Annotated in this window: 59 protein-coding genes, 1 tRNA gene and 2 riboswitches (1 of these 62 running past the window's edge); of the genes, 12 read left to right on the forward strand and 48 right to left on the reverse strand. The window is 34.0% G+C overall.

Annotated features, from left to right (window positions below; all coding sequences use genetic code 11):
- The 18 genes from xseA to AC3ASS_RS01075 form a co-directional block, all read right to left on the reverse strand.
- A protein-coding gene (gene xseA / locus AC3ASS_RS00990) for an exodeoxyribonuclease VII large subunit (RefSeq protein WP_488281688.1) crosses the window boundary here: on the reverse strand, positions 1 to 1,286 show its 5' portion. It extends 67 nt beyond the left edge of the window; the window shows 1,286 of its 1,353 coding nt (coding positions 1-1,286); the start codon lies at positions 1,284 to 1,286; its stop codon lies beyond the left edge, outside the window.
- 25 nt (positions 1,287 to 1,311) lie between these two features.
- The gene (gene folD / locus AC3ASS_RS00995; RefSeq protein ID WP_488281632.1) at positions 1,312 to 2,172 is read right to left on the reverse strand and encodes a bifunctional methylenetetrahydrofolate dehydrogenase/methenyltetrahydrofolate cyclohydrolase FolD; all 861 of its coding nucleotides are present in this window, start codon (positions 2,170 to 2,172) and stop codon (positions 1,312 to 1,314) included.
- 31 nt (positions 2,173 to 2,203) lie between these two features.
- The gene (gene nusB / locus AC3ASS_RS01000; RefSeq protein WP_488281633.1) at positions 2,204 to 2,590 is read right to left on the reverse strand and encodes a transcription antitermination factor NusB; all 387 of its coding nucleotides are present in this window, start codon (positions 2,588 to 2,590) and stop codon (positions 2,204 to 2,206) included.
- 176 nt (positions 2,591 to 2,766) lie between these two features.
- Positions 2,767 to 3,159, reverse strand: a complete 393-nt coding sequence (locus AC3ASS_RS01005; RefSeq protein WP_488281634.1) for an Asp23/Gls24 family envelope stress response protein — start codon at positions 3,157 to 3,159, stop codon at positions 2,767 to 2,769.
- Positions 3,160 to 3,182: 23 nt separating this feature from the next.
- The gene (accC, locus tag AC3ASS_RS01010) at positions 3,183 to 4,532 is read right to left on the reverse strand and encodes an acetyl-CoA carboxylase biotin carboxylase subunit (protein ID WP_488281635.1); all 1,350 of its coding nucleotides are present in this window, start codon (positions 4,530 to 4,532) and stop codon (positions 3,183 to 3,185) included.
- 12 nt (positions 4,533 to 4,544) lie between these two features.
- Positions 4,545 to 5,051: an acetyl-CoA carboxylase biotin carboxyl carrier protein gene (gene accB / locus AC3ASS_RS01015; protein WP_488281636.1), complete on the reverse strand. Its 507-nt coding sequence runs from the start codon at positions 5,049 to 5,051 to the stop codon at positions 4,545 to 4,547.
- A gap of 232 nt (positions 5,052 to 5,283) precedes the next feature.
- Positions 5,284 to 5,805, reverse strand: coding sequence for a SpoIIIAH-like family protein (locus tag AC3ASS_RS01020; protein WP_488281637.1), 522 nt, complete (start codon positions 5,803 to 5,805; stop codon positions 5,284 to 5,286).
- A 3-nt stretch (positions 5,806 to 5,808) separates the two neighbouring features.
- Positions 5,809 to 6,483, reverse strand: coding sequence for a stage III sporulation protein AG (gene spoIIIAG, locus AC3ASS_RS01025; RefSeq protein ID WP_488281638.1), 675 nt, complete (start codon positions 6,481 to 6,483; stop codon positions 5,809 to 5,811).
- Positions 6,483 to 7,097 (reverse strand): stage III sporulation protein AF, encoded by a 615-nt coding sequence (spoIIIAF, locus tag AC3ASS_RS01030; protein ID WP_488281639.1) that lies wholly within the window; start codon positions 7,095 to 7,097, stop codon positions 6,483 to 6,485. Before spoIIIAF ends, spoIIIAG begins: the two co-directional genes overlap by 1 nt.
- A gap of 9 nt (positions 7,098 to 7,106) precedes the next feature.
- Positions 7,107 to 8,300 (reverse strand): stage III sporulation protein AE, encoded by a 1,194-nt coding sequence (gene spoIIIAE, locus AC3ASS_RS01035; protein ID WP_488281640.1) that lies wholly within the window; start codon positions 8,298 to 8,300, stop codon positions 7,107 to 7,109.
- Between the two features lie 25 nt (positions 8,301 to 8,325).
- Entirely contained in the window at positions 8,326 to 8,709 is a 384-nt protein-coding gene (gene spoIIIAD, locus AC3ASS_RS01040; RefSeq protein ID WP_488281689.1) for a stage III sporulation protein AD, read from the reverse strand.
- A gap of 23 nt (positions 8,710 to 8,732) precedes the next feature.
- Positions 8,733 to 8,939 (reverse strand): stage III sporulation protein AC, encoded by a 207-nt coding sequence (gene spoIIIAC / locus AC3ASS_RS01045; protein WP_488281641.1) that lies wholly within the window; start codon positions 8,937 to 8,939, stop codon positions 8,733 to 8,735.
- Between the two features lie 19 nt (positions 8,940 to 8,958).
- Positions 8,959 to 9,474: a stage III sporulation protein SpoIIIAB gene (gene spoIIIAB, locus AC3ASS_RS01050; RefSeq protein ID WP_488281642.1), complete on the reverse strand. Its 516-nt coding sequence runs from the start codon at positions 9,472 to 9,474 to the stop codon at positions 8,959 to 8,961.
- Complete coding sequence (spoIIIAA, locus tag AC3ASS_RS01055) at positions 9,468 to 10,394, reverse strand: stage III sporulation protein AA (RefSeq protein ID WP_488281643.1); 927 nt, start codon at positions 10,392 to 10,394, stop codon at positions 9,468 to 9,470. The genes spoIIIAB and spoIIIAA overlap by 7 nt, the downstream gene beginning before the upstream one ends.
- Before the next feature lie 222 nt (positions 10,395 to 10,616).
- A complete protein-coding gene (gene efp / locus AC3ASS_RS01060) occupies positions 10,617 to 11,174 on the reverse strand; it encodes an elongation factor P (RefSeq protein ID WP_488281644.1) in 558 nt (185 codons plus the stop codon).
- 17 nt (positions 11,175 to 11,191) lie between these two features.
- Positions 11,192 to 12,253, reverse strand: a complete 1,062-nt coding sequence (locus AC3ASS_RS01065) for a M24 family metallopeptidase (protein WP_488281645.1) — start codon at positions 12,251 to 12,253, stop codon at positions 11,192 to 11,194.
- A complete protein-coding gene (aroQ, locus tag AC3ASS_RS01070; protein ID WP_488281646.1) occupies positions 12,237 to 12,698 on the reverse strand; it encodes a type II 3-dehydroquinate dehydratase in 462 nt (153 codons plus the stop codon). The genes AC3ASS_RS01065 and aroQ overlap by 17 nt, the downstream gene beginning before the upstream one ends.
- A gap of 82 nt (positions 12,699 to 12,780) precedes the next feature.
- A complete protein-coding gene (locus AC3ASS_RS01075) occupies positions 12,781 to 13,302 on the reverse strand; it encodes a YqhR family membrane protein (protein ID WP_488281647.1) in 522 nt (173 codons plus the stop codon).
- A gap of 137 nt (positions 13,303 to 13,439) precedes the next feature.
- Between AC3ASS_RS01075 and AC3ASS_RS01080 the strand changes: the two genes are divergently transcribed.
- Entirely contained in the window at positions 13,440 to 14,375 is a 936-nt protein-coding gene (locus tag AC3ASS_RS01080; protein WP_488281648.1) for a DUF1385 domain-containing protein, read from the forward strand.
- A gap of 52 nt (positions 14,376 to 14,427) precedes the next feature.
- Complete coding sequence (locus AC3ASS_RS01085) at positions 14,428 to 14,778, forward strand: SA1362 family protein (protein WP_488281649.1); 351 nt, start codon at positions 14,428 to 14,430, stop codon at positions 14,776 to 14,778.
- Positions 14,779 to 14,824: 46 nt separating this feature from the next.
- Here AC3ASS_RS01085 and AC3ASS_RS01090 read toward each other — a convergent pair whose 3' ends face one another.
- The 4 genes from AC3ASS_RS01090 to AC3ASS_RS01105 form a co-directional block, all read right to left on the reverse strand.
- Complete coding sequence (locus AC3ASS_RS01090; protein ID WP_488281650.1) at positions 14,825 to 15,709, reverse strand: patatin-like phospholipase family protein; 885 nt, start codon at positions 15,707 to 15,709, stop codon at positions 14,825 to 14,827.
- Positions 15,710 to 15,784: 75 nt separating this feature from the next.
- Positions 15,785 to 16,810 (reverse strand): spore photoproduct lyase, encoded by a 1,026-nt coding sequence (gene splB / locus AC3ASS_RS01095; RefSeq protein ID WP_488281651.1) that lies wholly within the window; start codon positions 16,808 to 16,810, stop codon positions 15,785 to 15,787.
- Positions 16,811 to 17,434: 624 nt separating this feature from the next.
- Entirely contained in the window at positions 17,435 to 19,993 is a 2,559-nt protein-coding gene (locus AC3ASS_RS01100) for a vitamin B12-dependent ribonucleotide reductase (RefSeq protein ID WP_488281690.1), read from the reverse strand.
- Positions 19,994 to 20,259: 266 nt separating this feature from the next.
- Positions 20,260 to 21,096: a lipoate--protein ligase family protein gene (locus tag AC3ASS_RS01105; protein WP_488281652.1), complete on the reverse strand. Its 837-nt coding sequence runs from the start codon at positions 21,094 to 21,096 to the stop codon at positions 20,260 to 20,262.
- Between the two features lie 173 nt (positions 21,097 to 21,269).
- Here AC3ASS_RS01105 and AC3ASS_RS01110 point away from each other — a divergent pair, with 173 nt between their 5' ends.
- Together AC3ASS_RS01110 and AC3ASS_RS01115 are read left to right on the forward strand one after the other, a co-directional pair.
- Positions 21,270 to 21,650: a rhodanese-like domain-containing protein gene (locus AC3ASS_RS01110; protein WP_488281653.1), complete on the forward strand. Its 381-nt coding sequence runs from the start codon at positions 21,270 to 21,272 to the stop codon at positions 21,648 to 21,650.
- A gap of 70 nt (positions 21,651 to 21,720) precedes the next feature.
- Entirely contained in the window at positions 21,721 to 22,026 is a 306-nt protein-coding gene (locus AC3ASS_RS01115; protein WP_488281654.1) for a 4a-hydroxytetrahydrobiopterin dehydratase, read from the forward strand.
- Between the two features lie 111 nt (positions 22,027 to 22,137).
- On the opposite strand, the gene gcvPB is transcribed toward AC3ASS_RS01115, so the two are convergent.
- The 3 genes from gcvPB to gcvT are packed head-to-tail and all read right to left on the reverse strand — an operon-like array spanning position 22,138 to position 26,061.
- Positions 22,138 to 23,601: an aminomethyl-transferring glycine dehydrogenase subunit GcvPB gene (gcvPB, locus tag AC3ASS_RS01120; protein WP_488281655.1), complete on the reverse strand. Its 1,464-nt coding sequence runs from the start codon at positions 23,599 to 23,601 to the stop codon at positions 22,138 to 22,140.
- Positions 23,591 to 24,940 (reverse strand): aminomethyl-transferring glycine dehydrogenase subunit GcvPA, encoded by a 1,350-nt coding sequence (gene gcvPA, locus AC3ASS_RS01125; RefSeq protein WP_488281656.1) that lies wholly within the window; start codon positions 24,938 to 24,940, stop codon positions 23,591 to 23,593. The genes gcvPB and gcvPA overlap by 11 nt, the downstream gene beginning before the upstream one ends.
- Positions 24,941 to 24,960: 20 nt before the next feature.
- Positions 24,961 to 26,061, reverse strand: coding sequence for a glycine cleavage system aminomethyltransferase GcvT (gene gcvT, locus AC3ASS_RS01130; protein ID WP_488281657.1), 1,101 nt, complete (start codon positions 26,059 to 26,061; stop codon positions 24,961 to 24,963).
- Between the two features lie 125 nt (positions 26,062 to 26,186).
- Positions 26,187 to 26,259, reverse strand: a riboswitch (glycine riboswitch).
- A gap of 2 nt (positions 26,260 to 26,261) precedes the next feature.
- Positions 26,262 to 26,355: riboswitch (glycine riboswitch) on the reverse strand.
- Between the two features lie 125 nt (positions 26,356 to 26,480).
- Between gcvT and AC3ASS_RS01135 the strand changes: the two genes are divergently transcribed.
- Together AC3ASS_RS01135 and AC3ASS_RS01140 are read left to right on the forward strand one after the other, a co-directional pair.
- Positions 26,481 to 28,169, forward strand: coding sequence for a DEAD/DEAH box helicase (locus AC3ASS_RS01135; protein ID WP_488281658.1), 1,689 nt, complete (start codon positions 26,481 to 26,483; stop codon positions 28,167 to 28,169).
- The gene (locus tag AC3ASS_RS01140; protein WP_488281659.1) at positions 28,147 to 28,938 is read left to right on the forward strand and encodes a YqhG family protein; all 792 of its coding nucleotides are present in this window, start codon (positions 28,147 to 28,149) and stop codon (positions 28,936 to 28,938) included. Before AC3ASS_RS01135 ends, AC3ASS_RS01140 begins: the two co-directional genes overlap by 23 nt.
- A gap of 65 nt (positions 28,939 to 29,003) precedes the next feature.
- Here AC3ASS_RS01140 and AC3ASS_RS01145 read toward each other — a convergent pair whose 3' ends face one another.
- From AC3ASS_RS01145 to comGA, 9 genes are read right to left on the reverse strand one after another with little or no spacing between them, the layout of a single operon-like run.
- A complete protein-coding gene (locus AC3ASS_RS01145) occupies positions 29,004 to 29,174 on the reverse strand; it encodes a YqzE family protein (RefSeq protein WP_488281660.1) in 171 nt (56 codons plus the stop codon).
- 34 nt (positions 29,175 to 29,208) lie between these two features.
- Complete coding sequence (locus tag AC3ASS_RS01150; RefSeq protein ID WP_488281661.1) at positions 29,209 to 29,709, reverse strand: shikimate kinase; 501 nt, start codon at positions 29,707 to 29,709, stop codon at positions 29,209 to 29,211.
- A 2-nt stretch (positions 29,710 to 29,711) separates the two neighbouring features.
- Positions 29,712 to 30,110 carry a competence type IV pilus minor pilin ComGG gene (comGG, locus tag AC3ASS_RS01155; protein ID WP_488281662.1) on the reverse strand — a complete coding sequence of 133 codons (399 nt, stop codon included), beginning with the start codon at positions 30,108 to 30,110 and terminating at the stop codon, positions 29,712 to 29,714.
- Entirely contained in the window at positions 30,088 to 30,540 is a 453-nt protein-coding gene (gene comGF / locus AC3ASS_RS01160) for a competence type IV pilus minor pilin ComGF (protein WP_488281663.1), read from the reverse strand. The genes comGG and comGF overlap by 23 nt, the downstream gene beginning before the upstream one ends.
- A complete protein-coding gene (locus AC3ASS_RS01165) occupies positions 30,506 to 30,823 on the reverse strand; it encodes a hypothetical protein (protein ID WP_488281664.1) in 318 nt (105 codons plus the stop codon). Before AC3ASS_RS01165 ends, comGF begins: the two co-directional genes overlap by 35 nt.
- Complete coding sequence (gene comGD, locus AC3ASS_RS01170; protein ID WP_488281665.1) at positions 30,804 to 31,238, reverse strand: competence type IV pilus minor pilin ComGD; 435 nt, start codon at positions 31,236 to 31,238, stop codon at positions 30,804 to 30,806. The genes AC3ASS_RS01165 and comGD overlap by 20 nt, the downstream gene beginning before the upstream one ends.
- The gene (gene comGC, locus AC3ASS_RS01175; RefSeq protein ID WP_488281666.1) at positions 31,235 to 31,543 is read right to left on the reverse strand and encodes a competence type IV pilus major pilin ComGC; all 309 of its coding nucleotides are present in this window, start codon (positions 31,541 to 31,543) and stop codon (positions 31,235 to 31,237) included. Before comGC ends, comGD begins: the two co-directional genes overlap by 4 nt.
- Before the next feature lie 15 nt (positions 31,544 to 31,558).
- On the reverse strand, positions 31,559 to 32,587 hold the full coding sequence (gene comGB / locus AC3ASS_RS01180; RefSeq protein ID WP_488281667.1) for a competence type IV pilus assembly protein ComGB: 1,029 nt from the start codon (positions 32,585 to 32,587) through the stop codon (positions 31,559 to 31,561).
- The gene (gene comGA, locus AC3ASS_RS01185; protein WP_488281668.1) at positions 32,565 to 33,647 is read right to left on the reverse strand and encodes a competence type IV pilus ATPase ComGA; all 1,083 of its coding nucleotides are present in this window, start codon (positions 33,645 to 33,647) and stop codon (positions 32,565 to 32,567) included. Before comGA ends, comGB begins: the two co-directional genes overlap by 23 nt.
- 148 nt (positions 33,648 to 33,795) lie before the next feature.
- Between comGA and AC3ASS_RS01190 the strand changes: the two genes are divergently transcribed.
- Positions 33,796 to 33,867, forward strand: a tRNA-Gln gene (locus AC3ASS_RS01190).
- Between the two features lie 242 nt (positions 33,868 to 34,109).
- Positions 34,110 to 34,355, forward strand: a complete 246-nt coding sequence (locus AC3ASS_RS01195; RefSeq protein ID WP_488281669.1) for a DUF2626 domain-containing protein — start codon at positions 34,110 to 34,112, stop codon at positions 34,353 to 34,355.
- 264 nt (positions 34,356 to 34,619) lie between these two features.
- Here AC3ASS_RS01195 and AC3ASS_RS01200 read toward each other — a convergent pair whose 3' ends face one another.
- From AC3ASS_RS01200 to AC3ASS_RS01220, 5 genes are all read right to left on the reverse strand, one after another.
- A complete protein-coding gene (locus AC3ASS_RS01200; RefSeq protein ID WP_488281670.1) occupies positions 34,620 to 35,255 on the reverse strand; it encodes a response regulator in 636 nt (211 codons plus the stop codon).
- A gap of 32 nt (positions 35,256 to 35,287) precedes the next feature.
- The gene (locus AC3ASS_RS01205) at positions 35,288 to 36,406 is read right to left on the reverse strand and encodes a GAF domain-containing sensor histidine kinase (protein WP_488281671.1); all 1,119 of its coding nucleotides are present in this window, start codon (positions 36,404 to 36,406) and stop codon (positions 35,288 to 35,290) included.
- Between the two features lie 62 nt (positions 36,407 to 36,468).
- Positions 36,469 to 36,828, reverse strand: a complete 360-nt coding sequence (locus AC3ASS_RS01210) for a VOC family protein (RefSeq protein ID WP_488281672.1) — start codon at positions 36,826 to 36,828, stop codon at positions 36,469 to 36,471.
- Positions 36,829 to 36,855: 27 nt separating this feature from the next.
- Positions 36,856 to 37,881, reverse strand: coding sequence for an S-adenosylmethionine:tRNA ribosyltransferase-isomerase (locus AC3ASS_RS01215; RefSeq protein ID WP_488281673.1), 1,026 nt, complete (start codon positions 37,879 to 37,881; stop codon positions 36,856 to 36,858).
- Complete coding sequence (locus tag AC3ASS_RS01220; protein WP_488281674.1) at positions 37,878 to 38,609, reverse strand: SDR family NAD(P)-dependent oxidoreductase; 732 nt, start codon at positions 38,607 to 38,609, stop codon at positions 37,878 to 37,880. The genes AC3ASS_RS01215 and AC3ASS_RS01220 overlap by 4 nt, the downstream gene beginning before the upstream one ends.
- A 235-nt stretch (positions 38,610 to 38,844) precedes the next feature.
- Between AC3ASS_RS01220 and AC3ASS_RS01225 the strand changes: the two genes are divergently transcribed.
- Entirely contained in the window at positions 38,845 to 39,786 is a 942-nt protein-coding gene (locus tag AC3ASS_RS01225; RefSeq protein ID WP_488281675.1) for an ABC transporter ATP-binding protein, read from the forward strand.
- Positions 39,783 to 40,745, forward strand: coding sequence for an ABC transporter permease (locus AC3ASS_RS01230; RefSeq protein ID WP_488281676.1), 963 nt, complete (start codon positions 39,783 to 39,785; stop codon positions 40,743 to 40,745). Before AC3ASS_RS01225 ends, AC3ASS_RS01230 begins: the two co-directional genes overlap by 4 nt.
- A 55-nt stretch (positions 40,746 to 40,800) precedes the next feature.
- Here the strand turns inward: AC3ASS_RS01230 and AC3ASS_RS01235 are convergent, their stop codons facing one another.
- Positions 40,801 to 41,850: a class I SAM-dependent methyltransferase gene (locus tag AC3ASS_RS01235; protein WP_488281691.1), complete on the reverse strand. Its 1,050-nt coding sequence runs from the start codon at positions 41,848 to 41,850 to the stop codon at positions 40,801 to 40,803.
- Between the two features lie 17 nt (positions 41,851 to 41,867).
- Complete coding sequence (locus tag AC3ASS_RS01240) at positions 41,868 to 42,503, reverse strand: MBL fold metallo-hydrolase (RefSeq protein ID WP_488281677.1); 636 nt, start codon at positions 42,501 to 42,503, stop codon at positions 41,868 to 41,870.
- 170 nt (positions 42,504 to 42,673) lie between these two features.
- Between AC3ASS_RS01240 and AC3ASS_RS01245 the strand changes: the two genes are divergently transcribed.
- Positions 42,674 to 42,847 (forward strand): DUF2759 domain-containing protein, encoded by a 174-nt coding sequence (locus AC3ASS_RS01245; RefSeq protein ID WP_488281678.1) that lies wholly within the window; start codon positions 42,674 to 42,676, stop codon positions 42,845 to 42,847.
- A gap of 31 nt (positions 42,848 to 42,878) precedes the next feature.
- Here the strand turns inward: AC3ASS_RS01245 and AC3ASS_RS01250 are convergent, their stop codons facing one another.
- The 6 genes from AC3ASS_RS01250 to AC3ASS_RS01275 all read right to left on the reverse strand — a co-directional run bounded on the left by AC3ASS_RS01250 (position 42,879) and on the right by AC3ASS_RS01275 (position 50,560).
- A complete protein-coding gene (locus tag AC3ASS_RS01250; RefSeq protein WP_488281679.1) occupies positions 42,879 to 44,036 on the reverse strand; it encodes a YqgU-like beta propeller domain-containing protein in 1,158 nt (385 codons plus the stop codon).
- Between the two features lie 236 nt (positions 44,037 to 44,272).
- Entirely contained in the window at positions 44,273 to 45,460 is a 1,188-nt protein-coding gene (locus tag AC3ASS_RS01255; RefSeq protein WP_488281680.1) for a M14 family metallopeptidase, read from the reverse strand.
- Between the two features lie 87 nt (positions 45,461 to 45,547).
- Positions 45,548 to 47,431, reverse strand: a complete 1,884-nt coding sequence (locus AC3ASS_RS01260; protein ID WP_488281681.1) for an LTA synthase family protein — start codon at positions 47,429 to 47,431, stop codon at positions 45,548 to 45,550.
- 219 nt (positions 47,432 to 47,650) lie between these two features.
- Positions 47,651 to 48,610, reverse strand: a complete 960-nt coding sequence (locus tag AC3ASS_RS01265) for an ROK family glucokinase (RefSeq protein WP_488281682.1) — start codon at positions 48,608 to 48,610, stop codon at positions 47,651 to 47,653.
- Complete coding sequence (locus AC3ASS_RS01270) at positions 48,611 to 48,823, reverse strand: YqgQ family protein (protein ID WP_488281683.1); 213 nt, start codon at positions 48,821 to 48,823, stop codon at positions 48,611 to 48,613.
- Between the two features lie 276 nt (positions 48,824 to 49,099).
- On the reverse strand, positions 49,100 to 50,560 hold the full coding sequence (locus tag AC3ASS_RS01275) for a spore germination protein (protein WP_488281684.1): 1,461 nt from the start codon (positions 50,558 to 50,560) through the stop codon (positions 49,100 to 49,102).
- 135 nt (positions 50,561 to 50,695) lie between these two features.
- Between AC3ASS_RS01275 and AC3ASS_RS01280 the strand changes: the two genes are divergently transcribed.
- A complete protein-coding gene (locus AC3ASS_RS01280) occupies positions 50,696 to 51,574 on the forward strand; it encodes a hypothetical protein (protein ID WP_488281685.1) in 879 nt (292 codons plus the stop codon).
- On the opposite strand, the gene AC3ASS_RS01285 is transcribed toward AC3ASS_RS01280, so the two are convergent.
- Positions 51,537 to 53,075, reverse strand: a complete 1,539-nt coding sequence (locus AC3ASS_RS01285; protein WP_488281686.1) for a rhomboid family intramembrane serine protease — start codon at positions 53,073 to 53,075, stop codon at positions 51,537 to 51,539. The genes AC3ASS_RS01280 and AC3ASS_RS01285 overlap by 38 nt on opposite strands.
- Positions 53,076 to 53,302: the final 227 nt, after the last annotated feature.

Raw genomic sequence — 53,302 nt, forward strand, 5'->3', positions numbered from 1 at the left:
TGAACTTGATCTCCTTTTGATACATCTTTTACACTTTTAACCAGTTGATCTTTCTCTTTATAAACGAGGCTATAACCTTTTTCCATAATTTTTAGGGGGCTTACATTTTCCAGTATTGATATATGATGGAGAAAGTCTTTTTGCTTATTTTTTAAGATTTCACTCATATTCCGTATTAATCTTTTTTTCATTTGGTCATATTCTTTTTTTGATTGAGCCAAAAGATCTTTTGGGTGGCGAAGGTATAGTCTTTCTTGCCATCTATGAAAACGTTCAGATTTTTCTTGTACCAATAGTCCAATGGCTCTTTTTCCGCGTTCTAACGTGCGATCTAGTTGTTCAACTTTCTCTTCATAAAGCTTTTTTGGGTATCGAAATGCATAGGATTGAACCAGCTTTTCATATCTTTTCTGTTCGGTATAAACCTTTTGTTTTATCACTCGCATTAATCGTATTTTACGATTTAACACTCTCTCCATCAGTTCTTCAACATGTGGGACCGCTAATTCTGCAGCTGCTGTAGGTGTGGCCGCACGTTTGTCAGCGGCAAAATCGGCAATTGTCGTATCCGTTTCGTGTCCAACCGCAGATATAATTGGAATATCGGAAGCATAAATCGCTCTAGCTACTATTTCTTCATTAAAGGCCCAAAGTTCTTCAATCGAACCACCACCACGACCAACAATTAATACGTCTGCTTCTTTTCTTTCGTTCGCTATTTCGATTGCCTTGACAATACTTGGAGCTGCCTGTCTTCCTTGAACTAAAGCAGGGTAAATGATGACGTTTGCCAATGGATATCTTCTTTTAATGGTTGTTAAGATATCTCTTATTGCCGCTCCTGTTGGTGAAGTTATGACTCCGATAACAGAAGGAAAGCTAGGAATTTCCTTTTTACGGTCTGGATGGAAAATCCCTTCTTTTTCAAGTTTTTTCTTTAATTGTTCATAAGCTAGGAATAGTTCTCCTATTCCATCTGGTTGCATTTCTTTGACATAAATTTGATACTGTCCACTAGGCTCATAAACAGAAATTTCCCCACGCAGCAATACTTTCATTCCATTTTCAGGTTTAAAAAAAACTTTTTTATTATAAGTGGAAAACATAACCGCAAGAATTTTAGATTGATCGTCTTTTAACGTAAAATACATATGCCCACTCGAATGTTGTTTAAAATTTGAAATTTCACCTTTAACATAAATATCTTGCAAGTGGGGGTCGCGATCAAATTTCCGTTTTATGTATTTTGTTAATGCATGGACGGTTAAATACATTTGTTCATTCATCATTGCTTCCTCTCCAGAACTTCGATTAGGAAATCGTAGAGTTCAAATTTTTGGCAGCTTTTACCGTATTATATAAAAGCATCGTTATGGTCATTGGTCCGACTCCCCCTGGGACAGGTGTAATGTAACTCACTTTTTCTTTCACTTTTTCAAAATCGACATCCCCACATAATGTCCCATCATCTCTTCGGTTCATTCCAACATCGATGACAACGCACCCTTCTTTTATATAGTCGGAAGTTATTAAATTTTCTTTCCCGACAGCTGAAACAAGAATATCCGCTTGTGAAGTGAAAAAACGTAAATGATTAGTTTTAGAATGACAATAGGTGACTGTTGCATCTTCATTTAAAAACAATTGCCCCGCTGGCTTTCCTACTATATTACTTCTCCCAATGATGACGACATGTTTTCCTTTTATTGTAATATTCATAGCTTTTAATAACTCGATAATACCAAAAGGAGTACAAGGGAGAAAGGCGTCTTGTCTTGTCATCATTCGCCCGATGTTTACCGGATGAAAACCGTCCACATCTTTTAATGGAGAAATTGTTTCTATCACTTTCTTTTCATTAATATGGTCCGGTAAGGGGAGCTGTACTAATATTCCGTGAATAGATGGATCATTATTAAGTTCAATTACTTTATTAATTATTTCTTTTTCTGTCACATGTTCTGGATATTTCCATAATACTGAACGAATTCCAATTTTTTTACATGCTTTTTGTTTGTTATGGACATATATAGCTGATGCCGGATCATCCCCTACGAGTATAACAGCAAGCCCAGGATGAATATTAAGTGTTTTTAGCCGATTTACATCCGCTTCAATTTCTTTTCTTTTTCTTTCGGCAATTTCTTTTCCGTAAATGATTTTTCCAACCAAAAGCTCCACCTCCGATTTTCACGATCTATTTTTACAGGGAGCTTTTAACTTTTGATAAAACTCCGTTAACAAATTTTCCTGAATTCTCATCCCCATATTGTTTAGCGATTTCCACTGCCTCGTTAATGGAAACACTAGGAGAAATATCTTCTATATACTTCATTTCAAATACTGCTAGTCTTAATATATTTCGATCCACGTTTCCTAGCCTTTCTAATGTCCAATTTTCTAAATTCGATCTAATTATTTCATCAATTTCATTCAGATGTTTGACTGTTCCAAAGACTAATTGCTTTAAATATTCATCTTCTTTCGCACCATTTAATACGTATTGATAAGATTCATTTGCATCACTTTTTGCCAAATCTATTTGAAACAAAGCTTGTAATGCTTTTTCTCTAGCTGTTCTTCTTTTCATCTTATTAACTCCTTTTAACAAATTCCTTTACTATCAAGATAATAGCATAAACTATTTTAATTTGCGCAGGAAATATAAGATCTTCTATATTTTTTACAGAGAAGCAATACTCTAAACAATCTTGTCTTTTTCTTTCACGAAAAAACCGTATAGTTTGACCTATACGGTTTAGCCTTTTATTCTTTTTTCTGCTCATTTTTTGGAATTTCAAAATGAACGCCAACGACATGAACATTGACTTCATCAACTTCTAGCCCTGTCATATTTAATAACGTTTGACGAATATTTTCTTGAATTTGTTGAGCAACTTGAGGGATAGAAACGCCAAAATTTAATGTACAAAAAACATCTACTATAATTCCTTCGTCGGATAATTCAACTTTAATACCTTTACCATGATTTTTCTTTCCAAGTTTTTCTACCACGCCGGAAGCAAAATTTCCTCTCATGTTGGCGACACCTTCAACTTCAGAAGCCGCAATTCCGGCAATTACTTCAATCACTTCTGGAGCTATTTCCACTTTCCCTAAGGCATCCTCATTCATTTCAAGAGTGTTTTTTTCAACCATTCATCCAACACCTCCTATTATGTTTATTCCATGACATTGTACAATTCAAGAAATTTTGTATTAAATTGTCCACTTTTAAATGTTTCATGATCAAGCAACTTTAAATGGAATGGAATAGTTGTAGAAACTCCTTCAACAACAAACTCACTTAGTGCTCGTTTCATTCGTGCAATGGCTTCTTCTCTTGTCGCACCATAGGAAATAACTTTCGCAATCATGGAATCGTAATAAGGCGGGATTTTATAGCCCGGATATGCAGCAGAGTCAATTCTTATTCCTAGTCCACCTGGAGGAAGATACATTTTAATTTCTCCTGGAGAAGGCATAAAATTTTTCTCAGGGTTTTCGGCATTAATTCGGCATTCAATTGCCCAACCGGTAAATGTAACATCTTCCTGTTTAATTGAAAGTTTTTCACCTGATGCAATTTTAATTTGTTCCTTTATTAAATCCACACCGGTTACTAGTTCTGTTACTGGATGCTCTACTTGTATACGAGTATTCATTTCCATGAAATAAAATTTTTTATTCCTATAGTCATATATAAATTCTACCGTACCAGCACCTGTATAATCAACTGCTTTTGCTGCTTTTATCGCTGCTTCACCCATTTGATTACGGATCTCTTCGTCTAGTGCTGGAGAAGGTGTTTCTTCTAACAATTTTTGTAGTCTTCTTTGGATGGTACAGTCTCTCTCACCTAAATGTATAACATTACCGTATTGATCCGCTAATATTTGAATTTCTACATGTCGGAAATCTTCAATATATTTTTCTAAGTAAACGCCAGGATTTCCAAAAGCCGTTTCAGCTTCTTGTCTCGTAATATTGATTCCTTTTTTCAATTCTTCTTCGTTCCAAGCTACTCGAATCCCTTTTCCACCACCACCGGCGGTTGCTTTAATGATCATTGGGTATCCAATTTCATTTGCAATTTGAATGGCTTCGTCTAAGTCTTCAATGACTCCGTCAGAACCAGGGACAATTGGAACATTCGCTTTTTTCATCGTTTCTCTTGCGACATCTTTCGTTCCCATTTTGGAAATAGCTTCAGGGCTAGGACCAACGAACGTAATATTACACTCTCTACATAATTCAGCGAAATCAGCATTTTCTGCTAAAAATCCATATCCCGGATGAATCGCATCACATCCTGTGGAAGTTGCTACACTTAATATATTCGTTTTATTTAAATAACTATCTTTTGAAAGATTAGGGCCGATGCAATAAGCTTCATCCGCTATTTGTACATGCAATGCATCTTTATCTGCTTCTGAATAAACAGCTACGGTTTCAATTCCTAGCTCTTTACATGCGCGGATGACGCGTACGGCTATTTCTCCTCTGTTAGCGACGAGCAATTTTTTTATCATTATAATCGCTCCTTATTCTGGTTTAACTAAAAATAAAGGTTGTCCATATTCGACTAGTTGTCCATCTTTGACAAGGACTTCTACAATTTCCCCTTTAACTTCTGCTTCAATTTCGTTAAATAATTTCATCGCTTCTACAATACAAACAACCGTAGATTCCGTTACTTTAGATCCAACTTTCACATATGGTTCAGCACCTGGAGATGGAGCTTGATAGAATGTACCAACCATTGGTGAAACAATCTTATGTAAGGAAGAATCATCAACGTCTTTTTGTTTTGGTGTTTCCGCTACTTCATTGGAAACTTGAATTGTTTTTTCTTCAGCTACTTTTACTACTTGAGGTTGTACTTCTTTTTCAATATATTGAACTTTTTGAACCGGTGCAGATACTTGCACTTCCGCTTGGTTATTTTTCTTCATTACTAATTTCGTTCCAGCATGTTCATATTGAAATTCATCAATGCTAGATTGGTCAACAAGTTTAATAATTTCACGTATTTCTTGTACTTTTAACATCTATAAAGACACCCCTTGCGTCAATAATTGTGACTTACTATTAATATCATACGATAATACCTTATCTAAATTCAATAAATTTCATGAAAATGGTCAGACCAGTCTATTAAAATGGTGATGGATGAACGATTATGAGAATATATTTTTTACATTCTTACGTATAACTTCAGTAATAAAAAGGCTCCCGTAAATGAACCATCTGTAAAGACCGTTCATTTAGGAAGCCCTTTAATTATTTACCAGTATCAAATTCAACAGCAACAAATGTTTCTCCAATCTCCTTATTTACAAGACGAATGATATCATTCGCTGCTTTTGGAGATGCCTCTTCTGCTTTAATCGTTATCATCACTTGTTCTCCGTCTGCCCTTACCAATGCATCTTTATATCCCATTGTTGAAACAATCAAAGATTCAATTAATTTTTCTTTCGCAGCAATTTCGTTGATTTTTTCCATCTCATCTTTTGCTGCGCTTCGTTCTGATGCAGGTAAATCCGTTTTAGCTACGATTTCTTGCAATTCTTCTAATTTCGCACTTCTTTGATCTTCCATTTCTTGTCTCAATGCTTCAAACACTTCATCACCAGAAACTTGTGTAATTACAGTTGATTCACCACTTTTATCCGATGATTTTTCACTATTAACACCTGCAATATTTGATTCCTTTTCCGGTGCTGTAATATAGTAGACTGATAGAACGACGACTAAACTTAACATGGTTAGTAACCAGACGGTTTGTTTTTTCAATAACATTTTTTATTCCTCCTTTGATTTTTTTGCTAATACGGATACACGGTGACTTGGAACATCTAAATACCGTGTGACAGCTTCTCTAATCCATTTTTTAACTTCTATATTTTCAGCTCCTTTAGCAACCACCAATACACCTCTTACGGAAGGTTTTTTTGTTTCAGATACTAAAGGAACTTCTTTATCACCATTGCGAATAATCACCATTTGTTCTTCTGTTGACTGATCGTGCACGATTCGTTGTCCACCTTCACGGTCCGTTTCTTCCGTTGTTTGGTTTTGTATGATTTTATTTTTTTCGAAAATCTTCTTTTCCGTTGCATCGACGTTGACAACAACGGAAACGTCCCCAACTCCCATAATCGATTCTAAAACTTCTTTCAACTGTTCTTCATAATATTTTTCATATTCAGCAATTGAATTGAACTCACTTACATCTTTTTGTTTAAATACGGCAACGTCTTCTGAATTTAATTCAGTGTTTGTATTTGTGTTTTCAGATAATGAATGGCTCGTGGAAGATGGATCCTTCGAAAAAAAGTTGCTAATTAACAATATAGCTACACCTATGATGAAAAGTAACAATATATAATGGCTTTTTTTTATTTTTTCATTTGAATTTTGATCACTATTAAAAAACCAATCTTTTATTTTTTGAAAAATATGTTGATTTTTTCCCATCAGCCATTCCCCCCTTCAACATGTATTTGCAGCTGCGATTCTTCTAGGCCCCAACTGTTTGCAAGGAATGCTATTACGTTTTCTAAATCTTCTACTTGATTGCTTGCTGGCTGATTCGTATTAATGGTTATAGGTTTAACTGCTTGAATAGATTCGTTGTTGTTCTTGGTAAGATAAACGGTTACAGATTTAAGACTAATTTCGGTATTTGTAGGGAATGGTTCATTTGACATTTCCATTTCCGGTTGAATTTCTTTTATTTCATAGCCATACTTATCCATTAATTCCTCCTTTACATCCATTTCTAATTGGACAGCCATTTGTTTTAAAATATATGCAGAATGTGAGGCTTGTATTTCTTTTTTCTTCATTTCTATTAAATTTTCTAATTTTTTTTCTTCATTTTCTGTAACAATAGGCAATTGTTTTAACCATGCATCTACATCTTCAGAAAACAATTTCATAATTGGAGTAAGAATGATGGTGATGAGTAAAAGGCCGATTACCATTTTTGCATATTTTTGTAATGAGGAATTTGGCAACAACATATCGACAATGACAGCTAAAAAAATAAACAGGATAATATTTGATATCCAACTAGAAAGATAATCCACGTAAATCACCTATCTTACCATTACGGTTATATTTCCTGCAGCGATAATGACGGTAATACTTAAAAAGAACATAATCGAAACGATCCCGAGAGCAACAAAAATATAGATGACGCTTTTTGAAATGACATCTAAGCAAGTGATGACAGGTCCACCACCTAATGGTTGAAGTAAAGCAGCTGCAAATTTAAAGATGAAAGCGATGATTAGTATTTTCAATGCGGGAAAAATGGCCATGATTAATAGAATCGCTACTCCAGCAATTCCGATTGTATTTTTTAACAATAACGAAGCGGTAATAACGGTATCTGCGGCATCTGTAAACATTCTCCCAACGACCGGGATAAAATTACCAGTAATAAATTTTGCCGTTCGAATCGCCACTCCATCCGCTACGGCAGTAGCTGCACCTTGAACGGAAATGACTCCGAGAAAAACTGTCATAAAGATCCCTAAAAGTCCTATTGACCAATTTCTTAATAGTGAAGCAAGTTGGGTCACTTTATAATGTTCGGTTAGCGTGCTGACAATACTTAATAATGCGGATAAAAACAATAAAGGTAAAATGATATTGTGAATAAATAGACCGCTAGAGTTCATCAAAAATAAGACGACTGGATGGAAAAAACTAGCGGAAACAAGACCGCCACTGGATGCAATAAGCGCTAACAACAACGGAATTAATGCCATCGTAAAATGAATCATTCCATTAATGGCTTCTTTTGTATAATTGATTGCTATATGGAAGCTATTTAAGGCGATAATCATTAAGACTAAATAGACAATCGCGTAGGCAATTTTGCTTATCGCACTTTTCTCAAATGAATTTTGTAGCGATTGAAGAAACATGCTAAAGACTGTTAAAACAATTAATGATCCAAGAAGTTTTCCATTGGCAATAAGCTCATGGAAGACATATTTTAATGCTCCTAGAAACCATTCTTTAATGGAAAATTTCTTTTCTCCTTTTACAAAATCAACAAAATCACCCTTTTGACTTTCTGGGAGGAAACCTCCATATTCATGTACAATTTCATCCCAAAACTTTTTCAATTCGGATAAATCTAAATGATCAATTTGTTCTTCTAAACTTAATGTTTCTGGTAGTTTCTCTTCCTCACTGTTTGCTTTGGCGATTAGGCTTGTCCATCCAAAAAAAGAAAGATATATGATGACTATTGCCATTAATATAAAACGGTATTTCATCCTCTCACCTCTAAAAGATTGACACTTAAATTGGGATCATATTTAAGATCATCTCTATTAATGCTGTTAATATCGGGACAGCCATCGCTAATATGACAATTTTTCCTCCCAATTCAATTTTTGAAGCAATCGTTCCTTGACCAGCATCTTTCGTAATTTGTGATGCAAATTCTGCAATATATGCGATTCCGATTATTTTTAAAATGGTTTCTACATAGACAAGATTGATTTGTGCATTTACAGCAATTCTTCGTAACATTTCAATAATGGCATAAATTTGATCGACTAAAAAAAGAAAGATTGTACATCCTGTAAAAACAATAAGGAGAAAGGAAAAATTAGGTTTTTGTTCTTTAATGATCAATGCTAAAAATGCCGAGGTGAGTCCAATACCGACTATTTGAAGAATTTCAATCGGAAAGCCCCCCTATCCTATCCATTAAATAAAAACACCGATTTAATTTTTTGAAATAGATCGCTAACAATTGATGCCACCATAAACAAAATATATATAAAACCAAATAGTGTCACCCATTGGGCATATTCCTTTTTATCTAGCTGTTCTAGTACTGTATGTAAAAAGGCAACGACAATTCCGACTCCAGCAATTTTAAAAATGACATCCACCTCAATGCCCATGAAGAATCCCCCTAACTTGTTACAGTAGAATAATGGCGATTAAGAGCCCTGTTAGAAAACCTAAACTTTTTGTCATCCTTTCATATTTAAGTTGTTTATCTCTTGCTTCTTGCTCTTCCCTTTCTAAATGAGTTAATGCAAGAATAATTTGCTTTTGTTGACTGATGCGATCATGTTTCCCTAATGTTTCCCCGAATTGTTTCAAAATCTCATATTCTTCGTTTTTTAAAGATGTCATATTCCAAATTTCCTTTAAACTACTTTCCCATGACTCCTTTACAGTCGCATCTCTTTGTACAAGTTTTAAGGCAAATAACTCAAAAAGATTAGAAATAGGTGGGGCAATCTGATTGGATATTCTTCGAGATGCTTCATGTAAAGGCGTGTGTCCATACATGATTTCAGCATCCAATGATTGAAGTGCGGATTTTAACATTCTTAACTGCTTTGTACGGTTACTTAAGTGTTTAGCAAGTTCAAACCCAACCCATGTAGTTGCCAAAATAATAAAAATTGCACCTATGATTTTCACCATAAAATCTCACTCTCTTTTCTTAAATCCCTTCCATTTTTATCCCGAATTCTTCGTATATATCCTGGGGAATGAGCTCTAGATAATTCGATATATCGTTCAAAAATCTTTTGTTCTATGATGGTTTGAAGTGTTGGTCTCTTCTGGATATCCTCAAAGGATTCTCCATGTGTGGTCATCATTAAACATATTCCTGCATGAACTGCCTCCATAATAGCCTCGCCATCTTCTTTACTTCCGATTTCATCTACAATTAAAACATTTGGACTCATCGAACGAATTAACATCATCATTCCTTCTGATTTAGGGCAAGCATCTAACACATCGACTCTTGGTCCAAACGTTAATTGTGGAATTCCTTGAACACAACCTGCAATTTCTGATCGCTCGTCGACAATTCCTACTTTTTGCGGTTGAATCTTTTTCTTTTCCCAACCTGTCGAAATGATTCGAGCTATATCCCTTAATAATGTTGTTTTACCAGTCTGAGGAGGGCCGATAATCATCGTATGTTTCCAACCGTTTTCATACAAATAGGGTATAAGAGGTTCTGCGATTCCAATTTGTTCACGAGCAATCCGTATATTAAAGGATGCAATATCCCGAATAGCCTTCACATAACCACCTTCTAAAATGACTTTGCCGGCAAGACCAATACGATGTCCACCCTCAATGGTTATGTATCCCCTTTTTAATTCTTCCTCTAATGTATAAAAGGATGAATAGCTCAAGTTTTGGATGAATCTTTCTGCGTCTTCTGATGTAAATCGATAGGGAAGATAGATAACGTCTACACTTGTAACAACTTCTATCGGCCTAGTAATTCGTAATCGTATTTCTTCGATTTTTTGAAATAGAGAGGAAGGCAATTGTAACAATTTTTCTACAATGACTTTTGGTAAATAGGAAAGAATTTCGTTCATGTATAAAGCCCCCACTCATTACATCTTCTGTTACTTAAATGTATTCGGCGTTGGACAAAGTATGACTTTGAATTTGTTAACAATTAAGAGAGGAAGTACTGAGGTAATAAGATAGGAAAAGGATGTAAATATAGAAAATGGGTAAACCATATATTATTCCTGAAAAAAGCATACAAAAAAGCAGATAAATGATATGGATCATTTATCTGCCTTGCTTCAAAATTATGCACGAGATACATAAGTACCGTCAGTTGTGTTAATAACGAGGCGATCTCCCACATTAACAAAGAATGGTACTTGAACAACTAAACCTGTTTCTAATTTTGCTGGTTTTGAACCACCAGAAGCTGTATCCCCTTTAATTCCAGGTTCTGTTTCCACTACTTCAAGTTCAACTGTATTAGGAAGTTCAATACCAATAGTTTCGCCTTGATACATCATAATATAAACTTCCATATTTTCTTTTAAGAAGTTTAATTCATATTCCACTTGTTTACTAGATAATTCTACTTGTTCGTATGTTTCGGTGTCCATAAATACATGGGAATCACCGCTAGCATATAAATACTGCATTTTACGGTTATCAATTTGTGCTTTTGCTACTTTTTCCCCAGCGCGGAAAGTTTTTTCTTGAATGTTTCCTGTGCGTAAGTTACGAAGTTTTGAGCGTACAAACGCAGCTCCTTTTCCAGGCTTTACGTGTTGGAATTCTAATACACGCCAAATGCCTCCATCAACTTCGATTGTTAAACCTGTACGAAAATCGTTTACTGAAATCATTCTTTTGTCCTCCTAATTTACAAAATCAATAACTCTTTTGTAGAGTGAGTTAACGTTTCGTTGTGATCATCTGTTAGAACGATATCATCCTCAATTCGGACTCCGCCAACCCCCGGTAAATAGATTCCAGGTTCTACAGTGACGACCATTCCTTTTTCCAATACTAAATTAGATCTCATAGACAAAGAAGGACCTTCGTGAACTTCTAGTCCTATCCCGTGTCCAGTTGAATGTCCAAAATTTTGTCCATATCCTTTCGAAGTTATGTAATCTCTAGCAATGGCATCAGCTTGTTTACCTGTTAAGCCTGGACGTATTTCATTCATCGCTTTCATTTGGGCATCATAGACGATTTGATAAATTTCTTTTAATTGGTTTGACGGTTCTCCTACTGCTATCGTTCTTGTAATATCTGAAATGTATCCTTTATAAAAGGCACCATAATCAAGTGTTACCATGTCTCCTTTTTCAATGATCTTATCTGAGGCAACACCATGTGGGAGCGCTGATCTAGCACCTGATGCAACGATAATATCAAAAGATGACGAATCCGCGCCACATTTTCTCATAAAAAATTCAAGTTCATTCGATACTTCCTTTTCCGTTAATCCAGGACGAATGAATTCTATAATGTGTTTAAATGCTGCATCAGCTATGTCTGCTGCTTCCTTTAATATCTTAATCTCATCTTCTGTCTTAATCAAGCGAATTTTTTCTACTACATTTGATACGGGAATAAATTCAGCTTTCATCCCTTTTTGATACGATAAGTATTGAGCATAGGTAAGGTCATTTTCTTCAAATCCAAGTCTTTTTACTCCATTTTCTTCCACGAGTCTTTTCACTTCATCTTGAATTAGACCTTTATGTTGGACAATTTCAAATCCTATTGCTTGTTTTTCAGCTTGCTCTGTATAACGGAAATCCGTAATAAAGTATGCCTTTTCTTCCGTTATCAAAACAACTCCTGCTGTCCCCGTAAAATTCGAAATATATCTTCTATTGTAGGGATTGGTAATTAAAATTGAATCAATATTTAATTCTTTAAACTGCTGGCGGACTTTATTGATTTTTCCCATTTTCTTCTCTCCCCTTTAAATGTAAAATTGCCTCTAAAGCCAACCTATACCCATAAAAACCTAAACCAGAAATATGTCCGCTTGCTACAGGAGCAATCACTGACCGATGCCGAAACTCTTCTCGTGAATAGATGTTGGATATATGGACTTCAATGACAGGTATGCCTATTGCCTCGATACAGTCGCGAATCGCATAACTATAATGCGTATATGCACCCGCATTTAAAATAACCCCAATAAATCCATCTCTATTTGCTTCTTGTAGCCAATCAATAATTTTCCCTTCATGATTGGTTTGTCGACAATCTACCATTATTCCTAGTAATTTTGCTTTATCCGTAAGAAATCGTTCTAAATCATGTAGAGATTGTTGACCGTATACAGCAGGATTACGACTCCCAAGCAAATTTAAATTCGGACCATTAATGACCAAAACTTTATCCATTCTCCAACCTCATACAAAAGTATTTAACGTAAACATTTTAACATAAGGATTGAAAATTACACTATAGCAGATGGTATATTTTCTATGAAGAAGCAGAATTTTCATTCTTCTCTCTTTTGTCTTCCCTTATTTTTTGTTCATTTGCTTCAAAAGAAATGGAATAACCAACGAATACCCCAAATAAAATATACAGGCAAATAGTTGTAATGATTGTATCTCTTTTTAATTCAAACACATTTTTTAAGCTTGGAAATAGTGGATTGAAAATAAAAAATACAATCGCAAATAATGCAATTCCAAAACCTATACCGACCCAAATTGATTTAAATCTTCGCAACAATGCATAATACATGAGAGCTCCTATCATTCCAAATAATCCAATAAAGCCTATCGAAATAACCGTTCCAATCCATTTATGTTTCCAATCTCCAAGTGCCCAAGGCTCTAAAATAACATTTGGCTTAATTTCAGTAAAATGAAAAATGTATGCAATTAAACCAATAAAACTCCATAATACTCCTCCAACAAAACCAGTGATTAGCGACATGGTTAATAAAGACATCGGTTCTTCTTGTTTATTTTGTTCTAGCTTTTCATTTTCCATAGGTACACCTCCTTTTTTTATTATGTCCTTTCCACTTTTGTTTATAGGGAAATAAGCATAGAGGTTTTTTAATTTTTTATGTAGAATAGAAATTATAAGGATTTCAATATATATAGAAATAGGTTGGTGCGATCATCATGTCAGATAAACAAAAACCGGTATACGGTGGCCAAGCGGTCATCGAAGGGGTAATGTTTGGTGGAAAACATTACTATGTAACTGCCATTAGAAGAAACGATCAGTCCATTGATTATTTTCGTCTCCCGAGAGTTCAAAAATCATGGGTGCAATCATTAAAAAAGATTCCATTTATTCGTGGAAATGTTGCGATTATCGAAGCTAGTGCGAATGGTTCCAAACATTTAAATTTTTCTGCTGAACGCTTTGAAGTCGATCCTGGGGAAGAACATAAACAACAAAAAGAAACTTCTAAATGGACGATGATCTTTAGCATAGCGGTCATTGGAGTACTATCTTTTATTTTCTCAAAATTTATTTTCACATTAATTCCTGTGTTTTTAGCTGAATTCATGCGGCCGATTATTTCAAGTGATATCGGACAAATATTGATCGAAAGTTTTTTTAAATTACTACTGCTTCTCGTATATATTTACTTTATTTCAATGACACCTTTAATTAAACGAGTCTTTCAGTATCATGGTGCTGAACATAAAGTCATCAATGCTTTTGAAAATGGGGTAGATTTGACGGTAGAGAATGTTCAAAAGCAATCAAGACTCCATTATCGTTGTGGAAGTAGTTTTATCCTATTCACCGTGTTAGTGGGTGTATTTGTCTATATGTTTGTGCCAACGGATCCTCTTTGGGTACGTATTTTAAATCGATTGGCACTCATACCAGTGGTGATTGGAATTTCGTTTGAAGTATTACAGTTAACTAATAAAGTACGGGATATACCAGTATTAAAATTATTGGGTTATCCAGGTTTATGGCTACAGCTTTTAACCACGAAAGAACCAAAGGACGACCAAGTGGAAGTAGCCATCCATTCCTTTCAAGAATTATTACGATTAGAAGAGGAAACAGAAAAAAATCTTCAAAAAGAGGATTAAAAAGTTTAAAAATGGTCAAAAATGCTCATGATGCTCATAGGAGGTGGCGTACATGAGAGGGAAATCAGCCTATTTATTTTTATCAATCATCATATTACTATCAATAGTTGGGTTAGCTTCCACTTTAATCATGAATCCAAGTCATATATTCCGATACATCATTGTTTCAGCAATCATTATTGGGATTATATATTTACTTGCCCAAAAATTTTTTGCCACAAATAGGGGCAGCGAGCATCGAGCATTTTTAAAAGCAGCGAGAAGTTCAAAGAAGCGATTAAAGAAAAAGGAATCGTATATGAAAACTTCTGGCCGGAGTGCAAAAAAGATTCGCAGAGAGGCAACTCATTTAACAGTGATTGAAGGAAAAAAAGGAAAAAGAAAAAGTCGGGCATTTCACTAATCAAACAATGAGAGTGTAATAGGAGTTATTCCCATTACACTTTTTTTTAATATGTCCACCTTTTTAAAAATTCTTCTGCTCTCTTTCTACCAAGTTGGAGTAATTCATTTTTCTTCTCTTCACTTAATGAAAATTCTGTCGCACTAATGCCTTCTGTAGGTATGAAGATAATATTCTTTTCATGTTTTCGTGAAATATATCTGGCATCATGTGCATCTTTCATTGTTGTAAATAATGCTTCGAATAATTGAATGGAATTATTAATTTTGTTTTTCTTTCCTCCATTAATATAATGACTGAGTTTAATTCCTAAAACTGGACGAACTTTTTTCACGTTTTCTTTATCAAATAACCATAACGGAAAATTACTTAATACACCTCCATCTACTAAGTAATACGTCCCTCTCTTTGTTACTAATTTTACTGGCTCGAAAAAGTAAGGCAAACTTGAACTCATGCGGACTGCTTTCGCAATTGGAAAATGATTAGGATTTAAACCGTAATGATGGAGATCATCCGGTAAAACAACCATTCTTCCGTTCGTTAAATCTGATGTGATGACTCGCAATGTTTGCGGAGGAAGATCTGAAAATGTATGAATGCCTTTTGCATATAACACTTGGTTTAGCCATTCTTCCAGCATCTGTCCTTTGTATAAACCCATACGGAAATATAAATTGAACCATTTCGCAAAAGGTATCGGTATGACGTATTTTCTTTCATCTAAAAACTTTTTTAAATCAAGCTCATCCATTAATTTTTTAATCTCTTGGCTTTTATACCCTGCCGCAATTAATGAGGCTATTATGGAACCTGCACTTGTCCCTGCCACACGCTTAAATTTAAATCCTTTCATTTCAATCATTTCATAAGCCCCTATTAGGGCGATCCCTTTTATACCCCCACCGGAAAATACTCCATCGATGTACATACATCCGCCTCCGTTGATTTCCTTTCTACATTCATAATCTTGGAGACGGCGAAATAGTACAGTAGACAAATCTATTTACGTAAAATATTGAATTTCTGCTTGAGGAAAAAATTGTTGGATATATGCTCTCATTGTATTCTCCAGTTCTGTTGCCTCATCTGTTGGGTATATATATTTACCTATTCCATATTTTCCCCACTTATACTTTCTTTTCGTTTCATCCATTTCCAATTTCGTTTTTGGGTATCTTTTTTCAATAATCTTTTTCGCCGGTTTTGTAAAACGGTGTTGAATTAGTTCAAATGTTAAGTGTTGTATATCAATATTTTCTAATGAAGATTTAAGTCGATCGAACAATTCATAATAGCCTTCTTTCCATCCATCATACATATAAATAGGTGCAATAACAAAACCTAACGGATAATTCGCTTGCGCTACTTTTCGTGCAGCTTCTAATCGTTCTTCAAATGAGGAAGTACCTGGTTCAAAATTTTTAATGACATATCTAGCATTTACACTGAAACGAAAACGAGTTTTCCCATTATGCTTGGCATCTAATAAATGATCGACATGGTGATATTTTGTTACAAAGCGAAGTAGACCATATTCTGTTTTTCCGATAAACTCAATTGCTCTTTTCAACGAATGCGTTAAATGATCAATTCCAACAATATCAGAGGTACAAGCAGCTTCAAATCGCGTAATTTCCGGACTCCGTTCATCAATATATGCTTTTGCTTGTTCCAATATTTCGTCGATATTCACATATACACGAATATATGGTTTACTTCCGAGCGTTGTTTGTAAATAACAGTAATGACAGTGCCCCATACAACCGGTTGCTAGTGGAATCGCATATTCAGCCGATGGTTTAGATGTATCAAATTTCAAAGTTTTCCTTACTCCTACTACTAGTGTAGACTTTGCCATTCGATACTTTTGAAGTTCATTTTCTCCAGGAATCCCCCGCACTTGGTTGTGGGAAGTCGTCTCACGAATTTCTATATTTAATCTTTTAAATTTCTCGTACAATTCTTTCCCTAACGGATAATCTAATGCTCTTGGTTCAAAATATACAAGTTGAGGCATAAATGGTTTCATCTTTCGTCACCTTCCTTGTAATAGTATGTCCTCTATCCTTGAATTACGTTCTTCACTTTTCTGTTAAGACTGGAAGAGACTAGGTCAAAAAATTCTCTTATTGGCTTTAAAATAACGTTTGATCTTACATCTAACAAAACCTCATTTTACGTAACAATAAAAACCCGTTTGAAAATATTTCGATTCAAACGGGTTCTTCATTCGCGAACTATCTTACATTTTTTATAATGTTTTTCATTTCCTCTGACCTGTCTTCAACTATCGCTCCCAAATCTTTCACAATATAAATCACCAGATAATGTAACAATCACAAGTTTATACTAATACACAAAATAAAGTGTTGTTGAACAATACGATAATTACACTTCTTCCTACGGGTTAGGATAGTTGAAATAATGTACATTAAATTATTAAAAAACAACCTCTGCGTTTTTCTTTCTGGTTGAATTTATGTTTTCATGATGTTATAGAATGGTTCGATCAAGTGCAATACATGTCTTTTAGTAATCCGTAATTATCTAGATCTTGCAAACTAGCTAGTATTCTTTTGAATATTAAAATTACCCCTTTAGATAATTTTATCCAAAGGGGTATATGGATGTAATTTTGTGTATTAATTCAAAATTACAAGCCACATTTTAATTGAGCTCCGCAATTGTCACAAGTGTTACAACCACCGATTTCCATCACTTTCCCTTTACGACATACTGGGCAAGTGTTTCCTATTTCTGAGCCGATTGTAACATCTGTAGTTCGCAAATCTTGAATTGTATCAATTAAGACAACTTTTCTTTCCTCTTTTTTCTCTTCTACAGTCATATCTTCCATTGTATTTTCTTCTGCTTTTAATGTTAATACTTGTGTATCACGACTTCCATCGACATATACAGTACCGCCTTTAGCTCCACCTTTATATAGTCTTTCGTAAACTTTTTCCACCTGTTCTACGGTATAACCTTTCGGCGCATTTACCGTTTTACTGATTGAGCTGTCAATCCATCGTTGAATGACACACTGAACATCCGCATGTGCTTCTGGTGTTAAATCCATTGCTGTAACAAACCAATGTGGCAATTCATTTTCATTGGCATCCGGATTTTCTTTTAAATATTCTTGTACAATGTCTGCTTTTACTTCAATAAATTTTCCAAGTCGGCCAGAACGATAATACGTAAAGGAGAAATATGGCTCTAACCCTGTAGAAACACCCACCATTGTTCCTGTTGATCCTGTAGGAGCTACTGTTAATAAATGCGAATTGCGAATACCGTATTTTAAAATCGATTGACGGATATCTTCTGGCATTCGTCTCATATAACCAGTATTTATAAACGCTTCTCTCAGGCGGTTTGTTTTTTCGTCGGATTCACCAACTAAAAACGGGAAGCTTCCTTTTTCTTTTGCCAACTCAATAGACGTACGATAAGCAGTAGTAGCAATAACCTCAAACAATTGGTCAATTAGTTTGTTTCCTTCTTCTGAACCATATTCTGTTTCACAATATATGAGCAGGTCATGTAATCCCATAACTCCTAAACCTACACGGCGTTCTCCTAGGGCTTGTCTTTTATTTTCTTTTAAGAAATAAGGTGTTGCATCAATAACGTTATCTTGCATGCGAACTCCAATTTCAACCGTTCTTTTTAATTTTTCAAAATCAACGGTTTTTGTTTTGCGATCGACCATTTTTGCTAAATTGATAGCCGCTAAGTTACATACGGAATACGGGGCTAACGGTTGTTCGCCACACGGATTTGTCGCAACGACTTTTTGACCGTAAGCTTTCGCATTGGTCATGTCATTAGCATTGTCAATAAAGAAAATTCCTGGCTCTGCAGAATAGGTTGCACAAATATTAATTAAATTCCAAAGTTCTTTTGCTTTAATTTTACGATATGTTTTCACACGGTACCCTAATTTCTCCCACTCACGAACATCCCCAACTTCATGCCAATGTTCGTTGTAATAATCCATTTCTTCTTCCGTATACGATTCAATGTCTGGAAACTTCAATTCGAATTCTCCATCTTTTTCAACCGCATCCATGAATTCTTTTGTTAAACATACCGATATATTCGCACCCGTTAAAAATTCAGGATTATGAACCGAATATGTTCCACCGGTTCTTAGTTTATCTTCTGCTTCTTTAATAATTTCTTCGCTAAAACCGCCGTATCCTGGAATATTTTTGTAGTTAATAATTCCTTGGTACATCGCTTTTTCTGTTTCTGTTAGAGGAGTAAATTTTAATTTTTCTTCCGCGGCTTTTTTAATTTGCTCATCATTTGTATTCTCAATTAAAAATCTTAAGATGCGAGGATTTTGCATTTTTGAAATGATGAACTCGATAATATCTGGATGCCACACCGCTAGCATGATCATTTGTGCTCCTCTTCTAGATCCACCTTGTTCAACTAAGTGTGTAAGTTTTGCGATATCATCCAGCCAAGAAACCGAACCAGAAGACTTTCCATTAACTCCTTTGGCTAAAGCATTTCGTGGACGTAATGTCGAACCATTGGTACCAACACCACCGCCGCGGCTCATAATTTCCATCACTTGTTTTCGGTGTTCAGAAATCCCCTCTCTTGAATCTTTAACAAATGGCATTACGTAACAATTGAAATACGTAACTTCCGTACCAGCTCCTGCTCCATATAAAACACGCCCTGCCGGTACAAAATTGAGTTCAGAAAGTTCTTGGTAAAATTTTCCAAACCATTCTTTCCGTTTTTCTTCCGTTTTCTCAACATCTGATAAACCTTTAGCATTTCGTTTAGCAATTTGTTCGTAATAGACTTCCAACGGTTTCTCAATGACATCGAGTGAGCGTACAATAATTCCCGATTCGATTTCTTCCTTATGATCGAGAACTCCTCGATACTCTTCCTCAATGAAAACTTTTGCTTTATTATTTTGTCTATCTATATCAAGTATGTACCCTAAACCTCTTGCTGGAAATTTAGGATCTTCCTTTATTGTTAAGACAACTAAATCACCTTTTGTTAACGTAATTTTTTCTGTATCTTTAAAGGAATAACGATCAATCATCACAAGTCTTGAGACACCTTTGAAGGATAATTTCATATCCGGGGTAATCGGATGGACTTGTGGAAATAAACGAATCGCTTCATTCAATTGTTCGATATTCAGTTTTGGTTTCTCCATCTCCTTAATAATCATTGACATACAAACATCTCCCTTTTCTATTACTATTAGAAGAAATATCCATGGTGTCTATTAAATTAGTTTAAACTTATCATATGTCCTAACGAAAATCAATATATAGTGTCATTAATTTTTATCAATATCAATATATTGTGTTTTTAGGCATATTCGTCGAAGTTTGTCAAGCGTATTTCCGCCTATTTTCTGAAAAAATTTTTTGACTTACAAAAAAAACGCTGTTTTCATAGTCAAATGATTGACTTTGAAAACAACGATATCTTTTATCTTGAAAAATTCCATTCCTCATTTTCATAGCGGTTTTTCGCTATGGAATGTACGAACGATAATTGTTCTTTCGTCAATTCTAACGGTTTTAACTCAATTTCTAAGCCTGTTTCAAAACCTTTTTTAAATGCCTGTTTTGCCTGATCAAACGTAACGTTTTCATTTTTTAATTCGTTGATTGCTACAGCTTTATTTTTGAATGACTGTTTCATTCTTTCTTTTACTCTCTCATTTGGATATTTGAATAAAGAGAATAGTTTATCCTCATCAATATCCAATAGGATAGAACCGTGTTGAAGGATCACACCTTTTTGACGCGTTTGTGCACTTCCAGCAACTTTTCTTCCTTCTACAACTAGTTCATACCAGCTTGGAGCATCAAAACATACAGAAGAACGTGGATTTTTTAGAACCTCCCTTTCTTCCTCTGTTTTCGGTACAGCGAAATAAGCATCCAATCCTAAGTTTCGAAATCCTTCTAAAATGCCCGTAGAAATCACTCGATATGCTTCCGTTACGGATGCTGGCATTTTCGGATGCTCCTCTGTAACAATCACACTGTATGTAAGTTCATGTTCATGAAGGACACCTCGACCTCCTGTTGGTCTTCTAACAAATCCTAATCCCAATCGTTTAACTGCTTCCATATCAATTTCTCGATCCACTTTTTGAAAATAACCTATGGAAAGACTTGGAGGAGACCAACCGTAAAAGCGGATTGTCGGGCCAATTTGACCTTCACTATGCCATAATAAGAGAGCTTCATCTAACGCCATATTAAAAGAAGGTGAACAAAAACCGCTATCAATAAAATTCCAAATTTCTTTTTTCATGTTTAACACCTTTTTTCTATCATTTGCATTTACTCATTCTAGCAAAATTAGCAAAAAAAATAAAGGATAACACCTTCCATATAAAAATAGAAAACTATACAATTTCCTTTGCTCTTTTTTCCTATCAACTATATAATAAATATTGTCTTAGCAAGCGGAAAGGAGTACTCAATATGGGAAAATATATTGCATTACTGATTATAATTGCCCTTATTATTTATTATGCTTACACATGGTACATACGAAAGAAAAATGTAAAAGTATTGACCCAAGAAGAATTTATTAAAGGCTATCGTAAAGCTCAATTAATTGACGTAAGAGAACCGAATGAATTTGAAGGCGGACACATTTTAGGTGCAAGAAATATTCCGCTATCTCAATTTAAAATAAGGATGAAAGAAATTCGTCCTGATAAGCCTGTTTATTTATATTGTCAAGGTGGAGCGAGAAGTTCTAGAGCGGCATTAATGCTTTACCGTAAAGGATATAAAGAGTTGTACCAGTTAAAAGGCGGATTTAAAAAATGGACAGGTAAAATTAAATCTAAGAATTAAACATCTTTAAGAGATTCTTCATAAACGAGAATCTCTTTTTTTCATAGTTATTGATAAGGGGGATGGGACAATGAAATTAAATGAGCTAGAAATTCAAAAACGTCTTGCTATCCTAGAAGGATGGAAATTGACAGATCAACGTTGGATTGTGAAAAAATATCGGTTTCATGATTATTTAAAAGGTGTGGAATTTGTTCAAAAAGTTGCTCAGCTTTCCGAAAACGTCAATCATCATCCGTTTATTTCTATTGATTATAAGTTGATTACCATTAAGTTATCTTCTTGGAGAGCCCAAGGTTTAACAGAGTTGGATTTTGAACTAGCTAACAAATATGATGAATTATATAATCAACAGAAAAATGATCAAAACCGTTAAATGAAAAAATAATGCTCATAAAGCAAATTAAAATGAACCTATTAACCCATCTACATCATTCTACAGCCAAAGAAAAACCGACTTGATTGTTCAAGTCGGTTTTTCGTTTGTTTATTCTCCTTTTTGATAGCGTAAAACTGGTTTACGTGCTGCCATTGTTTCATCTAATCGTTTAACAACGGTTGTATGTGGAGCTTCTTGCACAATTTCAGGTGTTTCTTCCGCTTCTTTCGCAATTTGGATCATTGCATCTATAAAGCTATCTAAAGTTTCTTTTGACTCTGTTTCCGTTGGCTCTATCATGATACATTCCTCAACATTTAACGGGAAGTAAATAGTAGGTGGATGGAATCCGAAATCTAGTAATCGTTTTGCAATATCTAATGTACGTACACCAAGTTTTTTCTGACGTTTTCCACTTAAAACAAATTCATGCTTACAATGACGATCATATGGAAGATCATAATATGGTGCTAAACGACGCATCATATAATTGGCATTTAATACAGCATTTTCTGTCACTGCTTTTAAGCCGTCTGGACCCATCGAACGAATATACGTATAGGCACGAACGTTTATTCCAAAGTTTCCGTAGAATGGTTTGACACGACCGATAGATTGTGGACGATCATAGTCAAACACATATTTGTCACCTTTTTTCGTTAATACTGGCTTCGGAAGGAACGGAATTAAATCGGCTTTTACTCCAACTGGGCCTGAACCTGGACCTCCTCCACCGTGTGGACCTGTAAATGTTTTATGCAAATTTAAATGCACAACGTCAAATCCCATATCTCCAGGTCGAGCTTTAGATAATACCGCATTTAAATTGGCTCCATCATAATACAATTTCCCACCAGCATTATGAACAATTTCCGCCATTTCTAAAATATTTTCTTCAAAAAGTCCTAATGTATTAGGATTCGTTAACATTAAAGCTGCTGTATCAGGACCAACCACTCTTTTTAAATCTTCTAAATCCACTAATCCGTTTTCATTTGATTTAACCGTAATGGTTTCAAAACCTGCAACTGTAGCAGAAGCAGGGTTTGTTCCGTGTGCGGAATCTGGCACAATGACTTTTGTACGATTCGTATCCCCATTCGCTTCATGATAAGCACGAATCATCATCAATCCTGTCCACTCACCATGAGCTCCTGCTGCTGGTTGAAGGGTCACTTCATCCATTCCTGTAATTTCTTTTAAATGCTCTTGAAGATCATACATTAATTCCATCGCACCTTGTACAGTGCTTTCATCTTGTAATGGATGTATGTGAGCAAATCCATTGAATCTTGCAACATTTTCATTAATTTTCGGATTGTATTTCATCGTACAGGAACCAAGCGGATAAAATCCTGAATCGACTCCATGATTGCGTTTGGATAATGCAGTATAGTGACGCATAATATCCAACTCTGAAACTTCTGGAAGGTCTGCATCTTCTGTTCTTATATAATCAGAAGGAATTAATTCTTCAACCTTTACTTCCGGCACATCCATTTCTGGTAAACTATAGCCTACTCTTCCCTCTTTACTTAATTCAAAAATTAATGGTAAGTCTTTATTTTGCATTTTGATCCCCCAATTCCTTAACGAATGTGTCAATTTCTTCCTTCGTTCTTAACTCTGTTACGGCAATAAGCATATGCCCTTTTAATGATGGATCAAATTTTTCTAGGTCATATCCGCCAATGATTCCTTTTTTTAATAGATACTCATTAATTTCTTTAATCGGTTTGTTTAGACAAACGACAAACTCATTGAAAGATGGGCCTTCAAAGACTACCTCTACACCATTCTTTTTCAATTGTTCTTTTGCATAATTCGCTTTTTGAATATTGGCGATTGCCATTTCTTTTATCCCTTTTTTCCCTAAAGCTGTCATAGCGACACTTGCTGCAAGAGCATTTAATGCTTGGTTGGAACAAATATTGGATGTTGCCTTATCTCGGCGAATATGTTGCTCACGCGCTTGTAACGTTAACACAAATCCTCTACGTCCATCTTCATCAACGGTTTGTCCAACAAGTCTTCCTGGTATTTTTCTCATCAATTTATTGGTTACTGCAAAAAATCCACAATGCGGACCACCAAAAGATGTTGGGATACCAAATGGTTGAGCATCTCCTACGACAATATCTGCTCCTAGTTTTCCAGGTGGTGTTAAAACTCCTAAGGCTAACGGGTTGCTTGAAACGACAAACATTCCTTTTTTCTCATGAGCGATTTGTTCAATTTCCTTTAAAGGTTCAATTCTTCCTAAGAAGTTTGGATATTGAACAATGACTGCAGCAATTTCTTCTGTCATTAATTCTTTTAGTGCATCCAAGTCTGTTACGCCGTCTTTCATTGGAACTTCAATTACATCAATATATTGACCTTTTGCATATGTTTTCACGACATCTTTAGATTCTGGATGAACACTTTGGGAAAGTAAAACTTTTTTTCGACGTGTGTGTCCAGCACTTAACATAGCCGCTTCCGCTAGTGATGTTCCCCCATCGTACATCGATGAGTTTGCCACTTCCATTCCTGTTAATTCACAAATCATTGTTTGGAATTCAAAAATGGCTTGCAATTCCCCTTGGGATATTTCCGGTTGATATGGAGTATAGGCCGTATAAAATTCAGAGCGTGAAATGACATGATCAACGATTGTTGGAATATAATGATCATACACTCCGGCACCTAAAAAGCTTGTGTAAGTTTTTAAGTCGGCATTTTTTGCTGCTAACGTTTGCAACTCTTTTAGAAGAGCAGATTCTGATTTAGCTTTTTTGATCTTATATTCACCTTTGAATCGAACTTTTTCAGGGATATCTGAAAACAATTCTTCCACACTGTTAACACCAATGGTCTCCAGCATTTCTTTTTGGTCTTGCTCTGTCATCGGTAAATAGCGATGTTTCATTCAAATCCCTTCCTTTTCTCTTATTTTCCTCGTTTATAAAAAGGTGTTGAAACGACGATTGCTTTTAGTCGTTTACCGCGAATATCCACTTCTACTTCAGTACCAACGGATGTATAATTAGCATCCAATAACACGAGCCCTACATTTTTCTTTAATGTTGGTGATTGTGTTCCAGAAGTTACAAAACCGATTTTTTCATCACCTTTATAAACTTCATACCCATGTCTTGGGATTCCACGGTCAATCATTTCAATTCCAACTATTTTTCTTTTTGGTCCTTGTTCTTTTTGTTCTTTTAATGCAGCTTTCCCGATAAAATCTACTTCTTTATTTACTTTTACTGCAAATCCAATCCCAGCTTCAATTGGAGAGATGTCTTTTGATAATTCTTGTCCATATAATGCTAGATTCGCTTCAAAACGTAAAGTATCTCTTGCACCTAAACCACATGGTAACAATCCATCTTCTTTTCCAGCTTCTAAAATAATGTTCCATAGTTTTGGTGTATCTTCAGCTTTGCAATAAATTTCAAATCCGTCTTCCCCAGTATAACCAGTACGAGATACTAACGCATATATCCCGTTTATATTTACGTCATTTTCAAAGGAGAAAAACTTAATTTCTGATAAGTCTTTGTCTGTTATTTTTTGTAGTATGGCTTGTGCATTTGGTCCTTGAATAGCTAATTGACCATATTGGCTAGAAACGTTTTCTACCTTTACATCTCCTTCAACATGATCAAATAACCATTGAAAATCTTTTTCTATGTTTGCAGCATTAACCACTAATAAATAATCTTCATTGCTGAATTTATACACTAATAAATCATCGACCGTACCACCATCTTCATAGCACATCGCCGTATATTGGGCTTTCTTTTCCTTTAAAACAGAAATATCATTAGTCATCATTTTTTGAAGAAATTGTTCAGCATCTTTTCCTTTTACTGTAATTTCACCCATATGAGATACATCAAAAAGCCCAGCGTTTGTTCTTACAACTTCATGCTCTTCTTTAATACTTGAAAATTGAACAGGTAATTCCCATCCTCCAAAATCAATACATTTCGGTTTTCCATATTTTTCATACTCCGTAAAAACAGGTGTTCTTTTTAATGACACTGTTACGACCCCTTTCCTTTTTCACTATGTTAAAAAATCATAGTTTGACAGTTACTAAGTGTTAAACAATGCTTACAAAAATAGTAAACATGAAAATAGGACAGTCATCCCTTATAAATAGAGATTCTCTGTCCTTTTACCTGAAAGTTTAACCTTTACGGCTTTCCCCTTTGGTGGCTTTAAAGCACTCTCCAGAGATGCGTCCAACAAGAGTCTTTTTGCCTGAGAGATTCACAATAATCTTGCTTGCTCCTTCGGCGCCGTCTTTGCGACAGTCTCTCCCCTTGCCTTCATTCGCGACTATATAATTTTCAATTGGGCATAATAAAGTAAAGCCCTTACAAAGCTATCATCATCGTACCTTAAATTTTGTCATTCTTCAATATTTTTCGTTGTTTTTCCAAAAGGAGTTGTTATATATGGATCTTCTTATCGAATTTGACCAAAAATGGGGACAAGAATTTATTAAGAGATTTGAAGATGACGGACCTTGGTCAAATTGGGAATTATATAAATTAGCTATTGAAGCAGAAAAACATTTAATTATCCCTGAGTTTACAGGGCTTCAAGCACCAAAATTTTTGCCAAAGTTAGCTCCTCTTCCCCACCAACTAGAAGCTGCTAGACAAGTGGTAGAAAAAATGAATGGAAAAGCAATATTGGCTGATGAAGTTGGCCTAGGAAAAACCATTGAAGCGGGATTAATTTTAAAAGAATATATGATACGAGGTTTAGTAAAAAAAGTATTAATTTTAGTTCCTGCATCTTTAGTATCTCAATGGGCAGAAGAACTTAATACGAAGTTTCATATTCCTGCGTTAGCACCGAAAAGAGGATATGGATGGGATACGAATGATATTATCGTTTCATCGCTAGATACTGCTAAACGCTCGCCTCACCGAGAAGTAATCTTAGAACAAAATTATGACTTAGTCATAATTGATGAAGCACATAAATTAAAAAACCATAAAACGAAAAACTATGAATTTGTTCAATTATTAAAAAAGAAGTTTTGTTTACTCCTAACAGCAACTCCGATTCAGAATAATATTGAAGAAATTTTCAACTTAGTATCTTTATTAAAGCCAGGACATTTAGGTAGCATTACTGATTTCATGGATAAGTATAAAAAAGATTCCCGCTCCATTAATGAAGATCGGCATTTAAAAGAATTAGTTGATAAAGTAATGATACGAAATCGGCGCGTTGATACGGGCTTAGAATGGACGAAACGCCACGTAGAAACAATAACCATTGAATTTAATAAAGAAGAAAGAGAATTGTATGACGCTATTATGAAATTGAAAGACGAATCTTCCTTTGTTGCCAATAGTGCGTTTTCCATTTTGACGTTGCAAAGGGAAGCTTGCAGTAGTAGAGAAGCCGTTTATTTAACGTTAAAAAATTTACTCGAACGAAATGAACAACCTTCCGCTTCTTTTAAACAAGCGATTGATCACATCATGGAGAAAGTAAATGCCGTTCAAGTGAATTCAAAAGCAGAAAAAGCGTTAGAACTCATTAGAGAAATAAATGATAAAGTCATTATTTTTACTGAGTATCGAGCAACCCAATTATATTTGCAATGGTACTTAAAGCAATACGGCATTACATCGGTTCCGTTTCGAGGAGGTTTTCGCCGCGGAAAAAAAGATTGGATGAGAGAATTATTCCAAAAACATGCACAAGTCCTTATTGCTACGGAAGCAGGTGGAGAGGGAATTAACTTACAATTTTGCCATCATATAATTAATTTTGATTTGCCTTGGAATCCAATGAAACTTGAGCAACGAATTGGAAGAATCCACCGATTTGGACAAGAAAATGATGTAAAAATATACAACTTTGCTACGAAAGATACGATTGAAGAACATATTTTAACATTATTGTACGAGAAAATTGAATTGTTTAAGCGAGTCATTGGAGAATTGGATGACATATTAACGAGATTAGATTTCGGCAACGTGGAGGAATATATAGAAGATATATTTACAAGTTCCAGTTCGGAAGGAGAAATGAGAATAAAATTAGAAAACTTCCATTCAATGATCGATCTCGCACAGACGATAAAAGAGGGGGAGTCTCATGCAGCAGCAGGAAATTCATAGTTACCTGTTAAAATATTTTCAAGCGAATGATTGTGAGATTATTGAAAATAATAGTGGACAACTGACGGTTCAATTAACCATAGATTTGGATAAACGATTAATGAATCGACCCTTTTATTGGACCTATATAGAAAAAACCGGGGGAACCCCCAATCCGATGAAACTTACGCTACTTACAGATTTTAAACCGAATGAAAAAGTAAAAGGGGAACACATTCATTTTGGCTCCCCGAGATTACATCAAATTTTTCAATCAACAAAAGAACTCGGTGCCTTTATCCGTTTATATGAGGAACGACAAAGTTCAATGCCACAACAAGTTGCTTTAGTACCATGGCTATGCTTAAATGTAAAGATTAGTTACATTTGTGACCGTAAAAAAGATCAATTTCGCTCGATCGGCTTAAATTTAATCCATGGAGTTATGGTTGAAGATTTTCATGATAAAATGTTGCAATTACCGTTAACGCCAAAAATACCTGATTTTTCTTTTACGTTAACACCGATTATTATGCCGAAAAGCGGAATAAAAAGAATTGAGAATTATATAAGAAAGGAAATTGAAGAAGAAGAACATCAATGGGCGGAAGAAGCGATTCAGCGTTGGGAAAAAGACCAACAATTATTGGATTATTTTTATGAAGAATTAGATGAAAAACCTGAAACATACTATATTGAAAAAGAGGCATTACGAGAACAGTACGAACCAAAAATTAACGTTTCGATCATCAATGGCGGATTGTTTTATTTATCAAAAGCATCAATATAATCTTCGCAATTACAAAAACAACCCCTATGTTCCACATTCTGAACATAGGGGTTTCTTTCTCCACTTTATTTTCTTTTTTTCATAAACATATAAGGAAGCATACCAAACCAACGATATAAGAATGGTTCCCTCATTTCTTTCTTTTCCATTTTTATTCTTTTTCGTTCTTCTTTTGGTCGGTCAAAATGTTGAACAACCGTTTGCGTTAAATATTTTATGTAATCGTTCGTATTCATGTTGGATGCACCCCTTTTTGACCATTATGCCCATTTACGAAAAATTTAGTACATTTAATATTTTGTCTACGGTTTCTTTTTCTGTTAAATGGGTTGTTTGTATGGTATGTGTGGCTAATTGATAAAAAGGTAGCCTTTTTTCATAAAGGGCATGTAGTTCATCCTTCGAACGATTGTTTACAAGCGGCCTTGTTTTGTCATAACGGATCCGCTCATATAATGAATGAAAGTCACATTGTAAAAAGATTACGATACCTTGTTGAAGTAAATAATCCCGAATTTCATCAATCGCCATCATCCCGCCACCCGTTGAAACGACAACATTTTGAGAAGGAAGTGATTCCACTACTTCCTTCTCAAGTTTTCTAAAAAATTGTTCTCCGTACTTCTGAAAGATTTCAGGGATTGAAAGACGAATTTTCTTTTCAATAACTTGATCCGTATCAAAAAAAGAAATATTTAAATAGTCGCTTAATAGTTTTCCAATCGTTGTTTTTCCTGCTCCCATAAAACCTACTAAATAAATGGGTTTCATTATTATTCCTTCCATTCTATAAATTCTTTTTTCCCTGTATCAAATGAAAATGAAATTGTCTGTTTACTATTTCGTTCAGTCTTACAAATTAATTTTCCTTTTTTAATATTATCATTTAACGTTAACTCGTATTCACATGAGCCTTCATCATAAAACCATTGGATACTATTCGGAACGGGATTATTATCAAAAATACGTTTCATATCTCTAATACTATTCATAATGAATGTATCCATCAAATAATTTTCTTCAGACAAATGGTAGAAACTTTTCTCAGACGTAAACATTTGTATGGAAAATATTATAATTGTAAAACAAACGATATACATACAAATTGTAAACGGTAAAATAAACCCATACTCATTTCGGAATAATGGTTTAAGAAGACGATGGAATAACATATATTTTAGCTGAAAATTTTTGGTTATTAACTGTTCGAACTGATATTTCAATATGATTCGCTTGTTTTTTAAATTCAACACTTTGGACAAAATGAAGTAAGATTTCATGCCCTTTTCCATCTACCCTTCTTCTAATCAGTTGACCATATTGTTCATAATCCACTCGTTCATTAGAAAAATTGATAAACGTAAGTCGTTGATTTACCGCTGTAATTTGACGAGCTCCTCTTAATTCCAGCTTGCTTTGATGAAGAAATATTTCCCATTCTTTTTCTTCAACTTCATTAGAAAATTGAGTATTGACATAAATGAACGGAATAAACATCGCGATCAATGTAACAACATAGAGCCAGACGGAAAAAGAAAATAGCATTTCAGCTAGCGTATATCCACTTTCACTCTTTAATAGTTTGACAAACCTTTTTATCATGGTTATCTCCAACTTTATTCACACAAATCTTAACCATTTGATTAATTTTTTCCGAATGAAGAAAATAGTCATCTTTATGGATTTTAGGAACTTCACTTGTTAATAAATAATGTTGTATCGTTTCTGTTAATAATTTTCTTTTTTCTAATTGTTCCTTTTGTGAAATCCTCTGCTCTTCTAGATTCATTATGATTGGAATAAAAGTTGTTATAGCCGAACATATGATAAAAAAGGATAATAATACTTCTACCGCAATATTTCCATTACTGTTTTCTAACTTCAAAACGCCCCCTCCCTAAATGAAATATGATTCGATATTTTTGCCCGTGTATTTTTAAATAAAGCGAACCCGATGGGTAAGTACTCCCAGAAATATTAAACTTAAATTCAATAATTCCATCGTAAAGGAACTCAACATAGTCGGGATATTTCCGTTCAACTATATATCCGACGAGGGGATCCCGAAAAAAATATTTTTCCACATCAGGATAAAATCGTGCATAAACCTCTCTTTCTTTTGTCAATGAATAGAGTTGAGCAAAATATAAATCAGACTTTAATTGTTGGAGAAAATGTTCCGTTTCAAAATGTTTTACAAGTTTAGAATAGTATAGAGGGGTTATTGTAACGATGAGCAAAAAAATAGAAAAAACAATACACGTTTCAATAAATGTGAACCCTTGTTGACAATGTTTCATAAGACTTTACCATTATTATCTATGGTAATTTTCTCTCCATTTGGACAAGAGCTGTTTTCCTCTTTTAAATAACCGTTACTTATTAATTCATCTACACTTTCTGGTAAACGCTGATGTTCAATCGAAAAAGCTTGAACTTGTGCCTCTACCATTTTTTTCAATGCCTCGCAACCTTTATTATTAATGGTGGAATTATGTTTTGAAATATTAGGTATGGTAATGATTAATAGAATCGTAATGACCAATAGTACGATCATCATTTCAATCAGTGTAAATCCCTTCTCTTCATTCATAAATCTTTTCATTTTTCTTCCCTCCAGTCATAATTGATGAATCATTTGAAAAGTTGGTTGCATGACTACAAAATAAATAAGGAAAATAAACAGCCCTATGAGAACAAATAACATTGGCTGTAATCGTTTCAACCATCGTTCCATTTTTTCAGAGAATTCTTCAAAACAATATTGACTATATTGATATAGTTCAATATGAAGTCTCCCATTCATCTGCCCATGTGCAAGAATAAACGATAAATCTTTTCTCCATATTGGAATAGAAAGACATGATGTGGCTAAAGACTCCCCTCGTAATAAAGACTCCCGAACCTTGTTAATCGTCTCTTTTAAATAAAGCTTTTTTGGATCGCTAGATAAAAAATTTAAGCTATCAGATATGGAAGCACCACTTTTTATCAATTCACTTAAATGATAGGAAAAATAGTAACTGTTCCAGAGTTTTTGAATTTTCCCTATAAATGGAAGTGAGCATCTGAAAATCTGACGTTGCAAAGGTGTTTTTCGTTTATAGAATATGATGAATAAAATGGTAAGAATGGTATTAAAAGCTACGATTATTAAAACCATATCGAGTAGATGCTCATGCAACCAAATAAAGAGTTTGAAAATTGAAGATGAGGTCATATGAAAGGAATGATAAAGTTGGATAAATTGAGGAATCATATATTGCTGAAAATAAAAAATCATTACGATTATAAATATAAATAAAAGAATAGGATAAGAAAGTAGTTGATACATTTTTGACTGTTCTTGGACTCTGTTTAATAAAATTTTGCTAATGCTTTGAAAGGAAGAAATGATTCTTCCGTTTTTTTCTGCAAAGAATGTAAAACTTATGCATGTAGAATGAAAATCTAATTGTTGAAAAATCGTATAAAGTGGACTCCCTCGATTTAATAAACTCAAACAAAAATCAATATCTTTTTGATGACGTTCCTTTGCATGAATTTTTAAAAATTCGAGTGCTTCACTAATCGTATATCCTTCATTTAATAATTCACTTATTCGCTTAAAAAATAAAGCTTGATCTTTAATCGTCCAACGTTTTTTCATCGTCAACCACCCAGCGCTCGTATTCCTTATGTTTTATATATCCTAAAGCAATCCCCTTTCTAATAAAATCTTTTAAAGATTTAAAAGATGGATAAAAAGTTTGGTTTTCCTTTATACATGATAATATAGCTTTTAGATCTTTTCCCTTTAAAATTTCGTAAACAGCTGTTCTATTTCCTGAATACCATAAGCACCTTTCTTCACAATCACTTAAACATACGGCACAGGACAGCTCCACAAGTCTTTGGGCAGTGACAGCAATTAATGTTTGGGAAATATCATTTAAACTTACGCCAAATTCTAATAAACGATAAATCGCTCCAATGGAATCCCGCGTATGCATCGTCGTCAATACTAAATGTCCAGTGAGTGCGGCTCGAACTGCTATTTTTGCAGTTTCACTATCACGAATCTCTCCAACCATAATAATATCTGGGTCATGTCTTAAAATCGCCTTCAATCCTATAGAATAGCTTATCCCTGCTTTTTCATTTACTTGAACTTGTAATATATCTTCATTTCTCTTTTCAATTGGGTCTTCTAATGTAACTACATTACGCTGAAAAAAAGTAGATGAATGTTTCAATAATGTGTATAATGTAGAAGTTTTTCCACTTCCTGTTGGACCTGTGAATATGATAAGTCCATGAGCATGTTTTAATAGCGCAAGCAATTTTTTCGCCGTGTTAGGGAATAATGCAAGCTTATCAATAGGAATCAAGTCATCTTGTGGTAAAATTCGTATAACGAGGCTCTCTGAAAAATTTGAGGGTAATGTTGAGAGGCGAAGTCCAATGGATTTTCCATTCACTTCCATAAAATAGGAACCGTTTTGTGGTCTCCGTTTTTCACCAATATCCATCGATGCTTTAAACTTATAATGTGCAATTAATCGTTCTCCTTCTTCAATAGACAGCTTAAATTTTTGTTTTAATTGATAAGAAATTCGAAATGAAATAATGGTTGCTTTTTGTTTCAAAACAATATGGATATCGGTTGCCTTTTCTTTAACAGCTTTTTCGACTAGTTTTCTAGCCAAACTTTCCACAGTTATTGACAATCATTCACCACTCTCCTTTCTTGATTTTCATATTTCGACGTATTTCGAAAAAATCCTTCTTATTGATCATAATTTTTTTGTTCGTTTTTATAAAAACTACGTATAAAAAATTACAAACGTGTCATCTTATAAAATGTAATCCAATCATTGGGCTATAGCCAAGCGGTAAGGCAACGGACTTTGACTCCGTGATGCGCTGGTTCGAATCCAGCTAGCCCAGTTCAATAATTAATTATGAACTTTTTTTTACATTCTTTTTTTTTGTTCCAAAATCCTTCATCCTGTACTATAATGGTTAATGATTCCTGATTCCTTTTTTATTGAAAAGGAATAACATTGAAATGGATAGATACAATAAAACATACAGAATAACCTGTATGAAGCGGTATTTACATACTATTGTAAATTCCTTTATAATGTTTAAAGAAGCTAACTGTATTGGAACAAAGGAGGGATACATACATGGATCGGATGTACAGAGTATTAGGTTTTTGGACCGGTATATTTACTGTCATGTTTTATTTAGGTGGCATGTATACAACAGCACTTATATTTTTAGGTCAAACCGGATTTTTTGTATTATTAAGCTATTTACGTTTATCAGAAAGAATGTATCTTTACATATTTGGAGCGTATTTAACCATTTTCTTTGCAGGTTTCACATATTGGACAACATTCATGATGCCATTAGGCGGAACAGGCCATTAATATTTAAGCTCTTAAAGATGTTTATCTTTAAGAGCATTTTTGTTTAGGAATTAAAAAATATTTTATTGATATCTCGCTTCAGGATTGCCGGCCGTTCATTTTACTTTCTTGTGTGCTTATGTCTTTTAGGATGCCTAGCTCCAGCTCGGAGTGACTTGCAAACGACCCACTCCTTCCTCTATGTTAAGTTAACATTGGCTCGAAGCTCGCCGTGTTTCCTTGATTCCTCTCGTACCTCTTCCATTCTTGCATGCTTACACTTTTCTATTCTATTAATTGATGTTTTACTGCGTACAATGCTGCTTGTGTTCGATCTTGCAAGCCTAACTTTGATAACAAATTTGACACATGTGTTTTTACTGTTTTTTCTGTAATAAACAACGTTGCAGCTATTTCTTTATTACTCTTTCCTTTGGCAATTTCTTTTAATACTTCCATTTCTCTTTTTGTTAAATCAAATATGGAATTTGTTTTCTGTTTATTATTGGACAAATTTTCCACTAAATAGGAAGTTGCTTTCGGATGAAGTTCATGTTCACCTTTAACAATATTACGGATACTTCTTACTAATTGATCTGGCTCAATATCTTTTAATTGGTATCCTGTTGCTCCTGCTTCTAAAGCGGGAATGACATGATCCTGATCTGAAAAACTTGTCAACATTAAGATCTTCATTTCTGGAAATAAACGTTTTATCCGTTTTGTTGCTTCTATTCCATTCATTTGAGGCATAACTAAATCCATTAAAATAATATCCGGGTTTAGCTTCGAAGCCAATTCGATCGCTTCTATACCGTTTGAGGCTTCTCCGACAATTTCGATATCGTCTTGCGTTTGCAGGAAAAATACGAGCCCCCTGCGAACTACATGATGATCATCGACAATCAGTAAGCGAATCATATCTTTCCCCCTTTCATTGTTCAAATGGTTAATTATATCGGCAGTTTTACTGTCACTTTCGTCCCTTTTCCAATGGTTGAATTTAATGTGAAAGAACCATTTAATGATTCTGCACGCATTTTCATATTTTTCAATCCTAAAGATGGAATATTAGCATTTGGTTGATAAATAAATCCGCATCCATCATCTTCAATTGCTAATTCAACTTCATTGTCTTTCACGCTCAATCGAACGTTTACACAAGTTGAATTCGCATGTTTTTTACAATTAGCTAATGCTTCTTGGCCAATTCTCCATAACGCTTCTTCTATTTTTACTGGAAGTGAAGTGATTCCAGTTAATGCAACATTGACTTTTAACCCTAGCATTTCAGCATATCCACGTAACGCACTAATGATTCCGTTTTCTAAACCTTGTGGTCGCAATTGCCAGATTAAAGCTCTCATCTCTCCTAATGCTTCTTGGGCTAAGTCTTGTATATAATGAAACGTATCTTTTAGTCTCTCATCATTTGTCATTTCAACCCCTGCGCGGGCAGTTAAACTTAAAGAGAAGAGTAATTGATTGACAGAATCGTGAAGATCTCTTGCTAAACGGTTCCTTTCGGCAATTAGCGCGGTTTCTTTCTCTAATTTTGTTAATTTGATTCTTTTTAATGCTGTACCTATTTGATAGGCAATCGATTCGAGCAATCCTAACTCATTATCATTAAAATACGTTTTATTGGGAGATCCGACATTTAACAATCCAAATCTTTCATTACCTGCACGCAGGGGAACAGTGGCATGGTGAGTCAGTCCAGAATGATCCCCTAATTGATTGGTAATGACATTTTCAATCCTTTGACACTCAATAATATTTGTAGCTTTTGTTAGTTTTCCAGAATAAAATCGGTTCACACACCAACATTTTCCTTTTTTCATTCTCAAACATTCATTTTCTCTTAATGCGGGTGGAAGCTGTTCGCTGGCAACAAGTTCATGATTGCCATTTTGATCTATTAGAAAAATCCAACCTACTTTTAGCCCGGTTACTTCAAGAAGTTTTTTTAACACTTCAGAAAGTACACTTTGTGTATCCGTTCCTTCATTAAGTAATTCTGCAATTTCTTTCAAGATTACAATTTCTTTTTGTCCGGACTGCTTACTCAAACGTCTCACTCCCATATTCTATTTATCTTCCATTATAAATGGATATAAATAAAGAAAAAACATCATGATTTTTTTATTTGGAAAAATTCTATAATTTCCCCATGTTTTCCTTGATAAAAGACAGTAGTCCATCCGTTTTTCAATTCATATGGTCCTTCCAAAAGAAACATTTCAAATTTTTCTAGTTTAGATGCTATCGAATGTATATCATCTACTTGAAAACATAGATGTCTATCGTTAACTTTTTCTTCAGCACTTGCATCTTCTATTAATTCAATCGTTAAAGTATCGATTTGTATAAAAGCAATTTTTTCCTCCCATTCTTCTAGATATAAGAGGATCTTCGCTTGAAAAACATTTTGATAAAATTGAATGGCAGATGGTAAGTGGGGAACGGTTATTGAAAAATGATGAAATTTCATCTAAATGACCTCCATCCTTGACAACCATTAAATGATTAAATTCATATCCCCGAACTCATGCCAATAATATTCATGTTTTATCGCTTCTTCATATGCTTTCATTAAAAATGATTCTGGCACAAAAGAAGATAATAAATGTAAATGACTAGCTTCAGGTTCATGGAAACCAGTAATGATTCCATCCGCACTGATAATTTTAAAATCTCGATCTATATATAAATTTGTCCATCCTGAATATTTCCCAGTATGAATGGCTGTTTCCACTGCACGAATGACCGTTGTCCCGACGGCAATCACTTTGTTTCCTTTATTCTTCGTTTCTTGAATTTGCTTGATGACATTTGGAGGAACCACAAATTCTTCAAATTGTAGAGAAGGTGAATGATCCCATTTATCATCCAAATAGTAGCTTAATCCAGTATGAAGAATAATTGAAGCTACTTGAACACCTTTTCTTTTTAGCTTTTCTAACAATTCCCATGTAAAGGCTCTACCAGCTGAAGGCATTTCCATTGATCCTGGAATACTCCCGAATACCGTCTGATAGTCTTCTAACGGGTATGGTTGATGAATATATTCATAACGAATGGGTTCCCCTAACTTATATATCTCATGGAGGAGTTGTACTCCCCCTAATGTAAATTCCATTCGTTTAAATGGCGAGTGCTCACTGACTTTTGTCACTTTTCCAATAACGTTGTTGGAAAAATGAAAGATATCTCCGAATTGAATTCCTTCTTGAGGAATAATTACATCCCATTCTCTTTCATTTAACTGCCTGGCAAGCCGAATTTCACAATTCATTTTTAAAAATTTCTGTCCTCTATACCAATCCGCTTTTAATAATGCTGGTATCGTTCTACTATTATTAACAATAAGCAAATCACCTTTGTTCAAATATTGATCAAGATTATAAAAACAATCATGATCAATGGCTCCTGTTTGCTTATTTAAAACCATTAATTTCACTCCATCTCTCCTTAACCCTCGTTTTTCAGGGGGACAGGTGGCATTTAACTCTTTTGGAAGTTGAAACGTATAGGTTGTTCTCACTGATTTTCCCCTCTTTTCAAAAATTTTTGTGCTTCAATTCTTTGACCATGAATATGAGCTCCTTCTTTTGATACTAAATAAAGAAAGACATCAACAATTTCTTCTGGTTTTGCTAATGGATAATCACAGTCGATAACAGCAAGTTGATGCATTTCCGTATCCATTTCACCAGGGTCTACCATATTCATACGAATATTTGTATTCGCTAGTTCTTCAGCCCAAATTTCTGTCAATCCTTCTAAAGCAAATTTTGAAACTCCATAAGCTCCCCATCCCTCATATCCAATATGTCCTGCTTCAGAAGTTATATTTATAATAGTTCCTTCATTCCGTAATAACATTCCAGGTAATACCCTTTTTGTCACTAAAAACGGACCAAATGCATTAACCCGTAGGACATTTAAAAATTCGTCTGCCGGATAATCCGCTAAAATCGGCATAGGACTTGGCCCAAGAACAGATGCATTATTAATAAGAACATCAATTTTTCCAAACTCTTTTTCAGTTATGGAAACAAAACGTTCAATATCAAACGGATTTGAAGCATCTGCTTGTACGGCCAAAACTTGAACACCCATATTTCGTAACTCTTTTTCTACTTTCCTTAATTTTTCTTGGCCTCTTGCACATATAGCAAGCTTTGCTCCTTTTTCTCCAAAAGCCATTGCCAGTGCCCTTCCTAATCCTTTCGAAGCACCGGTAATCATAACCACTTGATCCTTCAACATGCTCATCTCCTCTTTATTAAATGTTTCAACTTTATCTTAAGAGGAAATGAAAAGGATTCCTTCAGTAAAAAGCTAGAAATAAGAATACAACTTTAGTCGTGGAAAAAACCAAGTAAATTTTTTAATCTCCATGCAACTTTTTTACGATTTATTCGTATTATAGTTGGAGTCATCCTAAAAATTATGTATGATGGAAATATCTTCTATAAAAAACGAAAAAGAAAGAAGGGGAAATATGTCTAATATTGCGTTGGAAGTCCAATCTTTAACAAAACAAATTGGTAAAAAGAAGATCGTGGACAACGTTAGCTTTCAAATCATGAAAGGAGAAATTTTTGGACTGTTAGGACCAAACGGAGCAGGAAAAACGACAATCATCAAAATGATCGTCAGTCTTATCAATCGGACGAATGGTAAAGTCATTGTCAACGGTCACGACTTAGATGAATCATTTTCGAAAACATTAAATGAAATTGGTGCGATTGTCGAAAACCCTGAATTCTACAAATACTTATCAGGTTATAAAAACTTAAAACATTATGCAAGAATGGCCATTAAAGACATTTCAGACGAAAAAATCATGGAAATTACTAAACTCGTTGGGTTAGAAGATGCCATACATAATAAAGTCAAAACCTATTCTTTAGGGATGCGTCAAAGACTGGGAGTGGCCCAAGCATTACTGCATGATCCATCTGTATTAATTTTGGATGAACCGACAAACGGATTAGATCCTCAAGGAATACGTGAATTTAGGGAACATTTAAAAGTTCTTGCGAAAAAAGGCATTTCAGTCCTTGTGTCCTCTCATTTACTTTCTGAGATGCAACTGATGTGTGATCGTTATGCAATTATTGAAAAAGGGAAACTAATCCATATCGCATCTATTGAAGAATCCGATGAGAATGAGTCAAATGCTGTAAAAGAGGTAACATTTGTCGTTAATGATAGTCAAAAAGCTGTTGAGTTGATAGAACATGCTGCATTAAACGGAAACTTTGTCGTGAAAAATGGACAAGAGTTCCATGCAATGATTGAATACAATTCGATTCCAAAAATAAATAAAGTGCTTGTTCAAGGAGATATTGATGTTTTTAGTATCCAAGTGAGCAAGAAAACATTAGAAGATCGATTCTTAGAAATTACAAATGCCGAAAAGAGTGGTGAAGAAAAATGATCCGTTTAATACAAAATGAATGGATGAAAATATTCGGGAAACATAGTTCGTGGGTTTATGCTGTAATCATTATTGCTATATTATTCATTGGTGGTATTTTGTATCAAAAATTTGAGCCAGAACCAAGTGAAAATTGGAAAGAAGAAGTCGAACAAGAAATCGAAGGAATCCAATTTGAATTATCCAATGGAGATATTGATGATAGCTATCGTGAGCATTTGGAAAGCCAATTAAAAGTAAAACAAGAAATATTAAAAAATAATATTAATCCGAATAAACTCACCAATTGGGATTATATGAAAGATATTGTCATTGGCATTACGTCTTTAGTTACTCTTTTTAGTGTTATTATTGCTAGTGGAAATATAGCTGCGGAATATTCAGACGGTACAATTAAACAATTACTTATTCGCCCACATAAGCGTTGGAAAATTTTATTATCAAAATATATTACCATTAATCTATATTCTCTATTCCTTCTCTTTGTTTTAATCGTTTCTGGATATATCATTGGATCAATTCTTTTTGAAAATGGTAGCTTTTCAGAAAAAACGGTTATTGAAACGTACATTCAAGGTGGTCAAGATCCAATTATAACTACCGTTGGTGCCCAATTCGTTAAAGGAATTCTATTATACCTACCAAGTTTACTTATCATTAATACGATTTCCTTTATGTTATCAACATTATTTAAAAATCAATCGTTAGCGGTTGGTGTAGGAATCTTTGTATTGTTCTTAAATTCCGTGCTAGGTGCTATATTGTTCTCATTATTAGATCGCTATGAATGGTTTAAATATATTATTTTCCCTCATTTAGATTTACAAATCTATTTATATGGTAATAATTTTTATGATCTATTAACATTACCATTTTCATTAACAATATTAGCTGTTTATTACATCATTTTCATGGTTTTAACATTTACGTACTTCCAAAAAAGAGATATTACATTTTAACAAAATAAAAAAATCATCATTTCCATTATGGAGAATGATGATTTTTTTATACGCATCAACATGTTTTACTTTTTTGAATAAGTACGTGAAAGGAATTACTTATACTACCCGGTGTAATAAGGGAGCGGATTGCTCGGTTTCGTTTGCTAGTGAATGAAAAAGGGTCCGTTTCATGATGATTTATTAACTCATTTAAAATACCTATTTTAAGCAAGAATTCATCTTGTCGAGCAAATTCGACCGTTGTAAAGCCATATTCCTTCCCGATTTGTATAAAAGCATCAAAATGGATATGATGTGTAATATCCATTTGGCCAGGATATTTTAATACATCTCTAATCATTTCATGACGATAGTATCCTCTTAAACTTCCATCTTTTCTGATCGGATGTGTCAGTTCATGAAAACGATATCCGTAATCGATGGTCATTAAAATAGTGTTTTTACACTTTTTTAATAACTTTTCATAAAACTCAATTGCTTTTAAAGGTATTTCTAATCTTTGACCATTTTGCAAGGAAATTTGATAATTATTTAAATAGTTCTCAACACGTTCATTCATTAATGGTAGTAACATTTCTTGTAATTGACCATTTTTTTCTGTCACAACAACTTCAAATATTTCTCCCTCTTGTTTCTGAATAACATGAACAGGGAATGCATCAAAAAATTCATTTGAAAAAATAAATCCATTGAAACATTCTAGTTCATCTATAGTAGTTAAATATTGAACAGGATAATCTTTTAAACGTCCTTTTTGAATATTACGATGAAAATCACTTTTTTCAATCGAATAATAATTTACCTTCTGATTAGAAAGATTAGATAAAAAGGAAAAAGCAAAATGACCTGTCCCACTTCCAAGTTCATAAAAATTAGGCTCAATGGAAAAATCATTGATCGACTTTAAAAAATATTTTGCAATCATTTCTGCAAAGACAGAAGAAAATAAAGGAGTTGTATAAAAATCCCCTCTTTTCCCTACCTTTTCATGATTTTTCATATAGTACCCTTCAGACGGTTCATAAAGTGCCAACGCAATAAATTCATCATATGTAATATAGTTATTTTCTGATAATTTAATCCTTTCTAAAATCTTCTCCATCACTTTCTCCATCACCTTTAAAAAGTGAATCCGTTTAAAAACGGGTTTGTATCCATTTCATTTTGTATAGTTGTTGTCGGACCATGACCTGGAAGTACCTCTGTTTGTTCAGGTAATTGAAGTAATTTATGATGAATACTGTGCATTAATTGTTGAAGGTTTCCACCCGGTAAATCCGTTCTTCCTATGCTATTTTGAAATAAAGCGTCACCAGAAACAACTGCATTTAATTCATGAAAATAATAAGATACACTTCCTGGCGAATGACCAGGAGTAAATAAAATTTGAAAACTAAATGGACCAATTTTCATGCTTTCCTCTTGAGTAATCCATACATCAGCATCTTCACATTGAATAGAATTTCCCATAAAAAATTGTGAACCATTTAATGAAGGGTTTTTCAGCCAATCTTTTTCATGTTCATGGAGGTATAAAGGAATTTGATACTGATTTCTCATATATTCGACAGCACCGATATGATCAAAATGTGCATGTGTTAATAAGATGGCAAGCGGTTTCAACTCATTCTCTTTCAACCACTTTTCTAACACATTTTCATCACCACCAGGGTCAAAAATTAAACACTCTTTATGATTATGTACAATAAAGCAGTTCGTCTGTAATGGACCCAATGAAATTTTTTCCCATTTCATGTTTGCCACTCACTCCTTAAAAAAATAAAAATGGACAAAGAACTGTCATGATTGGACCTCGACAAATAAAATAAAAAACATTACAATAAGTAATAGTGAGTACTTTTATACATAATAATACATATAAATCCTTACTCCGAAAAGGATGAATATTTTAGGGGGTAAAGTTAATGGGTACAGTTATCATATTTGCACTAGTAACATTACTAGCTCTATATGGTGTATTTTCATCTTTAAAAAATCGTAATATTCTTGGTTTAGTATTCGCTTTAGCTACTGTAGCTGTTTTCGGATTCTTTACCATTATGACGATTATTGACAGTGGTTATCCAACCGCACACTAAAGGGATCGTATAGAAAACGATCCCTTTTTATTTATTCATGAACCGTTACTAGAGGATCAATATCCCCTGTATTTAATTTTAATATTTGTTCAAATCGATACCCAAATAAACACATATCTCCTTCATTGTTGCAGGATATTGGAGCATTTGGGATATCTTCTTTAACAATTTTTTCTTCTCCATTTTTTAAATCTACAGCCACCAATTGAAAAGAACCTGTATAAGTGTCTACTTCACCGCCTTCTTTTGGTCGAATATAGTAAAAAGTATCCTTTGCTTCCACTAAATCATAATGAAATACTGCAATTGATGAATATGCATTCAAATGAGGGATTGTATATTTGTACACTTGTTCAAACTCTTGATTATAAAATATTACATCTGTTTTAGTTACATCTTGTTTATTAATTGAAAGTCCCATGATCCAACCATTCCATGAATCAATATAATAATATTGTCTGTCAGAATGAATGGTAGTTGATGAACCGTCTGGAAAAAATTGAATGAATGACGCTTCAGTTTCGAGATTATCCCTTTCCCAGTTGATAGCTATCCAGTCCCTTTCGCTTTTCCACTTAATGAATGGTTGGGACAAGGATAATTCTTTTAATTCTTTTCGTGTAATATCCAATAAATAAACTTGATACGAAAAATCCTCATAGAAGCAAGTAATCATAAGTTCATTATGATTGTATGGGCTCCATTCGTACATTAATTCATAAGAAGGAATTGTTTCCTCAATCAAAATTTCCTCCGTTTTTAAGTCCATAATCAAGAGATCCGCTTTATCAAATGTAGGTGATGTATGAATAAGAACATATTCACCATTCGGACTAATTTTAGCATTTACGATTGGATCATTTCCTTCAAATAAAAGCTTCGTCTCGCCATCTTGGATATGGTAACTTATTAAATCACTTGAAGTGTCGTCATTGTTTTGTATATAAATCACTTTTCGATCATTCGTAAACCCAATAACCGATTGAAATTGTTTTTCCGTTAAAGCGATAGGTTTAATGAAGTCATCGATAATCTCATTTGGAAGTGACTTCTTTAAAGGTTGTTTATCTTTCATTTTTTCGTGCATCGAACTAATGGAATTACTTTGACATCCACTTACGAATAGGAGAAGAGTCATAATAAAAATAAAAACGGATGATATACGAATATGTATTTTTTTCACAAACACTTTCTCTCCCCCTCCTAACATAAATGGATTTAATATAATAGACGATTTAAATTGTTAAATGTTTCAAAATTTTTAAAGGAATGTAACAAAGAGAAGAAAATGCTCGGGGACAAACCGAGCATGAGATGGTGGAAAGAAGATTCTCGAAGGAGTTTTACTAATATAAGTATAAACCTTGGTTAAGCTATGTGGCAATAAAAGAACACTTAGTTTGTAATAAAAATGTCATATTTTTGTTAATGAAACATGTTTTTCATAAATAAACATACAGCTTCTTCATAAATGGATGGAACGAAAGATAGAGGTAACGGATTAATTCCCTTCCCTAATTCAACGGTAAATCCCGGTTTTTGGAAGTTTTGAATAAACCAGTCTTTATAGCCTGCATGGCTATCGATATATTGAATCGCTTTATACCCACTCACCTTTTCAAACTCTCTAGCTATTTCATACGATTCTTTTGGTTCGAAATTATCATATCCCCAATAAATTTCTTTTCCTTGTGTATGAAAGCACATCAACCGGTCGAATTTTTTTTCTTTTGCAAGTGCTGCCATAGTTATAGCTTCTGGTTCGGTTAATGGCTGTTCTCCTGGGTAATCCCTTGGAGCTGGGTGTTTTGGGATTTTTCTCTCTTTTTCAATTTCCCAATTTGCAGGAAATTGATTATTTAAATCCACTCCGCGAATATTTGCCTTCCAATGTGTAAAATCTTTGTTTCCTTCATTAATTGGTAAGACGATTTCTTCCGATTGAAAATCTGCTCCATGAATGACCAAATCAACCCCGTCTGGATTCACCATTGGAACAACCGAGAGAAAATTCTTCATATAAAGATTTAATGGATTCGTTCCATAAAAGGGTTGCTGAAGCGTTAATGAAATTAAATATTCATTGAGACATTTCATTAATATTAATGATGTAATCCATTCATTTGCATGAAAAGCCGCATTATAATGAACGATATTTGTTCCTCTGCCTACCGTTATCTCATAAATTGGCTTTTTTAATACGCTGTATCCAATCGTTCTACATTTTAAAAACGGGTACAATTCTAGCAATTGGACTAAATCTATTTGCAGTTGACGAAAATCATAAGGTCGATCGGTTCGAATCTTCGTCTTCATAACTTTCCTAGGTAATCGGATGATTTGGCCCGTCTCACATTGTTTTTCTTTTAATAATGGGTTACATCTTAAAATGGCTTCTACTGAACATTTTTTTAATAAAGAAATTGATTCAACGGAATCGTTTGGTTGAGCTTGGTAATCCTCTATATCATACCCACAAATAGCAACTTCAGTCCCTTCTAGTATTGGCTCTTGCCTAATGTGTGGGTTCGAATCTATCAAAAGTTGGACAGGTAATTGAAACCATTCGCTATATTTGCGAAACGTATCACCTTTTCTTGCTTTAATTTTCATTACTTCCCCCACCTCCTATATAAGATGTATGATGAGAAAACATTTTAATTGTTTGTACATAAAAATAACCTTGCTAAATTCGCAAGGTTATTGAACAAGTTTTCCTTCTTCACTAAAAGTCAAATTTTTCTCATAAAAACGTAATAAATCTCCGTAAATAATTTTGTCTGAGTATTCTAGTTCTTTTTGAGCTCGTTCCATATAAGGTTCACATAAAGTCATATCGGTTGGTTCCTCAGTTTTCTTATCATAGCAAACATTTTTCGTATATACATAGTCTTTGGTAATAAAACTTCCATCTCTTAATACAACAAATTCATCCTTTGTATTAGAAAATAAATCATTACCGAAAGTTAAATCTTCATTTGTATCGATTCCAAGTAAATGAAGGATCGTGGGTCGAAGGTCTATTTGTCCTCCTACAGACGAAATAATTTTCCCTTTATGACCAGGAATATGAATGATTAATGGTACACGTTGCAGTTGAGTACTTACAAACGGTGTTACTTCCTTTCCTAAATATTGACTCATCGCCTGATTGTGGTTCTCAGATATACCGTAATGGTCTCCATAGATGATAATGATGGAATTTTCGTATAATCCTTCTTCCTTTAGTCGTTGAATAAAGATTTTTATCGCTTCATCTGTATATCTTACCGTAGGAAAATATTTGTTTAGCGTATTGCTTTCTGAATTAAATGGTTCAATCATTTGATCTTCTTCGTTTAATTCAAATGGATGATGGTTGGTTAAGGTTATAAATTTAGCATAAAACGGTTGCTTCATATTTTTTAAATGTTCAATTGATTGTTCGAAAAATTCAATATCTTTTAAACCCCAACCGACTGAATTTTCTTCATTTACTTCATAATCCGATAACGAATAAAAGCGCTGATACCCTAATGATTTATACATAATATCTCGATTCCAAAAAGATTTATTATTCGCATGTAATACTGCCGTGTAATATCCTCGTTTATTTAAAATAGATGGAATTGCATTATATTGATTATTTGCATGAGTAAAGAAAACTGCTCCTCTACTTAAAGGATATAAAGAATTCTCCAGTAAAAATTCTGAATCAGATGTTTTGCCTTGCGCAGTTTGATGATAAAAATTATCGAAATAATAACTTTCTTTAATAAAATCATTAAGAAAAGGAGTAATTTCTTGCCCGTTAACTGTATTGTTAATCACAAAGCTTTGCGTGGATTCCATCGAAATGACGATAACATTTTTCCCTTTTGCAATTCCAAACATTTCTTCCGTAGGTTGCTTCTTATTAGCTTTCACATAATTTTCAATTTCCGCCAAATCGCTGCCATCGGCTAAAACTCTTTGTGCGGAAGTTTTAGATTGTAAATAAATGTCGTACAAATGATAGTTAAAAGGACCAATATATTTTACAAGCATTTCTCTATCAAACGTTCTTGTCAATAATTGTGGTCGCTCCAACTCAGCTAATCCTAAATTAAAAAAGGAAAGAGCCGCTACACATAGGAAATACACTTTCCGGTTGAATTTTTCATAACCGTTCAAGGACAAAAATGAAGGCTTTAGATAAATGAATGCTAGTAAAATGAAAAAATCCAAAAAGTATAATACGTCATAGGCTTTTATTTCTTCTGTAACGCTACTACCTAAATCACCAAAATTACTTGTTTGGAATAGTAACGGTAAAGTAATAAAGTCATTAAAAAAACGATAGAACACTACGTTTGCATATAATACGAACGACATTAGAAAACTCGTTATTAAAAGATAGCTTGTTCTCTTTTTCTCTTTCATAAATAAACAAAGGCCAAAAACAGTAAATATAAAGCTTAGAGGATTAATAAATAATATGAACTCCTGCAATTGATTCTCAATTTTTAAATCAAAGCTAGTTTTATAGGTAATATATGTTTTCATCCAAAGCAAAACAGTGGCAAGCAAGAGAAAGGATATTTTATCATTCCTTAAATTTTGCATAAAAATTACCTCCAGAAAAAGAGAAACAATGGGACATTATGCTTAAAATTTTTCATTGCTCCAACGACATTCAACATTCTATTCTTATTATCCTTAAATTAGACGAAATAAATGAATGAATGTTTCAAAATTTATCCATTTGCAATAAAAAATAAAACTATCGTCATAAATAAATCAGGAGTTTTTTCTAAAAACTTAGATAAAAACTCCTGTTTTCATTTATTGATTTTTTTTCACGAGCCAACATGCACCTAAAATTCCTGCATCATTTCCCAGCTCGGCTAATACAATCTTTGTATCATTTTTCGTAGGTGGAAAAGCATATTGGGAATAAAATTTTTCCACTGTTTCTAATAGAATATTTCCTGCTTTTGAAACACCACCGCCTAAAATAACCTTCTCAGGATTTAAAATGGCTGCCAAGTTAGCAATCGCTATCCCTAAATACGATGATGCTTTTTCTACTACTTGTTTTGCTAGGGAATCACCTTTTTTGGCATAGTCAAAAATTTCTCGAGTAGAAATCTTTCCATTGGATGTATATAGATCTTTCAGCTCACTCCGTTCAGAATATTCTTTTTCTAATTTTGAAAAAATATTAACGATTCCTGTTGCAGACGCAACCGTTTCTAAACATCCTTTTTTCCCACAATTACATTGGAAAGAATCGTCAAATTGAACAGGCATATGGCCAATCTCACCACCGCCGCCACCTACGCCTTGAACGATGTCTCCATTGATAATAACTCCTCCACCAACACCAGTTCCAAGGGTTAAACATACGATATTCGTTGAGTTTCGCCCAGCACCTTTCCACATTTCACCTAATGCGGCACAATTGGCATCGTTCTCAACATACACAGGTTTTTGCAATTCTTTTTCCATCAATTCTTTTAGCGGGAAATTTTTCCACCCTAAATTGACCGCTTCTTTGATGGTTCCTTGATTTATTACAGGGCCAGGAGCCCCTATACCTATTCCTAATATATGTAGTTCGGGATATTGGTTAAGATTTTCTTTAATTGATAAAGCCATATCATTCACTATATATTTCCCGTTGTCACTTGTATTTGTCGGAATCTCCCATCGATTTATAAAATTTCCATGATCAGCATCGACAATAGCCATTTTAATCGTTGTTCCACCTAAATCAACACCAACAATTACATCCTTTGTCATCTATTTCACCCTTTTCTTTTTATCTAATTCTCGGGCCATCTCTTGACGTAAAAGTAATAAAGCAGTTTGATACTCTTTTGGCTCCACAAGTTTATTTTTATATAATTCTTTTATTTCTTCTTCCATCAACTGTAAATCTGACAAACGGTCCCCAACATATATAATTGTTCCAAATTGTTTTAAAAATTGACGAACATCATAAATGGAATTCAACCAACATCACCACTCGCAGTATAATCCGTAATTATCATTTACAACAAAAAGTATAAACTAATTTTAATATATTCACAATGAAATCAAGTATTAACCAGATCCGCGATTATTATATTTTCCTTTCAATGATTCTACTAGGGTATTCATTGAAAGGAAAATCGTACAAACGGAGCTAATGAATACAAATGACAAAAAAATTCTCCCCTTAAGGAAACAGTTAATATAAACCGTTTACTATAGAGGAGTTCATCAATTAGTAAAATGAATAAATCCATGCTATCTGTCCGGATCTTTCGGATCTAATACTTTTGGCCTTCGATTTTTTAAAGGAATTGGTGAACGGATAATCACATCTCGAAAGGCTCGGTAATTAAACGGAATAAATGGCCATAAATATGGGATACCAAAAGATTTCATCCTAACCAAGAACAGAATCCATAACAATGTACCGATGACAAATCCATATACTTTGAAAAGAGCGGTTGCCGTAAGTAACAAAATTCGTACAATTCGATTCGCTAAACTCAATTCATAACTAGGAGTAGCAAATGTACCAATCGCAGCAAGTGAAAAATATAATATAACCTCATTCGTAAATAAACCAACTTCAACTGCCACTTGACCAATCATTAATGCTGCCACTAATCCAAGTGCTGTCGCCAGCGATGTTGGAGTATGAATTGCTGCCATACGTAATATATCAATTCCTAATTCAACAAATAAAAATTGGAGAAATAATGGAACTTGTCCCTCTTTATTAGGTCCGATAAAAGAAATATACTCTCGTAATAAATGTTCCTCCGTTGCAAACAAATACCAGAGGGGAAGTAAAAAAATAGATAGCCAGACAGCAATAAAACGTATTAAACGTAAATATGCGCCAGTAATGGGTTTATTCCGATATTCCTCCGTATGTTGCAAATGATGCCAAAAGGTTGTTGGCGTAATCATGACGCTTGGAGACCCGTCTACAAAGATACAAACATGCCCTTCATACAAATGGACAGCAGCTGTATCCGGACGTTCTGTATACCTAACCATTGGATATGGATTCCAATGTCTTCCGGATATAAATTCCTCAATTGTCTTTTCTGCCATCGGCAAACCATCTGTATCAATTTTTTTTAAAGAATCACGTATTTTATTAACCATTTCAGGGTCAGCAATATCTTCAATGTAGCATAGAACAATATCTGTTTTTGATCTTCTTCCGATTTGTAAATATTCCATTCGCAAGCTACGGTCTCGAATTCTTCTTCTTGTCAAAGCAGTGTTAAAGACAATCGTTTCCACAAATCCATCTCTTGAACCTCGAACAACTCGTTCTGTATCGGGTTCTTCCGGACCTCTAACTGGGTATGTTCTTGCATCAATAATAATTCCTTCTGCTACTCCATCCACAAACAAAACCGTTGGCCCTGCTAATACATAATCCGCTAATTTAAATAGATTATTATTTTTCTCAATTTCCACATATGGAATATATTTTTTCAGTAATTGATCTAAAGGATCTCGATCCAACTTACCTTCAGGAAGGGTTGCCAAAAACTGCATTAAATAAAGAAGAATATCATCTTTTACAAATCCATCGATAAAAAACATCGCCATTTTCCTACCGGCATATTCCAACTCTAAATGAACCACATCAAAACTTTTCTCTACACCCAAAATCCCCTTCATTAATTCTACATTTTCCTCTATGTCTTCAGATGCAAGCCATTTTTCCTCGTTTGCCATAACAAACACTCCCTGCCAAAAAACTATCACCATCATTGACAAATGCGAGGAAAAAAATACCTACTCATAAATTCATAATTTTGTGGACAAACACATAAATTGTACCAACATAGCAGACATGAAGGTGAAGAGATGATGGAAATATTAAAAAAAATGACATGGTTAAGTTTCATTGTTATTGTTATTGGATTCATATTTTTATATTTACTAAAGTCAAATGTCAAAGAAACGATTATTTTCTTTCCTATTGATGAAAATATAATGTATGAAACAGCATTCACATCCATTAAAGATGTAGAAAAAGAAAATCATACGCACACGATTGATTGGAAAACATCTTCTATACTTCCAGAGAAAGCTTTTTTAAGACAAGATATCAGTTTATTGTATAACAATGGACGTTTAGTAGATAAGATGGGGAAATGGGAACAACAGACAAATTCACTAAAACAAGAAAAAAAATTAAAAGATATTGATAGCGGAAAACTAGAAAGTATTTCATTTCATTACAGTGAAATCCATCGTCCCGAAAATGAATATCGCAGCGTTCAACAAATGTCATCAGACTATCTATATGTAGTAAATTCAAGCATTGATTCCTTACAATCTTTTAAACAAGCAAACAACTCGGATGAAAAAGAATGGAAAGAAACATTAGATAAAATCACGAAAGAAACATTAAACGAAAGTTGGAAAAAAGGATTTAAAAAATTTCACATACAACCAAGCCATTATGATCCATATTTGCTTACAGAAATGGCTCCATATTCTTTTCAACCATTGAAAGGATTTTCCAAACAACAATCAGATGAAATCATTGGGAAACTGTGGGAAGGACTTTATAAAGAATACTTTATAAAAATACGTAAGGAAGATGGCACAACGATTGATTCAATCGATAGCACCATCCCCCTTATACTCATTTCGAAAAATAAAGATCATTTACTCGTTTTATTTGAAACTAGTGAAGGTGAACCTATTCTCCTTCGTCAACAGATTGAAGGGTCAAATTAATTTCATCTAGCAAACTTTTATATTTATCATTTTGAACGATATTTAATGCTTTCTCTACCGCATTTTTTGCGTCTTGCAAATGACCTTCATTCAAATAAAGAAGTGCCAAATTATAATAGGCTTCATGAAAATCCGATCGCAACTGTACAGCCTTTTCCAAATGAAGTTTAGCATCATCTAAATAATTCAAATGTATCTCCGCATACGATAATACAAAATAGATTTCCGCCGGACCATCTCCATAATCCTCTATATATTCATCAAGAAGGGAGTATGCCTTTTCATACTCTTCTTCTTGATTATAATGCTGAGCTAATGATGCCATTAAATATGGATCTGAATTTTTCATACCGTTTGCATAGCCGTAAGGGATTGAAATCGAAAAAATGAGTATGGTAATGGCCGTCCATATTAACTGTAAACGAAAATTTTTCTTTTTCGGAAGGTGTATAATTCCAGAAGCTAAAAATCCGCCGATTAGACCTCCGATATGCCCCGCATTGTCAATTCCAGGAAAGGTAAATCCAAACGCTAAGTTAATTCCAATCATGATTAAAACGTTTGCTCCCATCGTTCTGGCAAACAACCTAGGATGGATTACACCGAAATAGAGAAGCGCACCAAAACAGCCAAAAATGGCACCACTTGCACCAGCTGAGAGATTTGGACTAAATAGAAAACTTGCTAGGCTACCTGAAAATCCCGATAGGATAAATATGAATATAAAGCGAAGTTTTCCATAAATTTTCTCCACGGCCGTTCCTAAAAAATATAACGCAATTGTATTCATCACTAAGTGAATCATGCCTATATGTAGAAAAATAGGAGTGAAAAATCTCCACCATTCTCCGTTTACAATCAGCGGATTTACTTTTGCTCCAAAATCCGTTAACGTTTTCTCGTTCGTACTCCCTCCATTGATTTCCAACAACATAAACATAATTAGTAGTATTACGATAAAAACATATGTAAAAATCGGTTTGCTGTGATCAAATAATTGCTTTTCTTTCTTCATCTCTTCGATTGCGTAATGAAGTGTTTCATTTTTCAAATAATTGATGATTTTTTCATCCATTTCATCATGAATAAAAAAAGTATTTTCAAAATTATTTTGATAGTATTCTTCAAAATATTCTTCAGTTAATAGCTGTGATTGAATTTCAACCCTTTTCTTTTGGTCGGTTACAGGCTGAAGTAAATGTTCATAACTATCGATTGGTGGATATTTAGATATATATAAATTGGTAATTTTTAAATTCTTCTTTAAAAAGCGCTTTCGAATTCTTTCACCATTTATGACGGTAATATCTCTGTCACGCTTTAATAAATTGCTCCATGGTAAATCAGCCTTTTTCAAGCGAATAATTGGACGCTCTTTATTTTCTAATTTCTCTAACCAAATATCTGTTTGATCTTTTGATAAATTTAATATCCGGTATCCTTGTTTCGTAACATAAAAATGGGCTAATTGCCAAAAAATATATTCTTCGTTAAAGCTCAAAATATTCCCTACTTTCTCACCTTTTCTCGCCTTTTATTCTTCCTTTATAACTATAACGAATTCAATAAAAAAAAGTAAAGTAATCAGATGTTAAAAAAAACTTAGACGGAATAAATAACACCAACATTAAATTTAGGTTATAATAGACCTGAATTTTATTTAAGTTGGTGATTATTTATGCGTACCAAAAATAGATTAAATCCAATCGAATCAAAATACTTTAGACC

The organism is Bacillus sp. JST-5, from assembly GCF_057747715.1.

What these genes read in the sequence shown, in the direction of transcription:
- nusB (WP_488281633.1), bottom strand. Translation starts at nt 2,590, where the DNA reads ATGAAAAGAAGAACAGCTAGAGAAAAAGCATTACAAGCTTTGTTTCAA.
- AC3ASS_RS01005 (WP_488281634.1), bottom strand. Translation starts at nt 3,159, where the DNA reads ATGGTTGAAAAAAACACTCTTGAAATGAATGAGGATGCCTTAGGGAAA.
- accC (WP_488281635.1), bottom strand. Translation starts at nt 4,532, where the DNA reads ATGATAAAAAAATTGCTCGTCGCTAACAGAGGAGAAATAGCCGTACGC.
- accB (WP_488281636.1), bottom strand. Translation starts at nt 5,051, where the DNA reads ATGTTAAAAGTACAAGAAATACGTGAAATTATTAAACTTGTTGACCAA.
- AC3ASS_RS01020 (WP_488281637.1), bottom strand. Translation starts at nt 5,805, where the DNA reads ATGTTATTGAAAAAACAAACCGTCTGGTTACTAACCATGTTAAGTTTA.
- spoIIIAG (WP_488281638.1), bottom strand. Translation starts at nt 6,483, where the DNA reads ATGGGAAAAAATCAACATATTTTTCAAAAAATAAAAGATTGGTTTTTT.
- spoIIIAE (WP_488281640.1), bottom strand. Translation starts at nt 8,300, where the DNA reads ATGAAATACCGTTTTATATTAATGGCAATAGTCATCATATATCTTTCT.
- spoIIIAC (WP_488281641.1), bottom strand. Translation starts at nt 8,939, where the DNA reads ATGGGCATTGAGGTGGATGTCATTTTTAAAATTGCTGGAGTCGGAATT.
- spoIIIAB (WP_488281642.1), bottom strand. Translation starts at nt 9,474, where the DNA reads ATGGTGAAAATCATAGGTGCAATTTTTATTATTTTGGCAACTACATGG.
- spoIIIAA (WP_488281643.1), bottom strand. Translation starts at nt 10,394, where the DNA reads ATGAACGAAATTCTTTCCTATTTACCAAAAGTCATTGTAGAAAAATTG.
- efp (WP_488281644.1), bottom strand. Translation starts at nt 11,174, where the DNA reads ATGATTTCAGTAAACGATTTTCGTACAGGTTTAACAATCGAAGTTGAT.
- AC3ASS_RS01065 (WP_488281645.1), bottom strand. Translation starts at nt 12,253, where the DNA reads ATGGGAAAAATCAATAAAGTCCGCCAGCAGTTTAAAGAATTAAATATT.
- aroQ (WP_488281646.1), bottom strand. Translation starts at nt 12,698, where the DNA reads ATGGATAAAGTTTTGGTCATTAATGGTCCGAATTTAAATTTGCTTGGG.
- AC3ASS_RS01075 (WP_488281647.1), bottom strand. Translation starts at nt 13,302, where the DNA reads ATGGAAAATGAAAAGCTAGAACAAAATAAACAAGAAGAACCGATGTCT.
- AC3ASS_RS01080 (WP_488281648.1), top strand. Translation starts at nt 13,440, where the DNA reads ATGTCAGATAAACAAAAACCGGTATACGGTGGCCAAGCGGTCATCGAA.
- AC3ASS_RS01085 (WP_488281649.1), top strand. Translation starts at nt 14,428, where the DNA reads ATGAGAGGGAAATCAGCCTATTTATTTTTATCAATCATCATATTACTA.
- AC3ASS_RS01090 (WP_488281650.1), bottom strand. Translation starts at nt 15,709, where the DNA reads ATGTACATCGATGGAGTATTTTCCGGTGGGGGTATAAAAGGGATCGCC.
- splB (WP_488281651.1), bottom strand. Translation starts at nt 16,810, where the DNA reads ATGAAACCATTTATGCCTCAACTTGTATATTTTGAACCAAGAGCATTA.
- AC3ASS_RS01100 (WP_488281690.1), bottom strand. Translation starts at nt 19,993, where the DNA reads ATGATTATTAAGGAGATGGAGAAACCAAAACTGAATATCGAACAATTG.
- AC3ASS_RS01105 (WP_488281652.1), bottom strand. Translation starts at nt 21,096, where the DNA reads ATGAAAAAAGAAATTTGGAATTTTATTGATAGCGGTTTTTGTTCACCT.
- AC3ASS_RS01110 (WP_488281653.1), top strand. Translation starts at nt 21,270, where the DNA reads ATGGGAAAATATATTGCATTACTGATTATAATTGCCCTTATTATTTAT.
- AC3ASS_RS01115 (WP_488281654.1), top strand. Translation starts at nt 21,721, where the DNA reads ATGAAATTAAATGAGCTAGAAATTCAAAAACGTCTTGCTATCCTAGAA.
- gcvPB (WP_488281655.1), bottom strand. Translation starts at nt 23,601, where the DNA reads ATGCAAAATAAAGACTTACCATTAATTTTTGAATTAAGTAAAGAGGGA.
- gcvPA (WP_488281656.1), bottom strand. Translation starts at nt 24,940, where the DNA reads ATGAAACATCGCTATTTACCGATGACAGAGCAAGACCAAAAAGAAATG.
- AC3ASS_RS01135 (WP_488281658.1), top strand. Translation starts at nt 26,481, where the DNA reads ATGGATCTTCTTATCGAATTTGACCAAAAATGGGGACAAGAATTTATT.
- AC3ASS_RS01140 (WP_488281659.1), top strand. Translation starts at nt 28,147, where the DNA reads ATGCAGCAGCAGGAAATTCATAGTTACCTGTTAAAATATTTTCAAGCG.
- AC3ASS_RS01145 (WP_488281660.1), bottom strand. Translation starts at nt 29,174, where the DNA reads ATGAATACGAACGATTACATAAAATATTTAACGCAAACGGTTGTTCAA.
- AC3ASS_RS01150 (WP_488281661.1), bottom strand. Translation starts at nt 29,709, where the DNA reads ATGAAACCCATTTATTTAGTAGGTTTTATGGGAGCAGGAAAAACAACG.
- comGG (WP_488281662.1), bottom strand. Translation starts at nt 30,110, where the DNA reads ATGTTATTCCATCGTCTTCTTAAACCATTATTCCGAAATGAGTATGGG.
- comGF (WP_488281663.1), bottom strand. Translation starts at nt 30,540, where the DNA reads ATGATAAAAAGGTTTGTCAAACTATTAAAGAGTGAAAGTGGATATACG.
- comGD (WP_488281665.1), bottom strand. Translation starts at nt 31,238, where the DNA reads ATGAAACATTGTCAACAAGGGTTCACATTTATTGAAACGTGTATTGTT.
- comGC (WP_488281666.1), bottom strand. Translation starts at nt 31,543, where the DNA reads ATGAAAAGATTTATGAATGAAGAGAAGGGATTTACACTGATTGAAATG.
- comGB (WP_488281667.1), bottom strand. Translation starts at nt 32,587, where the DNA reads ATGAAAAAACGTTGGACGATTAAAGATCAAGCTTTATTTTTTAAGCGA.
- AC3ASS_RS01195 (WP_488281669.1), top strand. Translation starts at nt 34,110, where the DNA reads ATGGATCGGATGTACAGAGTATTAGGTTTTTGGACCGGTATATTTACT.
- AC3ASS_RS01200 (WP_488281670.1), bottom strand. Translation starts at nt 35,255, where the DNA reads ATGATTCGCTTACTGATTGTCGATGATCATCATGTAGTTCGCAGGGGG.
- AC3ASS_RS01210 (WP_488281672.1), bottom strand. Translation starts at nt 36,828, where the DNA reads ATGAAATTTCATCATTTTTCAATAACCGTTCCCCACTTACCATCTGCC.
- AC3ASS_RS01220 (WP_488281674.1), bottom strand. Translation starts at nt 38,609, where the DNA reads ATGTTGAAGGATCAAGTGGTTATGATTACCGGTGCTTCGAAAGGATTA.
- AC3ASS_RS01225 (WP_488281675.1), top strand. Translation starts at nt 38,845, where the DNA reads ATGTCTAATATTGCGTTGGAAGTCCAATCTTTAACAAAACAAATTGGT.
- AC3ASS_RS01230 (WP_488281676.1), top strand. Translation starts at nt 39,783, where the DNA reads ATGATCCGTTTAATACAAAATGAATGGATGAAAATATTCGGGAAACAT.
- AC3ASS_RS01235 (WP_488281691.1), bottom strand. Translation starts at nt 41,850, where the DNA reads ATGGAGAAGATTTTAGAAAGGATTAAATTATCAGAAAATAACTATATT.
- AC3ASS_RS01240 (WP_488281677.1), bottom strand. Translation starts at nt 42,503, where the DNA reads ATGAAATGGGAAAAAATTTCATTGGGTCCATTACAGACGAACTGCTTT.
- AC3ASS_RS01245 (WP_488281678.1), top strand. Translation starts at nt 42,674, where the DNA reads ATGGGTACAGTTATCATATTTGCACTAGTAACATTACTAGCTCTATAT.
- AC3ASS_RS01255 (WP_488281680.1), bottom strand. Translation starts at nt 45,460, where the DNA reads ATGAAAATTAAAGCAAGAAAAGGTGATACGTTTCGCAAATATAGCGAA.
- AC3ASS_RS01260 (WP_488281681.1), bottom strand. Translation starts at nt 47,431, where the DNA reads ATGCAAAATTTAAGGAATGATAAAATATCCTTTCTCTTGCTTGCCACT.
- AC3ASS_RS01265 (WP_488281682.1), bottom strand. Translation starts at nt 48,610, where the DNA reads ATGACAAAGGATGTAATTGTTGGTGTTGATTTAGGTGGAACAACGATT.
- AC3ASS_RS01275 (WP_488281684.1), bottom strand. Translation starts at nt 50,560, where the DNA reads ATGGCAAACGAGGAAAAATGGCTTGCATCTGAAGACATAGAGGAAAAT.
- AC3ASS_RS01280 (WP_488281685.1), top strand. Translation starts at nt 50,696, where the DNA reads ATGGAAATATTAAAAAAAATGACATGGTTAAGTTTCATTGTTATTGTT.